Genomic DNA, 41,787 nt, shown 5'->3' with positions numbered 1-41,787 from the left:
ATCAGCATCCTGTGAATCACATTTTTAGCCCAATGGGTACCCCGTGAGTCTGATCAAGAAACGGTTGGTATCAGCCCCCCCACGGATCGCCTCCGGGGTAACACGTGATCTGAACTTCGCCGTATATCTCCTGCGCGTAACCTTGCCCATTCAGGCCGGTCTATAGCTTGTCACCCTGCCCGAAAAACGAGAGGCACATCTAAACTGCTCTGGAAGGCTCCACTTTCTGTTGGCTCCAGCGTCACCTCCATACCTACATCCCCCTGCAACAGGAAGACAGTATATCGTGGCTGTCGCTGGGAGCACGGCGCATTGGCACGAAAAATGATGATCTGGGGGCTGGCAATTTTGTCCCCAGTTCCTGAAGGCAGAATATATCAGAGTTATTTTTCAGAAATATTCCGCTTTTCTGCATAAATTTCCAACCAGAACTTTTGACTGGTCATCTCCGGCAGTGCCTTGCGGTATTTCCGCGTAAGTTTGCGGCGCATTAAGATAAAGACAGAGGATATTTTAAAAAATCGGAAAAGCAGAGCAAAGAACGCTTTCCTGTCATATTCCGCAAGATATCCGGTTCCGCCCCCCTCAGCCACATACAGAACACGTCTGTACCGGAAAATCCTCCGGAACGTGGCTCTGAAGGATTTTTGATCTGATATGATCCTGTTACGAAGAAAAATCGAAGGGAGGAGAAATCCGTTCAGCGTTATAACGCGGAATATCCGCCTCAGACGGTTTTCTTCTGGCTGGTCAGAGACAGTGTCATAATCGGAGGCCTCCAACGGCCGGAGACGTTCCCTCTCGTTCAGAGGGGCAAGCTCCGCACGAACCGCAGCCATATCCATAGCCTCAAGCCAGAAATCAGGGCCCGCCGAGACATCGGCAATCGCCCTGAGAACCGCTTCTGCGCTCGCATAATTATATGACAGCAGTGAGGACAGCATCCAGGCTGATAAAAGCCGGAATACAGCATGAGCCGGAACATCAGCCGTCATCATCATGATCACAAGACAGGAACGCAGGCCGAGATAACGTGTGAGGGGACTTTCCCTGATCCGGAAATCCTCTCCCAGACAGGCAATGCCATTGATCGTTTCAATCTGAAAATTATTCATCAGACTGAAAAGAATGTCATCTCCCCGGACAAAAAAAGGATAGGGCATAGAACGAGTTTTCGATATATTAAAGCAGAAGAACCACCATGCGCCATAGGCACCGTGGCCTGACTTCTGCTCGGCCTGCAGAAGGTCTGCAGTACGGCGCATATCAAGATTCTGTCCCAGAGGCCTGACATTTCCGTCTGTACAGACAGCTCCTTTTTCAAAAAGACTATATGGCTGATGCTCTTTCAATAAACCGCCTGCAATAGCCAGAGCAGGATCTCGTGCAAAGCGCTGCAGAATAAAAGCCCGGCGGATTGATTCCATCTCACAGGACGCATCATCATCCATAAACAGGCAATGTGAATATTTCCCCTGCTCCATAAGATACAGAAGACCACGGGAAAAACCGCCGGAACCGCCGTAGTTCAGGCTGGGAATCAGGATCGCGCCATCCACTTCCTCCGCACTTAATGTGCGTGAGTTATCGATGATAATAAGATCTGCCCGCCCCTTGAGTTCGGGCTTTATCAAAAGAGACTCCCGCAGACGATGAACGGCAGGAATAACAAAATTTTTTCTGTTGTAGTGAGTTATGACAATACCGAGATGTACGTCGGCGGCGGGCGGCGTTTTTGTCAGAAAACAGCCTTGCCTGAAGTCCCCCCCGCTCAAAGCCTCCAGAGAAACAAAGAGCATTCCGTCCTGAATACTGTTCCACGGCAGAGGAAAAGCAGCCGCGCCGGAAGAAAGATCGGCATACATCTCATCCAGCCAGATAATATCCTGTTCCGGAAGATGAAGCCCCGCCCGAATACGCCAGATTCCCGTACCCTCGGCTCTGAAAACGAGATCCTCAATAACGGTGATGCGCTTCAGAACACCGGCTGAAATTCCATTGTAGAATGTATCAAAAGAAACGCGTCCTCCCGGGTCCGCATGCAGGATGCCGGGCTGAGAGCCTGACGAAACGGCTCCTTCTGTCCGGAAATACATCTCTTCCGGAACATTCTCACCAGATCCAGGAAAAATGATGTCCTGTACCGCAAACAGATCCTGCATATCCTCAGACACACGGACCTCTGCCCGGATCAGACTGAGGCACGAAGATCTCTCACAAGAGGGACACCTGATCTTTCGGCCATACCGACCTGATAGTCTCTGACAGAATCCGGAAGCTTTATGTCCGGAAGAATGGAAAGGGATCTCAGGAGGGGGAACAGCATGATATCGTCAATCGAAACTGAATTCTGTGCAGGCAGCAGAGGCTCAAGCGCCTTCAGACCTGCCTCTGCAGATGCCAGAAGCGTATCGGTTTTCGAAAGAAGATCGTCAAAATTACCGAATATCTCTTCTTTCTTCCGCGTGAAGTATGCGCGCGCCTCCTGCGTGCGGAACTCGGCAAATACCGGATACGGTGTTCTGGGAATAACCAGTGAGTTAATCGTCGTCCCCCACTGACGCATCCATCCGACCAGTGCCTGATCCGGCTCTCCTGAAAACAGAGCCGGACCGGAAATACCGTCAATTTTCCTGACGATATCCAGGCTTTCTCCCATGAAACCGTCTTCACCCTCCAGAATAGGCAGCATCTTTTTGCCGATCATACGGATCGGGGTTTCCTCGTCGTCATTCAGCTGGAAACGGAGATCAAACGGGATATTTTTCAGCCCGAAAGGCATCCTTGCACGCACACAGAACGGGCAATGATCGTAAACATATAATCTGAATACCATAATAAATTCCCGCTTCCGGCCGTGCCTATTTACCTGCGAATATCCTCGGTCAGAGGCTGTCAATCACCCCGCCGTCAACACGCAGGGATGCGCCGGTCGTAGCCGAAGCCTGCATTGAACAGGCATACACAATCATGTTTGCAACCTCCTCAACTGTAGCCGGTCGACGGATGATCGAAGAGGGACGGTTCTCCATGACGAATTCTTCCGCAACCTCATCAAATGATTTTCCGGTCTTCTCAGATTCCTCTTCAAACATATCCGTAACGCTTCCTGAAAGCGTCGGTCCCGGCAGCACGGAATTCACCGTTACTCCCGTCCCCGCCATCCGTTTGGCAAGACCACGGGCAACCGATACACAGGCCGTTTTCGTCATACCGTAATGAATCATATCTGCCGGAATATTAAACGCGGTTTCCGAACCGAGAAACACGACGCGTCCCCACTTCCTGTCAGCCATCCCCTTCAGATAGGCACGCGCGAGGCGGACACCGGACATGACATTGATCTCGAAAAACCTCATCCACTGATCATCCTCAGTCTCAAAAAAATCTTCCGGACCAAAAATCCCAACATTATTTACAAGAATATCACAGGACGGATGCGCCTCAATAAGGGTCCGGCAGCCTTCAGCGGTCCCCAGATCACCTGCAAAACCAATCAGATCCGCTGCCGGAACCTCACTGCGGATTGCCTTTATCGAAGCCTCGACATCCTCCTGCTTCCGACCGTTCACCACAACCGTCGCACCACAGACCGCAAGTCCTTTCGCAGCACCCAGACCAATACCTTTGGTCGACCCCGTAACGACAGCTTTTTTACCGGTCAGATCGATTTTCATGGACACTCCTTCCTCACAGCACGGGAAATAAGAAATTCGAAAAATGATGAAGAAAAAACGATTTCTGTCAACCAGAGGCACGCCATTCAAGCAGAGCCTTATGAAGCCTCACAGGATCCTGTATGTGCGGAGAATGCCCGAGTGTGGATCCATCGGCTCCGATGGCCGCCACATCCCGGTCACTGATCATCAGAGGGGCCGGCATCCTCAGATTATGCAACTCATAAACAACAGGCTGTGTAAATATGCTGTCATACAGCAGCGCTGAATTCCATGCGACAAGATCACTTTCCTCTGCATGTTGGCGGAGTGAGGATTTCATGCTCCGGATTGCTGCGTGCCTGCGTTAATCCACTCCGGGAGGAGAAGGCGGCGCATGTTACAGGCGGTATTGGCCAGGCAGGTCCTCATGGAAGCTTGCGTTATGCCTGCGGTTCGGACGAACAGTCCTGTCTGTGATTTCTGATCAGAAAAAACAGGCCCGACGCGGGAACAGGGGCCGGTACAAATGCTGACTTCAGCCAGTGGCCGGAGGATCGTTGCGATCAGGGTTTTGATGAATCTGCGGCAAGTGACGCGTGTGCCCGTGGCGGAGAAAAATCTCCTTAAAGGGCGGGGACTGAGGATCGGGTTTCCACGGCACGATCAGCTCCGGCCTGCTCTTTCCCGTAGCGATGCAGTCAGGCCGGGCAGGGGGGCGGGGAGGATTCACCCCTCCCCGTTTTTGCTTATTGCTGACGACGGCACGCCGTAAGCAGGGGGGCAGCCCTGGAGCTTATCCAGTTCGCGGACGATGGCTTCTCCCATGACGGATGTCCCGACGCGGGCCATCCCGTCGCTCATGATGTCGGCAGTGCGCAGCCCGCTTGCGAGCACTGCGGAGACGGCATCCTCGATCATGGCCGCTTCGGCTTCCATGCCAAATGAGTATTTCAGCAGCATGGCAAGGGAGAGAATCTGGGCAATCGGGTTGGCGATACCCTGTCCTGCGATATCCGGAGCACTGCCGTGGATGGGCTCGTACAGTGCGGGGAAGCGACCGTCGGCAGTGACGGAGCCGAGCGTGGCGGAAGGCAGCATGCCGAGACTTCCGGTCAGCATGGAGGCGAGATCGGACAGAAGGTCTCCGAAAAGATTGCCCGTCACCACCACATCGAACTGGCGCGGGTTCCGCACGAGCTGCATGGCGCAGTTATCGGCCAGCATGTGCGTGAGCTTCACGTCCGGATATTCCCGGGCCTGGAGTGCGGTGATGACCTCTTTCCAGAGCAGTCCGCTTTCCATCACGTTGTGCTTCTCGACAGAGCAGACGTGATTGTCGCGCTTGCGGGCGAGATCAAAGGCGACGCGACCGACGCGCTCGATTTCCGCCGTGGTATAGACTTCGGTGTTGATGCCGCGCTTCGTGCCGTCGGGCAGGGTCTCGACGCCGCGGGGCTCCCCGAAATAGATACCCCCGACGCTTTCGCGCACGATCATGATGTCGAGACCGCGGATAACATCGGGTCTGAGCGTGCTGGCATCGATCAGGGCATCGAACACCTTTGCCGGGCGCAGATTGGCGAACAGGCCGAGATCCTGACGCAGGCGCAGGATGGCCAGTTCAGGACGCCGGTCGAATCCGACGTGATTCCATTTCGGATCCCCGACGGAGCCGAACAGCACGGCGTCGGCCTCACGGGCGCGGGTGATGACCTCGTCGCGGATCGGCGTGCCATATGCCTCCAGCGATGCACCGCCGACGAGATCCTCCGTGATCTCGAATCTCAGATCCCGCCGGCGCCCGAGCCACGCGATCACGCGACCGACTTCCCGCATCACTTCCGGCCCGATGCCGTCTCCGGGGAGGACCAGAAGTTTCTTCACGCTCATGCTTTTCTCCGCAGATGATGTTCGCTTTACGTGCCGTCGCGGCCTACTTCTGTGTGTGAAGAGACACAGCCTGACGGAGGATGCAACAGGCATACTCGCTCTTGCCACATTCCTGAGGTATAACAGATCTGCAGATACCCTCCTGTCTGTCGTCCCCGGGTGATGATTCCCGGGCGGCAGACAGGAGGTGGAAGTTCCTGCGGACCCGGGTCCGCGGGGATTTCTGAACAGGTTTGGTAAAGGACGTTCTGTGGATCGGCTGGATCAGAGCGAGAATGCGACCGGGGCTTCGGCCGGTGGCACTACGGGGCGTGTAAGCCCGGTTCTCATACGGCTTCGCGCCGTGGTGGCGGCGGCACGCCATCATGGTCTGGAGCTCGATATACGCGATTTTGCAGGTGATTCGGAGGAAAAAACCCCGTCGCCCGCCACTCTCGCCCGCTGGGTCAATGATTTTGGCGGTGTTGCAAAAGGTATGAATGTCAACTGGCGGCATCTGGTCAGAATGACCAATTCGCCGCCGATCGTTCTGATGCTCTCAGACGGGTCGGCCGCCCTGATGGTGGGTGCTGCTCCCGAGCGCGGCGTCGTATGGTTGCGTGATCCGCTGGGCGGGGAAGCTGACCCGCCGCTGCCGGTTGATGAGCTGCGTCTGTCTCAGGTCTGGAAGGGTGATATCCTTCTGATCAAGCGCCTGAGGAACCAGTCTGAGTCCGACGCGCCGATGAATGCCATGTGGCTGGCGAAGATGGTCCTGCGGGAGAAGAAATCCCTGCGCGACATCCTGTTTGCCTCCATGACCCTGAGTATCCTGCAGATTTTCCCGCCGCTTCTGGTCATGCAGGTCGTGGATAAGGTCGTGAACCAGCATTCGATGGCGACGCTTGTCTCGATCACGGCCATCGTGGTGGTCTTCTCATTCTATGAGATCCTGCTGTCCTACGGACGCCGCGAACTGACTCTGGTTCTGACGACCCGTATCGATACGCGACTGTCCCTGCATCTCTTCAATCGTCTCCTTGCCCTTCCTCTTGAGTTTTTCGAGCGCGAACAGGCGGGCAAGATTCTCGGGCGTGTGGTTGCCATCTATAAGGTGCGCGACTTCATGACCGGAAAACTCATGACGACCTTCCTCGACATGTTCACCCTGGTCGTGATTCTGCCGTTCCTGTTTTATATGAGCTCCACCCTGGCCTGGATGACGGTCGCCGCTGCCGGTCTGATCGGCCTGATCGTCGTGATCTTCATCGGTCCGGTCGGCAGAATCTACCAGAAGCAGATGCGTGCGGATATGGACCGGTCTTCCATTCTCTACGAGACGGTTGCCGGTATTCGGACGGTCAAGACGCTCGCCCTCGAGCCCGCGCGCAAGCAGGAGTGGGATGTTCGCACGGCCGAGGTTGTAAGGTGGAAGCTGGCGGCAGGACGGATCACGAACTGGCCAGTGACGCTTTCCCAGCCGCTCGATATGTTCATCAGCCGCGGTATTATCCTGGTCGGCGCGTATCTTGCGCTGACGGGATCAGGCAGTCTGACAGCCGGTGCACTGATGGCGTTCATGATGCTGGGCGGACGTGTGGCCTCGCCTCTGACAGGTCTGGCGAAGCTGCTTGATGATCTCAACGAGGTCAGGACGTCTCTGGGAGAAGCCGGTGCGGTGCTGAATCAGCCGACGGAGACAAAAGCCCTGACGATGGGTATGCGGCCCCAGATCAAAGGTGCGCTGTCTTTCATCGATGTGAACTTTTCCTACCCCGGTTCGAATGCCAGAGCCCTGCAAGATGTGAATTTCGAGGTCCCGGCCGGCACGATGCTTGGCCTTGTAGGACGTTCTGGTTCCGGAAAATCCACCATCACGCGCCTGCTCCAGGGTGTCAGTCGCAGCTATAGCGGCTATCTCAAGCTTGATGGTGTGGATCTGCGTGAGATCAACCTGACGCATCTCCGCCGGTCTTTCGGCGTGGTTCTGCAGGATAACTTTCTGTTCCGCGGAACCATCAAGGACAATATTACGGCCGGTCGTCCGGGGTTCACGATTGATGACGTGGTCCGGGCCGCCCGCATGGCCGGAGCAGAGGAATTTATTGAACGGATGCCCGCGGGCTATGATACGTTCATCGAGGAAGGCTCCACAAATATTTCCGGCGGACAGCGTCAGCGTCTGGCGATTGCCCGCGCCGTAATTTCCGATCCCAAGTTGATGATTCTGGATGAGGCGACTTCGGCTCTGGATCCTGAGAGTGAGGCTCTGGTGAATGCGAACCTGGAGCGGATCGGCAAGGGGCGGACGATGGTGATCGTTTCCCATCGTCTGTCCTCCCTGGTGAACTGTGATCAGATTCTTGTCATGGAGCGCGGGCAGGTGGCCGATATCGGCCCGCATGAGGTGCTTCTGGAGCGCTGTGCGATCTACCGGACGCTGTGGATGCAGCAGAACCGTCATACGGCATCCCGCAGTGCGGGTCGTTCTCTGGCTGAGGGAGGCTGATCATGGACTCACAGGATATTGTCCCGGCTTCCGAGTCTTCGGAGGTGGCACGCAGGAGCTTCCTGCCTGAAGCGACCGATCCTTATGCGCCCGGTGATCTTCCGCCGGAACTTCTGGAATTTCACTCTCCCAGCGCGGCTCTGGTCAATATGCCGGCCACGCCGGCGGCGCAGTATATTTCCTGGCTGATCGGCGGCCTGATCCTGGCGAGTGTGCTGGTCATGACGGTGTTTCCGCTGGACCGTGTTGTCACGACGCCGGGCCGTCTGGTTTCCACGGATGCGACGATGGTCGTGCAGCCTCTGGAGACATCCCTGATCCGTTCGATCGACGTGAAGGAGGGGGAATATGTCCGTAAGGGACAGATTCTCGCACATCTTGATCCGACGGTTTCCGAGGCGGATGTAGGAAGCCTGTACCAGCAGACGAACAGCTATCAGGCCGAAACGGATCGTCTGATCGCTGAAACTCAGGGGACCGTCTACAAACCCGAGTCGACCAATCCTGAGTCGGCACAGCAGGAGGCGACCTTCCTCCGGCGGCGGGCGGAATATGACGCCAGGGTTCATGACTACGACGCACAGATCGCGTCCCAGTCCAGTGAGATGCAGAGCGCACTGGCCAATGCGGCGATGTTTGCCTCGCGCGCCAAGGTGGCCGGTGACGTGTTCCGTATGCGGTCCGATCTGCAGAAGCAGCAGGTCGGCAGCCGGCTGTCCACGCTGGGTGCCCAGAGCGAGCTGATGGAGGTTGAGCGGTCTCAGATTTCCGCCCAGCACATGGCGGCTTCGGCCCGCAGCAAGATCATGGCCCTGACGGCAGAGCGCGACGGCTATATCCAGAAGTGGAAGGCGGATGTCTATCAGCAGCTTGCTGAGGCGCAGCGGCATCTGTCCGAGACCCGCAGCAGCTATGACAAGGCGCGTCTGCGTAAAAGCATGGTCACGCTCCGTGCGGAGGAGGACGGGGTCGTTCTCACGATCGCAAAGCTGTCCGCCGGGTCCGTGATCAATACGGCGACGCCGCTTCTGACGCTGATTCCGATCGGCAGCGGTCTGGAAATGGAGGCTTCTCTCAGAGGCTCTGATATCGGCTTCGTGCAGCTGGGTGATCATGCACTGCTGAAATTCGCGACCTTCCCCTATTCGCAGTATGGCGGAGCGGAAGCGACCGTGAAGGAGATCAGTGCGGATTCCTTTGCGGAAAAATCTGCTCAGGATGGCGTGGGCGCAGCGGATATTCCGGATCCGAGCGGGGACTCCAAGGCGTTCTATCGCGTCCATCTCAGAATTGATAAATATACCCTGCACGGCGTGCCGTCCTTCTTCCACCCGCAGCCGGGCATGCCGGTGACGGCAGACATCAAGGTAGGCAAGCGGACGATCATGCAGTTCATCCTCAACAGCATGATTCCGCTGGCGACGGAGGGCATGAGGGAGCCGTAAGGCTCCCCGGGGAGACGGACATGCGTGCGGGAAGAAAAAGGGAAGAACAGATATGAGGCTGAGATCCCGGCTGTCATCGCTGCTGACGTCAAAACCGGGCCTGGAGCGCGGCCTGGCTCTTCTGAAGGAAGAGGGCAGGGAGGCAGAGGCCTTCAGGGAGCTGAGTGCGGTTGCCTCCGAAGGCAGTGCTCAGGCAGCATTCCTGGTCGGGAAGGCATATCTGGAGGGAAAAGGGACTGTTCCCGATCTCGTGGAGGGCGCGCGCTGGATGCGTCGTGCGGCCCGTGGCGGCTGGCATGAGGCGGCCCATACCCTGGCAACGCTTTATCTCTCCGGTCTGCCGCCGGAGGCTGAGTCCGACAGCTTTTCGGTTGAGTCCGCCCTGAATGCCTCTGACCGGGGATTTACGAGGCAGCCTGACTTTGTGAAGGCCCTTTCATGGGCCAGGCAGGCAGCCGATCATGGTAATGCGGATGCCGAGGCACTGTGCGGGTATATTCTGACAAGCGGTCCTGCGGAAATCCGCAATCAGGCTGAAGGCCTGGCTTGGTATGGCAAGGCCGCAGATCAGGATTCGCCGCAGGGCCATCTGGGACTTGGCCTTCACCGCCTGGAGACGGCAGCAAGCCTTGATGATCAGATGCTGGCGCTCAGGAATCTGGCATTTGCGGCGGAAGCCGGCGTCTCGACTGCTCTGTATATGCTTGGGCGGATCTACGCACGCGGCGTCGGTGTGGACCGTGATGACGTAACATCGACGGCTTTTTACCGTCAGGCGGCCGAGAAGAATCTGGTTCCGGCCCAGTCGCGCTATGGTCTGGCGCTGATTGAAGGGATCGGCACGGAGCGTGATCTTACCAGGGGTGAGACCTGGCTTCGTAAGGCAGCGCTGGCGGGAGACCGGGAAGCCGCAGCACTGCTCGGTGATCTGAACGCGCGCGGCGGCGATGTCGCACCGAACTATCTTGAGGCGGCGAACTGGTATCGGCTTGCAGCGGATCAGGGACATGCCCAGGCGGCCCGCACGCTCGCGCTGATGTATGTCAGCGGCACGGGTGTCGCTCGTGATCGCGAGGAGGGGCTGCGCTGGCTCCGGATGGCGACGGAGGCCGGTGATCAGGGCGGTGCGGCCGATATGGGCAACCTCCTGCTGACCGGAGAGGGCACGGAGGATGACCGGCGTTATATCCGTGAGCTTTGTGAGCAGGCAGCAGAAGGCGGCGATCTTCTGGCGGCGTTCAACTACAGCGTCTGTCTGGTCAAGGGCGTCGGCGGTGAACCGGACCATAAGGCCGCGACGGAATGGATGCGTCGTGCGGCGGAAGGCGTCGTGAACGCGCAGTTCTGGTACGGGCGGATGCTGGCCGAAGGCTGGGGCGGCCTGCCGCAGGATGCCGCACAGGGACGTGTCTGGCTGAAAAAGGCTGCGGATGCCGGGATGCCGGAGGCCGGTGTCATCTATGCCCAGATGCTGCTGACCGGATCGGGTGGTCCGAAGGATCATGTGCAGGCCCTGCAGGTCTATGAGACGGCTGCGGAAAGCGGTTTCGTCCCGGCGATGTTCTGCGCCGGTGCCATGCATGGCGGCGGACACGAGGTGCCGGAGAATCGCGAAAAGGCACGTTCCTGGTTCTTCAGGGCGGCAACCGAGGGGCACGGCCTCGCGCAGCTGATGACGGCCCGCTATGCGGTGAAGGGACTTGGCGGTAAGGCGGACCGGGACGAGGCCCTTCACTGGTATCGCAAAGCTGCTGAGCAGAAGATTGAGGAGGCGGCCGAAGAACTGGCCGCGCTGGAGCGGGAGATGGCATCGTCTCACGCTGATGCCGTGCCCGGTGCCGCGCATGGAGAGGCTGTCGCCGGAACCGGCACGGGATCTGCTTGACGCCTGACATTCCGGGGCGTCTCTCCGGACAATCGCAGCAGGACTCTCCGCCCGGGATCATCACGCAGGAGGACCGTGAAGCCTTCCGGCGCCATGCGGAGGAGCAGGCGCAGGAGTCTTTCGGATACGGGGAGCGGGCCTTTCGTGAAGGGCGTCTGGCAGATGCGCTGTTCTGGCTGGAACGGGCGCATCGTCTGGCGCCGGACAGCCCGAATGTCAGTTGTGTCCTTGCAGCCGTGCGCTCTGCTTCAGGTCATTACGACGCGGCGATCTGCCTTCTTGAGGCGCTGAACAGGCGTTATGATTTTCTTCAGGGGCGGCTGATGCTGGCTTCCGCCTGTCTGGCGGCAGGACGGTCTGAGCAGGCGGCGGACGTGCTGATACAGGCCCTGTCCCGCTATGTCTGTCAGGACTCCGTCGCTCCGCTTGCTGATGCCGTTGCAGCCGCGGCAGGCTGGAGCGGCTGGTGCGCGATGACCGGTCCGGAGACGCTGCTCCTGAATGACGGTGCCGGGCATGCCGTGGTGCTGGCGGATGGAAAACCGGTCAGAACGACGCGCAAAGGCAGAATCCTGCGCCTGCATCTGCCTGAGAATCAGGCAATCCGGGACGTGAGAGTGACCATTGCCGGCGCTGAACCTGCAGGCAGCCCGGTCGCTCTGTTCCGCAGCCGGGTGAGCGAGGGATTTGTCGAGTCCGGGCCGCACGGGCTTCAGGGCTGGGTGTGGCATCCCTTCGATCCCGCACGCGCGCCGGACATACGAATCCATAAAAAAAGCAGCGAGCAGATTTTCCGCTGTGCCGTGCCGTGTGCGGCCGGTTCAGCAGAGCTTCCTCTGGCCTGTTTCTGGCAGATCGATATTCCGTTGTCCGATCTTCCGCCCGGTGAGCTGCATGTGTCGGGATCAGATGGCCGGGCCTTACGGGGCAGCCCCCTGAATGTGCGTCTGGAGCGGGAAGCGGCAGAATGGGCCGTGCGTCGTGCCTCAGGGCATCAGGGGAAGACGCACGAAATTCCGGCTTTCCTCCCTGTATGTGTGTCTCCGTCGATCCCGGAGAGACGCTCTGCGGCCTCTGTTCCGAAGCGACGGAATACGCTGGTGGTGGTTCCGGTCTGGGGCAATACGGAGGGGGTCCGCGCCTGTCTGGAGAGCCTGAGGATTTCTCTGTCCGGCAGGGCACCCGGTCGGGAGAAGACCGAAATTCTGGTGGTGGATGATGCCTCACCCGATCCGGCCACGCTGAGGATGCTGAATGGCTTTGCAAAGGCCGGAGAGATTTCGCTGCTGCGGCTGAGGCGGAACAGGGGGTTTCCCGGTGCCGTCAATGCAGGCCTGGCGCGCGCGGCGGGCCGGGATGTCGTGCTTCTGAACAGCGACACACTGCTGCCGCAGGGCTGGCTCGGCGGGTTACGCGACGTGGCCTATTCAGACGCGGCATACGGAACCGTTACGCCGCTGTCCAACGAGGCAACGATTTTCTCCTATCCGGATCTTCATGAAAATCCGGAGCCGGATCTTGTGCAGACGAACCATCTGGCGGCTCTGGCGCGGAAAGCCTGTGCCGGAGAGGCCGTGGAGGTTCCGACGGCGCACGGATTCTGCATGTTCATCCGGCATGACTGCCTGCAGGATACGGGCGTGCTGCGGGAAGATCTTTTCGCGCAGGGATATGGGGAGGAGAATGATTTCTGCCTTCGCGCCCGTGTGCTTGGCTGGAAGCATGTGGCGGCTCCCGGCGTGTTCGTGACACATGCCGGGTCCGAATCCTTCGGTCCGGGTGCGTCCGGTGCGGCTCTGCGGGCGCGTAACCTTGGAATCCTTAACCGGCTGCACCCGGGTTATGACGAGCTGATCCGCAGCTTTTCCGATGCTGATCCCCTGTTTTATGCACGACGCCGGGTAGATGAGGCCCGCTGGCAGGACGTGCTGAATCGTATCCGTCCGAAGCGTGGCAGCAGCGGGAAAGGCAGGCTTGTTCTGCTCATCACGCATGATCAGGGCGGTGGTGTGGAACGTGTGGTCAGGAGCCGTGCTGCGGAGCTGGCGGAGCGGGGGATGATCCCGGTTCTGATCCGGCCTGTTCAGGGCGGGTGTAAGGTCGTTCCGTGGTCTGAGGAAAAGACGGAGCCAGGATATTTCAGCCTGCGCTACACCCTCCCGGACGAGCAGGAACGGCTTCTCGCGCTGTTTGATCGCCGGAGTGTTGCTTTTATTGAGATTCATCATCTGTCCGGTCATCACCGGAGCATCAGGCGGCTGGCCCGGGACCTGGATGTGCCGGTCGAGATATGGCTGCACGACTATGCAGTATTCTGCCCGAGAATCACGCTGACCGGTGTGACCGGGCGTTATTGCGGGGAACCTGATGTATCTGCCTGCGAGACCTGCGTGAAGGTGCTCGGCGCGCGGACGGACATGGAAGAGGAGGGAGTTGCAGGACACATCCGCGCCTCCGCTGCCATGCTGTCCGGAGCACGGCGGGTTGTCGTGCCGTCGGAGGATATGGCGTGGCGGATCGCACGACATTTTCCGGGGCTGGTGACACAGACCGTGCCGCTGGAGGATGACCGGACTGATCTGTGCCTGCAGCGTCTGGCACTGCTCCAGCAGACCATGTTTCCGGCCCGTCCGGATGTGGTCGGTCTCCCCCGCACTGATCGCCTGCGCGTCTGCGTCATCGGTGCGATCGGCCATGAAAAGGGATATGACGTTCTGCTCGATCTGGGACGCGACGCGGCACGGCGTGGTCTGCCACTCGAATATGTCGTGGCGGGATATACCCCTGATGACCGGACACTGACGGAAACGGGCCATATTTTCGTGACCGGCCCTTATAAGCAGGATGAGGCCGAGGCGTTCGTGCGTGCGCAGCAGGCGGATATTGCGTTTCTTCCGTCCGTCTGGCCGGAAACATGGAGTTTCGTGCTCGGAGTTGCCTGGCGTGCGGGCCTGCAGGTGGCAGCATTCGATCTGGGTGCGATTACACAGCGCATAAAGGCTGCGGGGCGGGGATTTGTTATCTCTCCGGCTATTCCGGTGGAAGAACTTAACATGTTATTGATGAGTCTGTGTGAACGGTCCTATGAAGACCGGGTGTAACCGCTGAGCCGGTATAGCAGAGTGCGTTTCATCCCTGTCCCCAGGGAAAATCATTTCAGACAGTCGCTTACAGAATACGGAAACAGTTTATGTCGCAGAGTGGCCAGGCCCCCGCTTCGAACCGCATATCCGACCTGAAGGTGTCGGGGCATCTCATGACCCTCGATCCGGGTCTATTCTGCGTATTTCATACGCCGGGTGCGGAGCCGCCGAACGCGACCGGCTTTCCCGGCGTCCGGATTGCTCCTGCTCCGGTCGGGGCGGGCAACGTCTCTGTCGTGACGGTTGATCCTTCGGGCTGGATGGGCGGCGGTAACAATGCGGCCCTGATCCGTGTGGAGGATATTCCCGGACAGGTTCTCGTGACGATCTATCAGGAAGCAGGCTCGCAGCACGAGGCACCGAAGCTTCAGGTGATCAGGCTGGGAGATGCGGGGACGCCGGTTCCGGCACAGCACCAGGGGCCGCGTGCTCAGGCACCGGCGCCGCAGGCGATTTCCGCAGCCCCCCGGGTGCAGGTCTCCGCAGGGGAGATGCCGGAAGTGGCAGCGCACATCCAGAGAAGCGGGGATGTTGCGGCAGTGCTCGGTGAATGGATGGGTAAGCAGGGAAGCCATGCCTGGATCGAGGGCTTTGGTATAAGCCCCAGATCCTTTCCGGCCAGCGACATTGAATATCAGGCCGTTCTCGGGAAAGGCTGGCTGTCGCCCTGGTCAGACGGTGGCAGTTTCTGTGGCAGCCGCGGTATGGCGCTGCCCATCCTCGGGCTGCGCGTGCGTCTGAAAGGTGAGACGGCAAAGACGCACAGCTGCACGGTCGAGGCATCCTTTACGGACGGCTCGGTCAGCGGACCTGTGGATGAGAGCATGACGGCAGAGGCCGAAAGTCTGGCTCCGCTGGAAGCGTTCTGCGTGAAGATCACTCCCAGAAAGGCCAAGACTGAGGAGAAGGCAGCGAAACAGCCTCGCACCGCATTAGTGCAGCCTGCAGTTCCGGCCCGTGGACGTCCGTCCGCCGCTCCGGTGAAGAAAGTGACTGCCGTGAAAGCGGCCCCCGTCTCCGCAGGGCGCGGTAGACCGGCCGGAAAGAAACGCTGATCATAGGAAGAAAATGCTGATCAGGCGGGCAGGACGGGCAATAAGGCCGGTCCGGCCCGTTCGGGAAGGCTGGGTAGTAAAACGTGAAGTATCTGTTTGTACATCAGAATTTTCCCGGGCAGTTCCTGCATATTGTCCGGCATCTGGTCCGTTCGGGACAGAATCAGGTCGTCTTTATCAGTGAAGGCAATGAGAACGTCATCCCCGGCGTCCGGCGTGTGCTTTACAAGATGTCCCGTATTCCGCCGCAGGACGGACACCCGGGTGTGCGCGAGTTCGATATCGGTCTTTCCCGGGCGGAGGCCGTGGCGAATGCGGCAAAAACCCTCAAAGGCCTGGGATTCGTGCCCGATATCATCATCGGCCATCATGGCTGGGGTGAACTGCTTAATCTGCAGGATGTATATCCTGAGGTGCCGATGCTCGGATATTTCGAGTTCTTCTATCATACAGACCGGTATGACGTGAATTTCGATCCGGAATTCCCGCTGATGGCGGATATGCCTGCGCGGATACGGGCGAAGAACGCGATCAATCTGCAGGCGCTGGCAGGGCCGGGCTTCGGACAGACGCCAACCCGTTTCCAGCGGGATACCTATCCGGAATGGGCCAGATCCCGCATCTCCATCCTGAGAGAGGGTGTGGATCTTGATCTGTGCGCCCCGGATCCCTCGGTCGCGAAGAAACAGTTCAAAATCAAGAATATGGTGGTTTCCCCCAAAGAGAAACTGATCACCTATGTCGCGCGGGATCTGGAACCGTATCGCGGTTTCCATGTGTTCATGCGTGCGCTCCCCAAAATCCTCAAAGCCTCTCCGCAGGCCCGCGTGGCCCTGGTAGGAGGGGATGGCGTGAGCTACGGCGCACGGCTGGCGCACGGCACCTGGCGTGAGAAGCTTCTGAAAGAGGTCGGGAGTGAGCTGGATCTGTCCCGTGTCCATTTTCTCGGGAAAGTTATGTATGACGAGTTCCGCGCACTGCTGCGACGCTCGGATGCGCATGTTTATCTGACTTATCCGTTCGTTGCGTCGTGGTCTCTGCGAGAGGCGATGGCGAGCGGCTGTGCGATTGCGGGAAGTGCGACGGCACCGGTCGAGGAGTTCATCACGCACCGCAAGACAGGTCTTCTGGTTCCGTTTCTGGAGCCTGAGCGGATTGCCGATGGTGTTCTGGAGCTTCTGGAAGATCGTAAACTGGCGAAAGAACTCCGCCAGAATGCCCGTGCCGAGGCCGAGGCGACACTGTGTCTGCAGGATTATCTGCGGCGCTATGAACAGCTGATGCAGAGCGTGGCCGCCGGGCATCTTCCTGAGGAGTCCGTCCCCGGAGAAATAAAGAAGAAATCTCCGCGGAAAACTCCGGTCAGGAAAAGCAAGACCGGCTGAGAAGGAGCCGGTCTGCTCCTTCAGCTCTGCGCAGACAGATCTGCCGCTCCGACAGCACCCTCTTCCGTACCCCATGCAAGTGCAGCACCGTTGCCGTTAAAAGCCAGTGCAGAAATGCTGCCGTTTCCGGCCATACGCACCGGCAGAACACGCTCGGATGTATATTCGATCAGCAGAATAGAACCGTCTGCGAAACCGGCAGCAAGAACGTCCTGCGTCGGATGTGTGGCGACTCGGGTGCAGAGCGTACCCGGAATTCCGGGCATCTCCGCAGGTGGTTTGCCGATCGGGCCGCCGTTGAAGAAGGGCCAGAGCACCACGCAGTCCGCCCCGGAGGTGGCAAGCCATTTTCCGGTCCGCGTGAAGGCCATGGAGGCGATCTTTGAGGGATAGCCGCTCATGCGCATGTTATGCCCGTCTGACAGACGCCATCCATGCAGCTCGTTTTCCTGCATCGCAGTGACCAGGGCCTCTCCGTCCGGATGGATCGCGATACCGGTATGACTGCCTTTCCAGCTGAACGGTCGGGCTGACCCGTCTTTTGAAGCGGTAAACCACAGAGACGCCCCGTTATAGTGGGAGGCGGCAATCCGCTTACCTTTCCCGTCAAAGGCGATGCCGGAGACGGTTGAGGGATGCTCCAGTGTGCGGAGTACCGTACGGCCGGAGGCATCGCGCAGTTCCACCTGTTTACCGCAGGCCAGAGCGATCAGAGATGTTTTTCCGGCAAAACTCGTGACATGCTCGATCCAGCGCCTTGTCTTGCCAAGCTCTTCGCTGCCCGAAGGAGCAGATCGGCGCAGGATACAGTCCTCCCCTCCCGTCAGGACCGCATTACCGGAGACATCAGGTGCGATGCTCAGGACCGGCCCGTCGTGAAGTTCGTGCTTTGTCCATGTGGATGTGTCACGCAGTGAGGCAACGGGAGCGAAGATCACATCACCTTCACCGGTGGCGAAGGCGAGCATCGTCATATCCCTCGAAAACGTGCAGCCGGTGATATGTGCGTCGAACCGGGTTTCGGCGCCGCGATCAGTCACGAGATCCTGCCGGGATGAGAGATCACTCATCGTGCGACACAGCTTTCAAAGCCCCGGCGCAGCTGCGGGCGGTTGAGATTACGCCCGATAAAGACCAGCCTTGAATCGCGTTTTTCATCGGATTTCCAGGGGCCGATAAAATCACCGTCCGCCATCATGTGGACGGCCTGGAATGCGAAACGCTCATCCCGACCTTTGTAGCTTAGAATTCCCTTGGAACGGAGAATATCCGCTCCCTGTTCCTGCAGAAGTGCTCCGATCCAGGCTTGGAATTTTTCCTCATCGAGCGGTTCTGACACGCTGAAGGACATGCTGGTGACGCCTTCCTCATGAGAGTGTTCTGTATTTTCCAGAAAATCAGGCTCATAGGTGAGGGCGCGTTTCAGGTCGAAGCCCCCCTGATCCAGCACGTCCGAAAGCGCAACATTTCCGCGTGTGGCGCGATGGAGCCGGACATGACGGTTGATCTGGCGGATACGGTCCTCGATGTTCTGCAGTCCGGCTTCATCCGAGAGATCTGTCTTGTTGAGAATGATGACATCCGCAAAGGCGATCTGGTGTAAGGCCTCGGAGCTTTCCTCCAGCGTCTTCAGGATGTTGCAGGCATCCACGACCGTCACAACGGCATCGAGTCGTGTTTTCTCACGCACATCTGCATCGACGAAAAACGTCTGGGCGACCGGTGCCGGATCTGCAAGACCTGTAGTTTCGACGATAATGCCGTCGAATTTGTTCCGGCGCTTCATCAGGCTGCCAAGAATACGGATGAGATCACCACGGACGGTGCAGCAGATGCAGCCGTTGTTCATCTCGAACACTTCCTCGTCCGCATCCACGACGAGGTCATTATCCACCCCGAGCTCTCCGAACTCGTTGATGACGACGGCGTATTTCCGGCCGTGCTCTGCAGTCAGGATATGGTTGAGGAGCGTGGTCTTTCCGGCCCCCAGAAACCCGGTGAGGACGGTGACGGGCACCTGAGTCTGTGCTGTTCCGGACAAGCTCTGTCTCCTGTCATCAGGGCGCGGTCATCAGTGTGATGAGACGGCGCGTTATTCTGTGTCGGAGAAGAGATATAGGCTCCCCGCGCGGGCACTGCCAGCCCGGCGGGGAGAGAAGATCAGTGAGAGGATACGGCAGCGAGGCGGACAGTCTGACCGGATGCGGCTTCTCCGGTCACGGCACCGTTCATGTGCAGGGCACTGAGAACCGTCGGATTGTAAAGCCGGGTCAGACTGCCCGGATGGACACCCATCCACAGCGTGATCACGGCCAGAGGCAGCAGGATGCCAAGCTCGGCCGCGCTGAGTTCACGCAGCATGGCGGTGGCTTCACCGACGCGGCCGAACAGGACACGGCGGTAGAGAACCAGCATATAGACCGCCCCCATGATCATGGTCGTGCCGGCCAGCAGGGCCAGCCAGAGCGAGACATGAACGGCCCCCATCAGGATCAGCAGCTCGCCCACGAACGCACCCGTTCCCGGCAGACCGACATTGGCCATCGTAAACACCATGGTCAGCAGGCCAAGCATCGGCATTTTTGACGCGACACCTCCCAGAGCGGAAATCTGCCGTGTTTCCGCACGCCAGGCGATGGCAGAAACGGAGAAGAACAATGCGGCGATCACGATACCGTGAGAGAGCATCTGGAAGATCGCGCCGTCGATGCCTTCTGCCGTGAGAGTGAAGAGTCCGACCGCGATCATGCCCATATGTGAGAAGGAGGAATACGCCACCAGACGCTTCATATCCGTCTGCGCAAGGGCGATGAAGGCGGCGTAAATGATGGCGATCACGCCCAGAGGCAGGATCCACGGGGCGAAGACGCGGGCAGCGTCAGGAAACATCAGCACGCCCAGGCGCAGCAGACCGTATCCGCCGGCCTTGGACAGCACGCCGGACAGAAGGGCAGATGCGGCGGCAGGAGCCTCCGTGTAGGCATCAGGCAGCCAGGCGTGAAGCGGGAAAAGCGGGAGTTTCACGCCAAAGGCCAGGATGAACGCGGCAAGCAGCCAGCCCTGTGCAGCAGGTGAGAAAGAGCCGTGCGAGAGCAGGATCATGTCGGTGGTGCCGGTCATGGCCCAGATGGCGGCGATGGCCACCAGCATGAAGAGCGAACCGCCGAAGGTGAACAGGAAGAACTGGAGCGAGGCACGCACCCGTTTCGGTCCGCCCCACACGCCGATCAGCAGGCTGGCCGGGATCAGAGTGGCTTCATACCAGATGTAGAAAACCGTCAGATCCAGCGCGGAGAACAGGCCGATCAGCGTTGTTTCCAGAATCAGCACGGCGGCAACGAAATCGCGCACGCCCGACCGGATGGTTTTCCACGCAGCGGCGATAGCAAGCGGCGTGAGCACGGCGGTCAGCAGCACGAAAACAAGGCTGATTCCGTCGACGCCGGTATGCCATGAGATCCCGAACCGGCCGAGCCAGCTCAGCTGCTGTTCGTATTGCGGGCCCGTATAGCGGGGATCAAATCCGGCCCACATGACAAGGGTAAGGCCAAGAGTGATGAGACTGACCCACAGGCCGGTCCATCTGGCGGCGGAAGCGCCGCTTTCCGAATCATCCTTCCCGTTCCGGATAAGGAGGAGGGCAAGGCCGCCCGCCAGAGGAAGGAATGTCGCCAGAGAGAGCAGAAAAGAGAACACGGCCGCACCCGGTGATGTAAAAACCGGCTCCCACCCTACCCCTTCAATCTCGGTCTGACCATAAGGTTGTGATCACAACCCCATGTGCAGGCCGGATACGGAGCGGCAGATACGAAGAAGGCGGCCCGGGGGCCGCCTTCTGAGAAATATCACGAATGTGGAGATCAGTTAGCCGGATCGTCGTGATGCGCGACCTGGTTCTTCATGGCCCGGATCAGATTCTCCACCTTGCCGCCGTTACGGGCGATGAAGGAGTTGTAGTCCTTGCTCTGGGTCAGACGGAGGCTGACGCCCTCTCCGATCAGATCGACCACCTTGTAGGAGTCTCCGTCTTTCCGGACGATCAGCTGCATCTGCGCGTCAGGCTGCTGGGGACGTGACAGGATGAAGCTGACACCCTCGGCACCCTGCTGCAGGGTTTCCGTACCGGTCACCTTCACCCGGACGCCCCGATAGCTGCCGAGCTTGTCCATGATGGCGTTCGTCAGCGCCTGGTGGAAAAGACCGAGATACTCGGTGCGCTGGTCAGGCGTGGCAACATTCCAGTACCGGCCCAGGCAGAATTTTGCGATGTTATCGAAGTCGATCGCCTGCTGCAGCAGCGGATTGACTTCGCTTTTTGCCTGCCCCGGGCTTGCATTGCTGTTGATGATCGACACGAGACGTCCGGCCAGAGTGCGGACGAAGTCAGCCGATGTCCCGGCGGCAAAAGCCGTGGAGGATGCAGCCAGGCTGAACACGCAGGCGGCCACGAGACCAAGGATATTCCGGCGATGAAGGCGGATGGTCATGATGTTCTTATTTCATCCTGCTTCAGTTGTACCATGCGGGCACGGTCGCCCGATGATCGTTTTTAATGGAATCCGCGAGAGCCTTGCGCTGCTGCTGATAGGCGCTGCGGATCGTGGCATAGGGATCAAGCGCATCACGCTGAAGCTGATCCAGATCGTTCAGGTGATCAGCGCGACCGTTGATGATACCCAGCATGTTATAGGCCCAGTTGAACGTCACCAGACCGTATCCGCGCGGAACATAGTTCCACGGGGAGAGTCCCTGGTCCAGCCCGTAGCCGATGCCGTCACGAAGTGAGGACGGGCCCATCATCGGCAGGAACAGGTAAGGGCCTGAGGAAATTCCCCAGGTCGCAAGCGTCAGTCCCGCGTCATTATCGTGATGAGGGAAACCGGCATATTTCGCCACGTCAATGAAGCCGCCGAGGCCGGCCGTCATGTTGATCACCCAGCGCGCGAAACTGTCACCGGCGCGGCGCGGTTTCCCGGCGCCGACATCGTTGAAGAAGACCACCGGCTCGTTCATGGTCTGGATCATATTGCCGAATGCCTGACGGACGGGGCGCGGCACGGCCCAGACATAGGCCTTGGCCACGGGACGCGTGGTGTATTTGTCGACGGTTGTCGTCAGCCCGTACATCTTGCGGTTGAGCGACTCGTAGGGATCGTGAGCCTCTTCATATTCCGCAAGAGCTTCAGGATCGGTCGGCTTGGGGTCGGCGCAGGCGGAGAGCGCGAGCAGACCGCATGCGACCAGGCAGCCGCGCAGAGCCATACGTCCTGTATGCCGGGCGGTCGCCGGACGGATAGCGCCTTCCTGACCGGGCTGCTGCGATTCTGCCGTCATACCGTCTCGGGTCCCCTGCCTGCGGGGCTCCGGGCCGGGACAGGCACCGAAGCAGATCCGCTGTGACGGCCCCCGCAACGGAGCCGGTTAAAGATGTGTCTCTAGCATGTCGGACAGGCGATGCAATCCGTTAAGCCGCACAGTTCCGTGTCCGGAACAGGGAATGTGGCAGCAGTGCAACGGTTTCCTGCCGGATCATAAGGATAAAGGTGATCCGGCATCGGATCAGAGTCGCCGGTCCCGTCTGATGACATCCCAGGCAGCATTGATACGCGAGACTTTCTCGGCTGCAGCGGCCAGTTCTTCAGGAGACGCTCCGCGGGCCTGCATCAGGTCCGGGTGGTAAGTCCTGACGAGAGCGCGCCACGCCATACGAATCGTTTCGTCGGAGTCCGAGATCACCACTCCCAGAACGGTATAGGCGTCCCCTTCGGCCATGGACGGCCGTGCACGACCGGCTTCCGCCCGGTCCCAGGCTCCCGGTCCCAGGCCAAGTGCCTGATGCACGCGTCTGAGGAAGCGTCGCTCCTCCGGCGTGATGGCGCCATCAGATCCGGCATCCGCCCGGGCGACGAAGAACAGGGAGGAAAGAAGGTCTTCCAGCGGGCCTTTATCGGCTGCAAAAGCCGGGGCCAGTTCGCGGGCGAAATATTCGAAATCGTCGGTGCGCTGCCGGGACATGTCGAACAGGCGTCCGACCTCCGCCGCACCTTCAGGAGCGATTCTGAATTTCCGCCGGAATGCATCGATTTCCCGGCGATTGACCGGGCCATCACATTTCGCAAGTTTTGCAGACAGCGCGACACTGCAGATTGCCAGAAGCTGATCTTTCTTTCCGGCAGCAGCGGCGATTTTCGCGGCAACGAATGTGGCCGCGCCACCGAGATCCGGATTCGCCCGGGCGCGCCAGTTATCGCTCCATCCTCCGCCCTGGGGCGGATCAAGCAGCGCGCCGCGATCGGCAGCATGCCCCAGCGCCGTGCCGATGAGGGCCCCGGCCGGACCGGCCATCGCGAACCCGGCGACACCGCCGAAAAATTTACCCCACATAGCCATGAGCCCGACTGTATCACCTTCGCCGCCGGTGCGCCATTCGCCGCCGAAATATACGGATGTTGCGGGGCGGGAAGAAAAGTCAGGTGGAAGGTCGTGTAATTTATGATATTTTATCGAAAGAAGAGTCATTCTTCCCGGCGGAGATACTCCGTCACCGGGATATCCGGCTTGCGATTCAGGGGTGTTTTCCTGATTCCGGGCCGGGTGGGAGAAAGTGTTCAGCGTGTACGAGATTGCCAAGCCTGCCCTGCGCAAGCCCGATGCGGCGATTTTCCGGATTGATCTTCTGGCGCCGATGTCCGCGACCACTCTTGACGGTACATCGCTTCTGCCGGTCGGTGCGAAAACGAAAGGCGTCCTGGCCATACTGGCGCTGTCGGAGCGGCGTCCGGTCGCGCGCCGGGCTCTGTCGGGTCTGTTGTGGAGCCGCCGTTCGGATGATCAGGCGCGCGCCTCCCTGCGGCAGGAAATTCACCGTCTGGCTGAAGCCCTCCGGCCACTCGGAACTGATATCATAGACGTGCAGCGCCACACGCTTTCGCTGAGGCCGGTTCTGGCCAGCGTGGATGTGGAGCGCTACTTTAATGCGGGACCGGGCAATATCCTCAAGCTGCCGGAAACGGATGGTATGCTGGCGCCGGATCTGAACGGCATCGACGGTGCCTTCGATGACTGGCTGAACGAGCAGCGCGGTGCCCTGCGCCGGCATCTGACCAGCGTGCTGGAGCAGGCGGCCCAGACCCTGGCAGATCCGGAGCATCGGGAGCAGGCGGCCCGGCGGCTTCTGGCGCTGGATGAGCTGAGCGAGACGGGCTGGCGGACCTATCTGCGCTTTCTGGCTTCTCACGGGGAGCAGGCGGCGGCCCTGCAGGCGGCTGCGGAGTGCAGCGAGATATTCCGGAACATACGCGGCTGTGAGCCTTCTCCTGCCATCGTGGATCTGATCAGCCGGCTGCGGAGCGGAAGACGGGACGCTGACAGTTCTGAGATACGACGTGGTGATGACACCGAGGACGGGAGAGGGGCAGATACCTCCGGCCTGGCGCCTGTGCGCAGCGGCTCCTTTCAGGAGGAAGGACTTCCGGAGGGCCGGGTTCTGAGGGTTGAGATCCGTGCGCTGCGGGTGCTCTCTCCGGATCCGGCACTGGCCGATATGGCGCAGATCGTGACGGACACACTGACCGAGGGCATGAACCGCGACGGTCTGTTCCAGATGATCGAGCCGGCGGATGAGCCGGACGTGAAGATCGGGCAGAGCGCCGGACCGTCTCCCGAGGAAGCTCTGTCCGGACGGCGCACTGACGCCGATTACGTGTTCTCAGGTGTGCTCAGAGTGTCTGAGGCCGCCCGGAAATTCCAGGGCGTGCAGCGGATTTTTCTGCTGCTGCGTCTTCATGATGTCCGCCGTGACAATGCACTGATCTGGGCCGAGCGGCTTGAGCTGTCCGACGGAACGCCGGAAAAATACGTCGATCAGGTGATCTGTGATGCGACGTGGCGTATCCTGATCGCGGAAAGCCGGAATATCCTGCCTCGTCTCGTGGCCTCACTTTCTCCTCTGCAGATGGCTTTCAGGGCCCTCGGACTGCTTCTGCGCAACGAAACCGGTGCGCGTGAGGAGGCCGAGCATCTGCTGCTGAAGGCGCTTGAGAGCGAGCCGGAGCGTCCGTTCCATTATCTCTGTCTCGCGCTGGTTCTCCTCGTGCAGATTCAGGACAGCTGGGAGGTCGAGAAGCGGGACTGGCTGCAGCGCGCCTGCGATGCCGCCCGGGTTCTGGCGGCGCGCCTCCCTGAAAGTGCTGCGGTCCGCCTGCTGCTGTCCCGCGCTCTGCTGCAGGATCCTCTGCGGAGAAAAGAGGGTCTTGCACTGCTGCAGAATGCACCGGTGACGGAGCGGCGGAATGTTTTCGCTCTTACGCAGTCCTTTGCCGCTCTGGCGGAAGGGAACGCATCCGCATGCGCGCAGATGCGGGAGGACGTGCAGTCCATGATCCCGGCCTATCCGCTGCTGCTGATGTTCCGCGCCGAGACTGTTCTGGCACTGTTTCTGGCAGGGCGCTCCGGAGAGGCGCTGCGGGCCGTGCGGGAAGGACTGGCGATTTTTCCGGCGCAGAGCGGGCTGATGGTTCTGTTTCTGGCCATTGCCGGCACGATGACGGAAGGACAGGATGAGGCAGAGCTCGAGGATATCCGGAAACGTCTGCTGTTCCGCTGCCCGGAGCTGACAACGGAAAAGATTCTTGCCCGCTATAACTACCTCTGCCCAGAGCATATAGAGCGCCTCAGGCAGGGGCTGACGGCTTCGGGAATGCCGGAGACGCTTGGCGCAGGAGTTCTCTGCGGGTAAAGAAAGCGGAAAGAGAAGCGGTCCGCGCCGGTCTGCTTCATGCAAACATCCGCTGTCGGCATCCCGGGAGAGACAGGATCACCATGCGTCGAGGAATTATCCGTTCTGACAGCCGCCGGACCGGCAGCTCTGCCCGTCAGTCTCTCTGTGTGCTCCTTGTGGCCGGTACTGCTGCCGGTCTGTCGGCCTGCTCTTCCGGCCCGGACAAGGCGAGCGATCTGACGACACCGCGCAATCATCTTCTGGCCGAGGATAAGGGCGCTTCCGGCGGGGATGCAAAGCTGGGCGGAGTCAATGCCTATCTCTGGCGCGGCGCGCTCGACACACTGTCCTTCATGCCTCTGGCAAGTGCGGATGCGGTGGGCGGCTTCATCCTGACGGACTGGTACACGCCTCCGGCGGCACAGGGGGAGAGGTTCAAGATCACCGCCTATGTGCTGGATCGTCGCCTTCGCTCCGACGCGCTGCGTGTTTCCGTTTTCCGTCAGCAGCTTGAGGGCGGAAGCTGGGTCGATACGCCCCCGTCCCCTAACACGGCGTCTGACATCACGACAAAAATCCTGACCCGTGCCCGGCAGCTCCGGGCGGATAATGGCGGTCGGGACGACTGATCCCCGGTAAGGCCGGGCCTGCTTGTCCGGCCCGGTTATGGTTCAGGCAGAGTTCATACTGTCCCGGGCAGCCTGCTGTCCGGCCTTTTTCTGATATGCGGATAAAATAAGCTGATGAGTGCGGACCAGTCTTCCCGGACCTATGATTTTCACCAGGCTGAGCCTCGCTGGCAGGCAGAATGGGACAGGGCGGGCGTCTTCGCGGTTCCGGATGTTCCGCCGGCAGATAAGCCGAAATATTATGTGCTGGAGATGTTTCCCTATCCTTCAGGCCAGCTGCACATGGGACATGTGCGGAATTATGCCCTGGGGGATGTGGTCGCGCGTTACAAACGGGCGCAGGGGTTTTCCGTGCTGCATCCGATGGGATGGGATGCGTTCGGCCTTCCTGCGGAAAATGCGGCGCGCGAGCGTGGCGTGCATCCGCGTCAGTGGACACTGGATAATATCGCGGCGATGCGGGGCACACTGCAGCGGCTCGGTTTTTCGCTCAACTGGGATCGTGAGATCGCAACCTGCCTGCCGGAATATTACGGAAAACAGCAGAAGCTCTTCCTTGATTTCCTTAAGGCCGGACTGGTCGAGCGTCGTGAGTCCTGGGTGAACTGGGATCCGGTGGATCATACCGTACTTGCGAATGAGCAGGTGATCGATGGCAAGGGCTGGCGCTCCGGCGCGCCGATCGAGAAAAAGAAACTGTCGCAGTGGTTTCTGAAGATCACCGATTTCGCGGAAGAACTGCTTGACGGGCTGAAGACGCTTGATCGCTGGCCGGAACGGGTCAGGCTCATGCAGGAGCGCTGGATCGGCCGTTCCGAAGGTGCCCGTCTGCGGTTTTCCCTGGAAAATCCACCTGAAAATGCGCAGGAGACGGTCGAGGTCTTCACGACACGTCCCGACACGCTCTTCGGCATGTCCTTTCTGGCCATCGCCGCGGATCATCCGCTGGCCGCAGGGGTTGCACAGCACAATCCTGCGGCTGCAGAGTTCGTCGCGGAGTGTCGTCGGCTTGGTACATCGGTCGAGTCGATCGAGACGGCCGAGAAGCGCGGCTTCGACACGGGTCTGAGGGTAATGCACCCGTTCCTCCCCGGTCAGAGCTTTCCCGTCTGGATCGCGAATTTCGTTCTGACGGATTACGGAACCGGCGCCCTGTTCGGCTGCCCTTCAGGTGATCAGCGCGATCTGGATTTCGCACGGAAATACGATCTGCCGGTCGTGCCGGTGGTGCTGCCGGAGGGCGAATCGCAGGAAACATACAGCATCGGAGATACGGCCTGGACCGGCGACGGTACCATGATCAACTCCGGCTTTCTCGACGGTCTGGACACTGAGGCCGCCCGGGCGAAGGCCATTGAGCGCCTTGAGGCGACGGGAGTCGGCTGCAAGGTCGTGAACTGGCGCCTGCGTGACTGGGGCGTCTCACGTCAGCGCTACTGGGGCTGTCCGATTCCTGTCATCCACTGCGAATCCTGCGGTCCCGTTCCCGTGCCGGACGCACAGCTTCCGGTGGAATTGCCGGAAGACGTGACGTTTGACCGGCCTGGCAATCCTCTGGATCATCATCCTCGCTGGAAGCACGTGTCCTGTCCGTCCTGCGGGAAGCCCGCCCGGCGTGAGACGGACACATTCGATACATTCGTGGACAGTTCCTGGTATTTCGCACGCTTTACAGCCCCGCATGACGCATCCCCGACGGTGCGTGCTGCGGCTGACGGTTGGCTAGCCGTGGATCAGTATATCGGCGGAATCGAGCACGCGATTCTGCATCTGCTCTATGCCCGCTTCTTTACCCGGGCGATGAGAGAGACCGGTCATCTGGATATCACGGAGCCGTTTGCCGGGCTGTTCACCCAGGGGATGGTCAATCACGAGAGCTACAGGGATGAGGCCGGTAACTGGCTCTATCCCGAAGAGGTTGTCCGTAAAGGCACGGATGCCGAGCACCGCGAGACGGGCCGCCCGGTGACCGTGGGCCGCGTCGAGAAGATGTCCAAATCGAAGCGCAATACGGTGGCGCCGGTTGCGATCATCGAGCGCTTCGGTGCGGATACGGCACGCTGGTTCGTCCTGTCGGACAGCCCGCCGGAGCGCGATATGGAGTGGACCGAGGCGGGCGTCACCGGTTCAGGTCGCTACGTGCAGCGCCTGTTCCGCGCGGTCCTGCAGGTTGCTGCGGATACTGACGCCAGGGCAGCACTTCCTGCAGAGATCTCTGCTGAGGCCGATGCTCTGCGGCGCACGACTCACCGGACGATTGCCGCGGTGACGGAAGCTCTGGAAGGGTTTGCAATCAACGTTGCGGTGGCGAGAATTCACGAACTGACTTCCGCCCTGTCCGGTGCGGAGAAAGCGCAGGGTGAGGGGATGGCGTTCGCCCGGCGCGAGGCTGCCCTGACGCTCTGCCTGCTGGTCGCGCCGATGATGCCGCATCTGGCGGAAGAGATGATGGCGGCCCTGGAGTCGGAGGGCGTGCTGGTTGCCCGGCGGGCCTGGCCGCAGGCGGAGCCGGCTCTGCTGGCAGCGCAGAAAATGATTCTGGGCGTGCAGGTTCTGGGTAAGCTCCGGGGGACGATCGAGGCGGAGCCGGATGAGGATCCGGCAGCCGTGATGGCCCGTGCGGAGGCGGAACCCAATGTTGCCCGCGCGCTTGAGGGGAAGACGATCGTCAAGCGCATTCACGTGCCGAACCGGATCGTCAATTTCGTGGTGAAGGGCTGAATGATGGACCGGGTCGGAAAGGCAGCAGGAAATATCGCCGGAAAGAAAGCTGCCGCATGGCTCCGCACGGGGTTTGTGCTTGCGATTCTCTCTCCGGCTCTTGCCGGCTGCGGATTTCACCCGCTTTACGGCACATCAGAGCAGGAGGCCGATGTCGCCGCCGAGCTCAAGAAGGTCTACGTCGCCGGAATATCGGACAGACCGGGACAGCTCCTGCGGCTGGCGCTTCAGGAGAACATGGCAGGAGACGGGCCGGAGGAGCCGGACGGCTATACGCTGCGGGTGAGCTATTCAATGCCGGGTGAGGCGGTCGATATTCATGCGGACAACACGTCCGGCCGGACCCGTATGAGTGGATATGCGCACTGGCGACTCTATACCGTTGCGCAGTCACCCGTGCTTCTGGCGCAGGGTGACGCCACCACGCTCGACGGCATGACAGTCACGTACCAGCAGGTTTTCGCGCAGAATATGAATATGGACACCGTCCGCGCCCGGATCGCACAGACCCTGGCGGAGCAGATCACCCAGCAGGTTTCCATCTGGTTCCGCGGGCATCGTAACGCTCCGGCGCGTCCGAAGCAGGCCCCCGTCTACTACCAGGATTCAAGCATGCTGCCGACATCCAGCCAGGAACAGCCGCAGCAGGCTGCGGGAGAGGACGGTATGCCCGCCCTGGCGACAGGACGCGACACGGAGGGAGGCAGCGGGCGATAGCCCGGCTGATTTCCGGTCGTGAAAACCGATGCCCGTCAGCTTCGCAGGGAAATCCGGTCAGGTGTTCCCTGGCGATTCGTTCTGCTGCACGGAGAGGACACGGGGCTGATCCGGGAGCTGGCAGCCGAAATCGTGCAGGCTGTTGCCGGAGGGCAGGACGATCCGTTCCGTGTCTCCGTCCTGACGAAAGAGGATCATGAGCGGCTGGCGGAAGAAGCCGCGGCACTCTCTCTGACGGGCGGGCGGCGCGTCGTCCGCGTGCGTGAGGGGACGGATGGTCTGGCCGGACCGCTGGCTGCGGTGCTGGACGAGCCGGGCGATACGGTCATCGTGGTGGAGGGCGGCAACCTGCCCGCCCGCGCAAAACTCAGAGTGCTGGCAGAGGGGCGTAGGGATGCCGCTTCTGTCGGATGCTACCCGGAGGAAGGACGGGCGCTGGGAACGACGGTTTCCGCGATGTTCGCCGAGGAGAAGGTGAGAATCGATCCGGACGCGCTGGACTGGCTGGTGTCACGTCTGGGTGCGGACCGGGCCGTTGTTCGCAGCGAAGTGGGAAAGCTGATCCTCTTCGCAGGGCTGGGCGGCAGTCTGTCCCTGGAAGATGTGCGTGAGGCTGTCGGGGACGGCGCCGCCGTCTCCGTGGAGGATGCGGCCTTCCATGCGATGGAAGGGCAGACCGCTGCGGCAGATATCGCTCTGGAGAGAGCGCTGTCGGAAGGTGTCAGTCCGGTGGCGGTCGCCCGCGTGCTGCTGTCGCACATCGGACGGCTGCGGCGTGTGGCAGCAGCGATGCAGGACGGGCGATCACGTGCAGACGCTATGAAAACGCTGCGTCCGCCGGTATTTTTCAAGCGGACACAGAGCTTCGGACGTGCGCTCGATCTCTGGTCTCTGAATGGTCTGGAGGAGGCAGCGCGCCGTACGCAGGAGTTTGAACTGTCCTGCAAGCAGAGCGGCGCACCCGATATTCTGCTGTGCCGCCGCCATCTGACGACGCTTGCGTTGCGGGCGGCCCGGGCCGGGCGGGTCCGTTCGGGCTGAAAGCGGCTTCGGGAGGAGAAATACTCCCCCGAAGCCGTATGCCTCAGATCAGCCCTTCAGCTTTGAGGGCCTTCTGAGCCGACGGGCGAGCCATTACGCGATCACGCAGGGCGCAGGCTGTCGGGAAGGCGGAAATATCCACGTTCACGTGCGGCGCCCAGCTCAGGATGACGGCAATCAGTGCATCCGCCGGAGTAAATCCCTGATCGGGCAGCATATATTCACCACCCCCGGCTTTGAGAAGGGTCTCAAGCTGGGTCATGCGGCGGGTATTCATGGAGAGGATTCGCTCGCGGACGACATCGGGCAGGTCAGGTGCGAAAAGCGGCCCGAATGCGGAGTGCACGTCCTCACAGAAACCGATGGCTTCCAGAAGTCTGGCCTGCTCGACGGAGCCTGCAGCGGGCCGGAAGGCGGCAATATCGGACCTGTTACCAATCCATGTGAGGATCGCGACGTTCTGCGTGATCACGACGCCGGGAGAAATTTCCAGGGCAGGAACCGCGCCGCGCTGATTGATTTTCAGATAGTCGCTGCCATCAGCAAGCGTCTTTGTTTTCAGGTCGACTGCTTCGATGGAAAAATCCAGACCGGTTTCATTCAGGATGATGTGGGCGGCCAGAGAACAGGCGCCCGGTGTGTAATACAGTTTCATAATATGTCTCCTGTCTGCGATTTCAGGGAGTGATATCCCGGAATGTCAGAATGCGGCATCTTTTTCTTTATGTCCGCTGCGTTACAGTCAGCGCAGATACGCAATGAGATGGAAGGGATCGGGATCATGCAGCAGAAAACAGCCACGGTTTTCGGGGGATCGGGTTTTCTCGGACGCTATGTCGTAAGAAAACTGGCGGAGCGCGGCTTTGCGGTGCGCGTTGCCTGCAGACGTCCGGACCGGGCTGCCGCACTCCGCCCGCTGGGCGTGGTCGGGCAGATCGCACCGGTCTGGGCTCCTGTCACACGGGAGGCAGAAGTTGCCGCAGCCGTGGAGGGAGCCTCCCTTGTGATCAATCTGGCTGCCATTCTGAGCGCGTCTTCCCGCAAGGCGCTGGATGCGGTGAACGCCGGAGGTGCGGGGATCGTGGCCCGGGTATCTGCAAAGGCCGGCGTTTCCCGTCTGGTGCAGATGTCCGCGATCGGCGCGTCCTCATCCGGTCCGTCAGACTACAGCCGTTCACGCGCTGCGGGGGAGCAGGCCGTGCAGGAGGCATTCGCAGGAGCGACGATCACCCGAGCCTCTGTGATTTTCGGACCGGAAGATCATTTTCTGAATATGCTTGGCGGGATCGCCCGCTACGTTCCTCTTGCCATGCCGGTCTATGGCGGACGCACACGCATCCAGCCGGTCTATGTCGCGGATGTTGCCGAAGGCGTTGTCCGTGCTGCCGCTGATCCCGACTGCGTGGGGTACACGCTGGAATTCGGTGGCCCGGAGGTGATGACCATGACGGATGTCGCCCGGATGGTCCTCAATCTGACCGGACGAGAGAAAGACATCTTCCAGGTTCCGTCAGGCCTGGCCAGGCTGCAGGCGGCCTTTCTGGAGCGGCTGCCCGGCCGCCTCCTGACCCGCGATCAGCTGAAGATGCTGCTGGTGGATAATGTCGTCTCCGGAGATATGCCGGGACTCGCGGCGCTTTTCGTCAGCGCAACACCGCTCGATCTGATCGCGCCGTCCTATATGGAGCGCTATGCCCCGGGAGGTGGTAAGGTAGAAATCGCGCGATATCATGAAGTTATCTGATTAAATACACCATATCGGACATTTATTGCGGCTTCCGCCCCGGGAATTCACCTCCGGAGGCGGAATGCCTGCTATGCATCAGGCAATAAAGGTCATATGTACTGACTTTTATAAGAATAAAAAAACGCTAACGAAATGACGGACACATGCTACCTGTGGTGTCCTGCCTGTCCGTCATGATGAGGTTCCATCTGTATGTCCGCTCCGATGCTCGGTTTCGTTTCCGTTCCGCAGGCTCAGCCCGAAAAACGCTCTGCCGGAGACCGGTGCGGCGATTTCGACGAGATCTATAATGATTTTGCCGATGGGGAGGCTCAGGAGCAGGCGAATCGCTGCTCCCAGTGCGGTGTCCCGTTCTGCTCCATCAACTGCCCGCTGGGGAACAATATCCCGGACTGGCTGATGCTGGCGGCGAATGACAGGCTGGAGGAGGCCTATGCCGTCTCCGCCCAGACGAACAGCTTTCCCGAAATCTGCGGCCGGATCTGCCCCCAGGATCGCCTGTGCGAAGGCAACTGCGTGATCGAGAAGGGCTTCGACAGCGTCACGATCGGCGCGATCGAACGCTACATCACTGACACGGCATTCGAGAACGGATGGGTGAAGCCCGCTACACCCCGGAAAGAGAGCGGCCGCTCCGTGGGTATTGTCGGTGCGGGTCCGGCGGGTCTTGCCGCGGCGGAGCGTCTGCGTGCGACGGGACACGAGGTGCATGTCTATGACCGGCACGACCGGGTCGGCGGACTGCTGATCTATGGGATTCCGGGTTTCAAGCTGGAAAAGGAGATCGTCGCACGGCGTCATGCCCTGCTGGAGGAGCAGGGAATCCGGTTCCATCTCGGGCAGGGGATCGGCAGCGGAGAGGGCGAGCTGGCGTTTGAGGAGCTGCGGGCCCGTCATGATGCGGTCCTGATCGCCGTCGGCGTCTATAAATCCCGCGATATCGGCGGGCCGGGCTCCGGGCTGGAGGGCATCATCCCGGCGCTGACCTATCTGACGGCCTCGAACCGCCGCTCGCTTGGTGATGTGGTGACCGATCCGCTGCTGGATGCCTCCGGAAAGGATGTGGTCGTGATCGGCGGCGGCGATACGGCAATGGACTGTGTCCGCACGGCAATCCGTCAGGGCGCGAAATCCGTGAAATGCCTGTATCGCCGGGACAAGGCGAACATGCCGGGCTCCGCGCGCGAGGTGAAAAATGCCGAGGAGGAAGGTGTCGAGTTCGTGTGGCTGGCCGCACCGGAAGGGTTTCTGGGTGAGGGCAGCGTGACGAGCGTGCGTGCGCGCCGCATGAAGCTCGGACTTCCGGATGCAACGGGTCGTCAGTCCATCGAACCGGAAGAGGACGGCCTGTTCACGGTAAAGGCCGATCTCGTGATCAAGGCACTGGGATTCGATCCGGAGCCTCTGCCGGAGATGTGGAAAACAGACGATCTGGCGACCTCCCGCTGGGGCACGCTGGTGGTCCGGCATGAGACATTCGAGACCAGCCTGCCGGGTGTGTTCGCAGCCGGAGACATCGTGCGCGGTGCCAGCCTCGTGGTCTGGGCCATCCGCGACGGACGTGATGCGGCAGCGCAGATCGATCAGTGGCTGGAGAAACACGCCTCGGCAAAAGCCGGTGCGCGCATGGCGGCGGAGTGAGAGATATGGACAGACTGAACGATGTGACCTCCTCCGCCATCGAGAGCGGAGAGGAGTTTCTTTCCGCCTGGGAGCGCAACAGCACCGCCCTGCAGGACGGGCTGTATGATCCGGCGGATGAGCACGATTCCTGCGGCGTGGGTCTCGTGGCAGCCATTGACGGCAAGCCGAGCCGGGCCGTGGTCGAGGCCGGTATCGCGGCGCTGAGCGCGATCTGGCATCGCGGCGCGGTCGATGCGGATGGCAAGACCGGTGACGGCGCGGGAATTCACGTGGAAATCCCGCAGGACTTCTTCGAGGAAGCCATTGCCAGCACAGGTGATCAGCTTGAGGCCGGGCAGATCATTGCTGTCGGTCAGGTTTTCCTGCCCAAGACCGATCTGACGGCGCAGGAGCGCTGCCGCGAGATCATCGAGACAGCGATCCTTGATTTCGGATACGGCATCTACGGCTGGCGCCAGGTGCCGATCGACACCTCCGTGATCGGGGAAAAGGCGAACGCCACCCGTCCGGAGATCGAGCAGATCATGATCCGGAATCTCAGGGGCAGCAGCACCTCGGATTTCGAGCGCGATCTCTATATCATCCGCCGTCGCATCGAGAAGGCCGCCATCGCCAGCCAGGTCGATCTGTATATCTGTTCGATGTCCTGCCGCTCGGTCATCTATAAGGGGATGTTCCTGGCCGAGCATCTGACGAATTTCTATCCGGATCTGCTCGATCCGCGTTTTGTCAGCCGGTTTGCGATCTATCACCAGCGCTATTCCACCAATACATTCCCCACCTGGAAGCTGGCGCAGCCGTTCCGCCGCATCGCGCATAACGGTGAGATCAACACGATTTCGGGCAATATCAACTGGATGCGCAGCCATGAGACACGGCTGTCTGATCCCGTGCTCGATCCGTATATGAGCGACATCAAGCCGGTCGTGCAGGTCGGCGGTTCCGACACCGCCACGCTGGATAACGTGTTCGAGCTTCTGACCCATGCGGGACGTGACGCCCCGGCGGCCAAGGCCCTGGTCATCCCGGCCAGCACCGGCGCGCATTCATCAATGAAGCGCGAGCACGGCGACATGTTCACCTACTGCAACGCCGTCATGGAGCCCTGGGACGGCCCGGCCGCCCTGTGCGCCACGGACGGCCGCTGGGTTGTCGCGGGTCTCGACCGCTCCGGCCTGCGCCCTCTGCGCTACACCGTCACCACCACCGGCCTGCTGATCATCGGCTCCGAGGCCGGTATGGTCCGCGTGCCCGTGCCGGAGGTGGCCAGTCTGGGCCGTCTCGGTCCGGGAGAGATGATCGGCGTCGATCTGGATGAGGGGCGGCTGTATCACAATGGCGAGCTGCTCGACCTTCTGGCCTCGCGTCAGGATTTCGGCCGCTGGGTGAAGAAAATCCAGCGAATCGGCAGTATCGTCCGTGATGATGTGAAAGAGCCGGAGTTCTGGCAGGGCGACGATCTCCGCCGTCGTCAGCTTGCCGTCGGCAGCACGCTTGAGGAGCTTGAAGCCATCCTTCACCCCATGGTGGAGACGGCAGCCGAAGCGATCGGCTCAATGGGCGACGACACCCCGCTTGCCATCGTGTCCGAGCGCTATCGTGGCCTTGCACATTATTTCCGCCAGGCCTTCAGCCAGGTGACCAATCCGCCGATCGACTCCCTGCGCGAGGCGCGGGTGATGAGCCTGTTCACGCGCCTTGGAAATCTTGGAAATATCCTGGAGCAGAGCGAGGATCAGTGCGATCTTCTCCAGCTTCCAAGCCCGGTTCTGACCTCAGGCGAATATGATGCGCTGCTGAAATTCTGCGGCGATGAGGCCACGGTCATCGACTGCACTTTCGAAGCGGAGAAAGGGGAGGCGGGCCTGCGTGAGGCCATCACCCGTATCCGCCAGGAAGCTGCCGACAAGGTGCGCGAGGGCTGCAAGCACGTCTTCCTGACGGATGTGGCCCAGTCCGATGAGCGCGCCGGTATTCCGGGGATTCTCGCGGCATCTGCCGTTCATACGCACCTCGTAAAAAACTCCCTGCGTACCTTCACATCCGTCAACGTACGTATGGCGGACGCGCTGGATGTCCATTCCATTGCCGTCACGCTCGGCGTGGGTGCAACCACGGTCAATCCGTATCTGGCACAGGAAAGCATCGCGGACCGCGTCCGTCGCGGTCTGTTCGGCAGCATGACACTGCGCGAGGCTGTCGAGCGGTACCGCAAGGCGATCGACAAGGGGCTGCTCAAGATCATGTCCAAGATGGGCATCTCGATCATGGCGTCCTATCGCGGCGGCTGTAATTTCGAGGCCGTCGGCCTGTCCCGCGCGCTCACGGCGGAGTTTTTCCCCGGTATGCCCTCGCGCATCTCCGGAATCGGTCTGTCGGGTATTGCCCGCAATATCCTGACCTTCCATAAAGAGGCATGGAACAATGCGACTGCTGTCCTGCCCGTGGGCGGTCTCTACAAGCTGCGCCGCACCGGTGAGACGCACGCGTTTGACGCGCAGCTCATCCACCTTCTGCAGACGGCCGTGGGCACGGACAGTTTCAGCACCTATCAGCGCTATGCTGATGCCGTGGCCCGCCAGAAGCCGGTTTCCCTGCGTGATCTGCTGAATTTCAAAAGTGATCGTCAGCCGATTGCCGTGGAGGAAGTGGAGAGTATCACGCAGCTCCGCAAGCGTCTGATCGCGCCCGCCATCTCTCTGGGGGCGCTCAGCCCGGAAGCGCATGAGACACTGTCGATTGCGATGAACCGGATCGGCGCGAAGTCGGATTCGGGTGAGGGCGGAGAGGATCCGGCCCGCGCGAAGCCGCGCCCGAACGGAGACAATGCCTCCTCGGCCATCAAGCAGGTCGCATCGGGCCGTTTCGGCGTGACGGCGCAGTATCTGAATGACTGTCGCGAGCTGGAGATCAAGGTCGCCCAGGGCGCCAAGCCGGGTGAGGGCGGACAGCTTCCGGGCTTTAAGGTCACGGAACTGATCGCGAAGCTGCGCCATTCCACGCCGGGCGTGACGCTGATCTCCCCGCCGCCGCACCACGATATCTATTCCATCGAGGATCTTGCGCAGCTCATCTATGATCTCAAGCAGATCAACCCGGATGCGCGCGTGACGGTCAAGCTGGTCGCCCGCTCCGGTATCGGCACCATCGCCGCAGGTGTCGCCAAGGCAAAAGCCGATGCGATCCTGATTTCCGGCCACAGTGGCGGCACGGGCGCCAGCCCGCAGAGTTCGGTCAAATATGCCGGTCTGCCCTGGGAGCTCGGTCTGGCGGAGGCACATCAGGTGCTGATGCTCAACCGTCTGCGCCATCGCGTCACGCTGCGTACGGATGGCGGGATCAAGACGGGCCGCGACGTGGTCATTGCCGCCATGCTGGGGGCCGAGGAGTTCGGAATCGGCACCGCAAGCCTCGTCGCCATGGGCTGCATCATGGTCCGGCAGTGCCACTCCAACACTTGCCCGGTCGGCGTATGCTCGCAGGATCCGGCAATGCGGGCGAAGTTCGAGGGAACGCCGGAGAAGGTGATCAACCTCTTCTCCTTCATCGCGGAGGACGTCCGTAATATCCTCGCCTCTCTGGGCTTCCGCAGCCTGAACGAGGTGATCGGCCGTACCGACCTGCTGCGTCAGGTCTCGCGTGGTGCGGACTATCTCGACGATCTCGATCTGAACCCGCTGCTCGTCCAGGCAGATCCCGGCCCGCATGCGCGCTACTGCACGCTGGAGGGGCGCAATGAGGTGCCCGATACGCTGGACGCCCAGATGATCGCCGATGCCCGTCCTCTTTTCGGACACGGCGAGAAGATGCAGCTGCAGTACAACGTGCAGAACACGATGCGCGCGATCGGCACCCGTATCTCCTCCATGATCGTACGGCAGTTCGGCATGACCGGCCTCGCACCGGGGCATCTGACGGTTCGTCTGCGCGGGTCCGCAGGGCAGTCTCTGGGCGCGTTTGCGGTCCAGGGCCTGAAGCTGGAGGTTCACGGCGATTCGAACGACTACGTGGGCAAGGGTCTGTCCGGTGCCACGATCGTCGTGCGCCCGACAGCATCGAGCACGCTGGTGACGAATCAGAACGCGATCATCGGCAATACCGTGCTCTACGGTGCGACGGCCGGGTATCTGTTTGCCGCAGGTCTGGCGGGCGAGCGCTTTGCCGTCCGCAACTCCGGCGCGACAGCCGTGATCGAGGGCTGCGGCTCCAACGCCTGCGAATATATGACGGGCGGCACGGTCGTGATCCTCGGTGAATCCGGCGATAATTTCGGAGCGGGTTTCACCGGCGGCATGGCGTTCGTCTATGATCGTGACGGCGTTTTCGAGCAGAAGGTCAATCCGGACACGCTTTACTGGTGCCGGGTGACGCAGCCGGAGTGGGAGCAGAAGCTGCGTGATCTGGTTGAGGCCCATGTCGCCGAGACCGGTTCACGTTACGGCGGTATGCTGCTGCATAAATGGGATGAGGTCCTGCCGCATTTCTGGCAGATCGTCCCGCGTGACTACGCAAAAACGATCGGCTTTGAGATACCCGACAAAGCCGGAAAGGCAGCCTGAAGCAGCACTCACGGGGGCGGGTAACGCGTCAGCGCGCGCCAGCCGCCTCCGGGGATGCCGATCATATTTCGAAACTCGACGTACATCCGTTTTCATGATTTTTCTCCGGTCAGATCAGACCTTTGATCCTCCATGCGCAGGAGAACACAGGTGCAGCTAGCCGGGGGCCGGATGTCTTCCTCTTCATTCTCACTGACAGAACCGCGCGCCACGGACGAACAGCTGGCCGTCCTCTATGATAATATCAGTGTCAATGATGTCATAACGCCCGATGCACGCTGCCCGGACGGTGCCCTGCCGGCTTTCCTGCCGGAAGAACCGGGTGCGTGCTATCGCCTGACATGGCAGCTTTACCGGCAGAAAGTGGATATCCGGGTCTTTCGCCGCCTGATTCTGAGGATCATGGTGCAGGGAAAGGTCACGCCGGACCAGGCCCTGGACTTCAAGCATACACGGGCAAGATTCAAGCACCTGCGTTTTGCCTGTGCCAATTGCGATGAACGCCACAGCTATCCCTGGCTTTTGCATTTTGTCACAAGGCAGATGGGATTCTTCCAGGACGTGTTCCGCCACGGCAGAAAACTCATGGTCATCCGGTGCGGTCTGCTCCTGCTCGTCGGGCTCAGCCCGCCCGTCTGGTGGCTGCTGAACCGGAGGCTTGAGGATTTCAGACCGGCTTCCCCGCAGAATTTTTCAGACTACCTTGCCCGCGAGAGGGGAAGGCTGGCTGAGGCCGTGGAGAATGACACGCCTGTCACGGGACACCAGTTTCACGGTCTGAGAAAAATCATCAGCCGTCTTGTGGCCCTCAATGACACGCGCCGTGTTCTCCGGCCTCTGCCTGAACTGGACGAGCTGGCCGTTTTTCTTGCCAGCCTTAACGGTCTGATGGGCAGTAAGCATGATGACCTGGTGGAGGAACACCTCACAGGTGTTTCGGACTATCGGAAATATCGCTTTCCCCTGCCTGAAGCTGTCGCATCGGCCATACGTACGCTTATCCATGCAGGCTGGCAGCGGTTACCGGACGCCTGAGACGGCCTCATATCTCCGGGTGACATGACCGGGTCTGGCAGGATGATGACCTGTCGGCACAAGAGAAATATCTGTATGGAACGGGATACAGAATAAAAAATCCCGGAGATGGATATGTTCTCTCGATATTCCGTATCAGTCCTGCTGTATTCAGTCGTCTTCCTCAATACGGCCCTGCCCGTACAGGCTGCGGATATATCGGACGCGCAGAAGCAGCAGATCAGCACGCAGTTCAGAAACCTTCTCGATGAGCAGTGGCAGTTCACGCTGAAGGAAACTCCGGAAATGGCCACCATGGTCGGAGACAGGCGGTATAACGACCGCTGGAGTGATGCCTCGGCAGAACATGCTGCCCGGATGCAGCGCGCGAACAAGGCATTTCTTACCCGTTTTCAGGCGATCAGCCGCTCTGCACTGAATGAACAGGACAGACTCAGTCTTGATATCATGATCTGGCAGCTTGAGGATCAGCTTGAGGCCGCCCGTCTGAAGCTGTGGGAAATGCCTCTGGACCAGTTCAACGGCATACAGATCGCTCTTCCCGGATTTGTATCTTCAATTCCTTTTGAAAATACAAGAGATTATCAGAATTATCTCGCGCGTCTGCGTGCCGTTCCGACCGTCATCCGGCAGACCATGGACGTCTCCTGGCTCGGGCTGAAGGACGGGCTGATGCAGCCACGGTTTCTTCTCGAGAAAGTGAAGAAACAGGCCCGGGATATTGAAAAAGCAGAGGGTGAGCACAGCCCCTTTGCAGATCCGCTTGCGAAATTTCCCGCTACTGTCTCACCGGCTGATCGCAGGCGCCTGAGCCGTGATATTCTTGAGGCCATCAATCATGATGTCCGCCCGGCCTACCGCCGGCTGATCGCATTTCTTGAACAGGATTATGTGCCGCACGGGCGACGTGATCCTGGCGTCTGGGCGCTTCCAAACGGAGACGCCATCTATCGGTACGATGTCCGCAGCATGACGACAACGGACAGAACTCCGGACGAACTGCATGAACTCGGACTGCGGAAGGTTGCAGAAATCGAGCGCGAGATGACAGACATCGCGCATCGCCTCAGATTTCCCGATCTCGCGGCAATGCGGGCGTCTGTTGAGAAAAATCCCGATCTCTATGCAACATCGAGAGAAGAGATCCTTGATCTCTATCGGAAATATATAGCGCAGATGGAGCCGAAACTTCCCGACCTGTTCGGCGTTCTTCCAAAAACAAAGCTTGAGGTGCAGCCGGTTGAGGCCTATCGCGAGGCGGAAGCGGCTGATGCGGAATATCACCAGGGCACTCCGGACGGATCACGTCCGGGGATCGTTTTCGTCAATACCGGAGATTACACAAAGCGGGATCTGTACAGCATTGAGGACACGGCCTATCACGAGGGTGTGCCCGGACATCATCTGCAGATTTCCATCGCGCAGTCTCTTCCGATTCCTCCCTTCAGGCAGCAGGCTTTTTATGCAGCCTATATCGAGGGATGGGCGTTATATGCCGAACGTCTGGGAAAAGAGGCTGGTTTTTACAAAGATCTTTATAGTGACTACGGCCGTCTGAACGGGGAGCTGCTGCGTGCAGACAGGCTCGTTCTGGATACGGGCGTCCATGCAAAGCACTGGAGCCGTCAGAAGATGGTCGACTTTTTCAGGGCTCACCCGGCGGAGAGCGAGCCGGGCATGCAGGCCGAGGTTGACCGCTATATCGCCTGGCCCGGACAGGCTCTGGCTTACATGACCGGACAGCAGACCATTCTTGAACTGAGGGAAAAGGCCAGAAAGGAGCTGGGGTCAGAATTCAGTATCCGCAGCTTCCATGATCAGATTCTTTCCGAGGGAGCCATGCCCCTCAGTCTTCTGATCCGGCACATGGATGAATGGATTGCACGTATGAAATCCTCTTCATCACAAAAGGCCGGATGACGACGCAGTCAGGAGGCACATTCCTACGTGTTTAGTCCCGGGATTTGGTGGATTGGGTTGATGATGAATCGATCTGGTTCTGAAGTCCATATTTTGCAGATGTAT

At 60.1% G+C, this 41,787-nt stretch carries 29 protein-coding genes and 1 pseudogene; 18 read left to right on the top strand and 12 right to left on the bottom strand.

Annotation, left to right across the window (positions count from 1 at the left end):
* Positions 1-383: 383 nt before the first annotated feature.
* On the bottom strand, positions 384-845 hold the full coding sequence (locus LOC54_RS02735; RefSeq protein ID WP_279312289.1) for a hypothetical protein: 462 nt from the start codon (positions 843-845) through the stop codon (positions 384-386).
* Positions 846-971: 126 nt separating this feature from the next.
* Between LOC54_RS02735 and LOC54_RS02730 the strand changes: the two genes are divergently transcribed.
* Positions 972-1,226: a hypothetical protein gene (locus LOC54_RS02730; protein ID WP_279312288.1), complete on the top strand. Its 255-nt coding sequence runs from the start codon at positions 972-974 to the stop codon at positions 1,224-1,226.
* Between the two features lie 426 nt (positions 1,227-1,652).
* The gene (locus LOC54_RS02725; RefSeq protein ID WP_279312287.1) at positions 1,653-1,991 is read left to right on the top strand and encodes a hypothetical protein; all 339 of its coding nucleotides are present in this window, start codon (positions 1,653-1,655) and stop codon (positions 1,989-1,991) included.
* Positions 1,992-2,191: 200 nt separating this feature from the next.
* Here LOC54_RS02725 and grxB read toward each other — a convergent pair whose 3' ends face one another.
* The 4 genes and pseudogenes from grxB to leuB all read right to left on the bottom strand — a co-directional run bounded on the left by grxB (position 2,192) and on the right by leuB (position 5,549).
* Entirely contained in the window at positions 2,192-2,836 is a 645-nt protein-coding gene (grxB, locus tag LOC54_RS02720) for a glutaredoxin 2 (protein ID WP_279312286.1), read from the bottom strand.
* Between the two features lie 49 nt (positions 2,837-2,885).
* Positions 2,886-3,677, bottom strand: a complete 792-nt coding sequence (locus LOC54_RS02715; RefSeq protein ID WP_279312285.1) for an SDR family NAD(P)-dependent oxidoreductase — start codon at positions 3,675-3,677, stop codon at positions 2,886-2,888.
* Between the two features lie 318 nt (positions 3,678-3,995).
* Positions 3,996-4,169, bottom strand: a pseudogene (locus LOC54_RS02710) (IS5/IS1182 family transposase); the annotation flags it as partial.
* A gap of 216 nt (positions 4,170-4,385) precedes the next feature.
* Positions 4,386-5,549, bottom strand: coding sequence for a 3-isopropylmalate dehydrogenase (leuB, locus tag LOC54_RS02705; RefSeq protein WP_279312284.1), 1,164 nt, complete (start codon positions 5,547-5,549; stop codon positions 4,386-4,388).
* Positions 5,550-5,895: 346 nt separating this feature from the next.
* Between leuB and LOC54_RS02700 the strand changes: the two genes are divergently transcribed.
* The 6 genes from LOC54_RS02700 to LOC54_RS02675 all read left to right on the top strand — a co-directional run bounded on the left by LOC54_RS02700 (position 5,896) and on the right by LOC54_RS02675 (position 16,950).
* On the top strand, positions 5,896-8,037 hold the full coding sequence (locus LOC54_RS02700) for a peptidase domain-containing ABC transporter (RefSeq protein ID WP_408740279.1): 2,142 nt from the start codon (positions 5,896-5,898) through the stop codon (positions 8,035-8,037).
* A 2-nt stretch (positions 8,038-8,039) separates the two neighbouring features.
* Positions 8,040-9,482 carry an HlyD family type I secretion periplasmic adaptor subunit gene (locus LOC54_RS02695; protein ID WP_279312283.1) on the top strand — a complete coding sequence of 481 codons (1,443 nt, stop codon included), beginning with the start codon at positions 8,040-8,042 and terminating at the stop codon, positions 9,480-9,482.
* 52 nt (positions 9,483-9,534) lie between these two features.
* Positions 9,535-11,367 (top strand): tetratricopeptide repeat protein, encoded by a 1,833-nt coding sequence (locus LOC54_RS02690; protein WP_279312282.1) that lies wholly within the window; start codon positions 9,535-9,537, stop codon positions 11,365-11,367.
* Complete coding sequence (locus tag LOC54_RS02685) at positions 11,364-14,468, top strand: glycosyltransferase (RefSeq protein ID WP_279312281.1); 3,105 nt, start codon at positions 11,364-11,366, stop codon at positions 14,466-14,468. The genes LOC54_RS02690 and LOC54_RS02685 overlap by 4 nt, the downstream gene beginning before the upstream one ends.
* Before the next feature lie 89 nt (positions 14,469-14,557).
* Positions 14,558-15,565, top strand: coding sequence for a hypothetical protein (locus tag LOC54_RS02680; protein ID WP_279312280.1), 1,008 nt, complete (start codon positions 14,558-14,560; stop codon positions 15,563-15,565).
* A gap of 83 nt (positions 15,566-15,648) precedes the next feature.
* Complete coding sequence (locus tag LOC54_RS02675; RefSeq protein ID WP_279312279.1) at positions 15,649-16,950, top strand: glycosyltransferase family 4 protein; 1,302 nt, start codon at positions 15,649-15,651, stop codon at positions 16,948-16,950.
* Between the two features lie 20 nt (positions 16,951-16,970).
* Here the strand turns inward: LOC54_RS02675 and LOC54_RS02670 are convergent, their stop codons facing one another.
* The 6 genes from LOC54_RS02670 to LOC54_RS02645 all read right to left on the bottom strand — a co-directional run bounded on the left by LOC54_RS02670 (position 16,971) and on the right by LOC54_RS02645 (position 23,340).
* Positions 16,971-18,020, bottom strand: a complete 1,050-nt coding sequence (locus LOC54_RS02670; protein ID WP_279312278.1) for a WD40 repeat domain-containing protein — start codon at positions 18,018-18,020, stop codon at positions 16,971-16,973.
* Positions 18,017-18,991, bottom strand: a complete 975-nt coding sequence (locus LOC54_RS02665; RefSeq protein WP_279312277.1) for a GTP-binding protein — start codon at positions 18,989-18,991, stop codon at positions 18,017-18,019. Before LOC54_RS02665 ends, LOC54_RS02670 begins: the two co-directional genes overlap by 4 nt.
* A 119-nt stretch (positions 18,992-19,110) precedes the next feature.
* Positions 19,111-20,646: an NADH-quinone oxidoreductase subunit M gene (locus LOC54_RS02660; RefSeq protein ID WP_279312276.1), complete on the bottom strand. Its 1,536-nt coding sequence runs from the start codon at positions 20,644-20,646 to the stop codon at positions 19,111-19,113.
* 164 nt (positions 20,647-20,810) lie between these two features.
* On the bottom strand, positions 20,811-21,437 hold the full coding sequence (locus LOC54_RS02655) for an ABC transporter substrate-binding protein (RefSeq protein WP_279312275.1): 627 nt from the start codon (positions 21,435-21,437) through the stop codon (positions 20,811-20,813).
* 22 nt (positions 21,438-21,459) lie between these two features.
* On the bottom strand, positions 21,460-22,212 hold the full coding sequence (locus LOC54_RS02650; protein WP_279312291.1) for a VacJ family lipoprotein: 753 nt from the start codon (positions 22,210-22,212) through the stop codon (positions 21,460-21,462).
* Positions 22,213-22,509: 297 nt separating this feature from the next.
* A complete protein-coding gene (locus LOC54_RS02645; RefSeq protein WP_279312274.1) occupies positions 22,510-23,340 on the bottom strand; it encodes a TerB family tellurite resistance protein in 831 nt (276 codons plus the stop codon).
* Between the two features lie 214 nt (positions 23,341-23,554).
* Here LOC54_RS02645 and LOC54_RS02640 point away from each other — a divergent pair, with 214 nt between their 5' ends.
* The 5 genes from LOC54_RS02640 (at position 23,555) to holA (ending at position 30,777) form a co-directional block, all read left to right on the top strand.
* Positions 23,555-25,687, top strand: a complete 2,133-nt coding sequence (locus LOC54_RS02640) for a BTAD domain-containing putative transcriptional regulator (protein WP_279312273.1) — start codon at positions 23,555-23,557, stop codon at positions 25,685-25,687.
* 83 nt (positions 25,688-25,770) lie between these two features.
* On the top strand, positions 25,771-26,298 hold the full coding sequence (locus LOC54_RS02635; protein ID WP_279312272.1) for a DUF3576 domain-containing protein: 528 nt from the start codon (positions 25,771-25,773) through the stop codon (positions 26,296-26,298).
* Between the two features lie 114 nt (positions 26,299-26,412).
* Entirely contained in the window at positions 26,413-29,019 is a 2,607-nt protein-coding gene (gene leuS, locus LOC54_RS02630) for a leucine--tRNA ligase (protein WP_279312271.1), read from the top strand.
* Positions 29,020-29,736: an LPS assembly lipoprotein LptE gene (locus tag LOC54_RS02625; protein WP_279312270.1), complete on the top strand. Its 717-nt coding sequence runs from the start codon at positions 29,020-29,022 to the stop codon at positions 29,734-29,736.
* 18 nt (positions 29,737-29,754) lie between these two features.
* Positions 29,755-30,777 carry a DNA polymerase III subunit delta gene (gene holA, locus LOC54_RS02620; RefSeq protein ID WP_279312269.1) on the top strand — a complete coding sequence of 341 codons (1,023 nt, stop codon included), beginning with the start codon at positions 29,755-29,757 and terminating at the stop codon, positions 30,775-30,777.
* 43 nt (positions 30,778-30,820) lie between these two features.
* Here the strand turns inward: holA and LOC54_RS02615 are convergent, their stop codons facing one another.
* On the bottom strand, positions 30,821-31,432 hold the full coding sequence (locus LOC54_RS02615) for a glutathione S-transferase N-terminal domain-containing protein (protein ID WP_279312268.1): 612 nt from the start codon (positions 31,430-31,432) through the stop codon (positions 30,821-30,823).
* 126 nt (positions 31,433-31,558) lie between these two features.
* Between LOC54_RS02615 and LOC54_RS02610 the strand changes: the two genes are divergently transcribed.
* From LOC54_RS02610 to LOC54_RS02590, 5 genes are all read left to right on the top strand, one after another.
* The gene (locus tag LOC54_RS02610) at positions 31,559-32,521 is read left to right on the top strand and encodes a complex I NDUFA9 subunit family protein (protein ID WP_347709382.1); all 963 of its coding nucleotides are present in this window, start codon (positions 31,559-31,561) and stop codon (positions 32,519-32,521) included.
* A gap of 195 nt (positions 32,522-32,716) precedes the next feature.
* Positions 32,717-34,165, top strand: coding sequence for an NAD(P)-dependent oxidoreductase (locus LOC54_RS02605; RefSeq protein ID WP_279312267.1), 1,449 nt, complete (start codon positions 32,717-32,719; stop codon positions 34,163-34,165).
* A 5-nt stretch (positions 34,166-34,170) separates the two neighbouring features.
* Positions 34,171-38,727, top strand: coding sequence for a glutamate synthase large subunit (gene gltB, locus LOC54_RS02600; protein WP_279312266.1), 4,557 nt, complete (start codon positions 34,171-34,173; stop codon positions 38,725-38,727).
* Between the two features lie 171 nt (positions 38,728-38,898).
* Entirely contained in the window at positions 38,899-39,762 is an 864-nt protein-coding gene (locus tag LOC54_RS02595) for a hypothetical protein (protein WP_279312265.1), read from the top strand.
* Positions 39,763-39,876: 114 nt separating this feature from the next.
* Complete coding sequence (locus LOC54_RS02590; protein ID WP_279312264.1) at positions 39,877-41,682, top strand: DUF885 domain-containing protein; 1,806 nt, start codon at positions 39,877-39,879, stop codon at positions 41,680-41,682.
* Positions 41,683-41,787 lie beyond the last annotated feature (105 nt).

The sequence above is a fragment of the Acetobacter sp. AN02 genome (assembly GCF_029759835.1).
Taxonomy (GTDB): Bacteria; Pseudomonadota; Alphaproteobacteria; order Acetobacterales; family Acetobacteraceae; genus Acetobacter.
This window is presented reverse-complemented; position numbering and strand designations above follow the sequence as displayed.

Coding starts and splice junctions, on each gene's coding strand:
- LOC54_RS02730 (WP_279312288.1), top strand. CDS start 972: ATGAGCCGGAACATCAGCCGTCATCATCATGATCACAAGACAGGAACG.
- LOC54_RS02615 (WP_279312268.1), bottom strand. CDS start 31,432: ATGAAACTGTATTACACACCGGGCGCCTGTTCTCTGGCCGCCCACATC.
- leuS (WP_279312271.1), top strand. CDS start 26,413: ATGAGTGCGGACCAGTCTTCCCGGACCTATGATTTTCACCAGGCTGAG.
- LOC54_RS02610 (WP_347709382.1), top strand. CDS start 31,559: ATGCAGCAGAAAACAGCCACGGTTTTCGGGGGATCGGGTTTTCTCGGA.
- LOC54_RS02625 (WP_279312270.1), top strand. CDS start 29,020: ATGATGGACCGGGTCGGAAAGGCAGCAGGAAATATCGCCGGAAAGAAA.
- grxB (WP_279312286.1), bottom strand. CDS start 2,836: ATGGTATTCAGATTATATGTTTACGATCATTGCCCGTTCTGTGTGCGT.
- LOC54_RS02715 (WP_279312285.1), bottom strand. CDS start 3,677: ATGAAAATCGATCTGACCGGTAAAAAAGCTGTCGTTACGGGGTCGACC.
- LOC54_RS02605 (WP_279312267.1), top strand. CDS start 32,717: ATGTCCGCTCCGATGCTCGGTTTCGTTTCCGTTCCGCAGGCTCAGCCC.
- LOC54_RS02655 (WP_279312275.1), bottom strand. CDS start 21,437: ATGACCATCCGCCTTCATCGCCGGAATATCCTTGGTCTCGTGGCCGCC.
- LOC54_RS02695 (WP_279312283.1), top strand. CDS start 8,040: ATGGACTCACAGGATATTGTCCCGGCTTCCGAGTCTTCGGAGGTGGCA.
- LOC54_RS02680 (WP_279312280.1), top strand. CDS start 14,558: ATGTCGCAGAGTGGCCAGGCCCCCGCTTCGAACCGCATATCCGACCTG.
- leuB (WP_279312284.1), bottom strand. CDS start 5,549: ATGAGCGTGAAGAAACTTCTGGTCCTCCCCGGAGACGGCATCGGGCCG.
- LOC54_RS02735 (WP_279312289.1), bottom strand. CDS start 845: ATGGATATGGCTGCGGTTCGTGCGGAGCTTGCCCCTCTGAACGAGAGG.
- LOC54_RS02590 (WP_279312264.1), top strand. CDS start 39,877: ATGTTCTCTCGATATTCCGTATCAGTCCTGCTGTATTCAGTCGTCTTC.
- LOC54_RS02595 (WP_279312265.1), top strand. CDS start 38,899: ATGTCTTCCTCTTCATTCTCACTGACAGAACCGCGCGCCACGGACGAA.
- LOC54_RS02650 (WP_279312291.1), bottom strand. CDS start 22,212: ATGGCTCTGCGCGGCTGCCTGGTCGCATGCGGTCTGCTCGCGCTCTCC.
- LOC54_RS02645 (WP_279312274.1), bottom strand. CDS start 23,340: ATGGCTATGTGGGGTAAATTTTTCGGCGGTGTCGCCGGGTTCGCGATG.
- gltB (WP_279312266.1), top strand. CDS start 34,171: ATGGACAGACTGAACGATGTGACCTCCTCCGCCATCGAGAGCGGAGAG.
- LOC54_RS02635 (WP_279312272.1), top strand. CDS start 25,771: ATGCGTCGAGGAATTATCCGTTCTGACAGCCGCCGGACCGGCAGCTCT.
- LOC54_RS02670 (WP_279312278.1), bottom strand. CDS start 18,020: ATGAGTGATCTCTCATCCCGGCAGGATCTCGTGACTGATCGCGGCGCC.
- LOC54_RS02725 (WP_279312287.1), top strand. CDS start 1,653: ATGAACGGCAGGAATAACAAAATTTTTTCTGTTGTAGTGAGTTATGAC.
- LOC54_RS02690 (WP_279312282.1), top strand. CDS start 9,535: ATGAGGCTGAGATCCCGGCTGTCATCGCTGCTGACGTCAAAACCGGGC.